Genomic DNA, 40915 nt, shown 5'->3' with positions numbered 1-40915 from the left:
CCGTATATAAGTGCGCATCTATACCAGTGTGAGAAAATCTGTTGATAGTTCAGGGTAGTCCATATAAGGGGCTTATCCAAATCAGACAATAAATCCAGCGCCGCAATGATGGCATCTCTTTGAGTGACAGGTACAAAGCCTATAGACAGATGGATAGATTCGCTTATTGACTCTACGGTATGCACAGTGCCCCTGGGCACATAAAGCAAATCGCCGGGTTGGACATCATAAGTTTTAAAGGCGTTCATAACGGCAGATGTTTCGCCCAGACCCCGCCATTGATTTGGCAGCGTAGGAGTGGCGTCGGAAATCAACCATCTTTTTGTGCCTACCAGTTGGATCACTATGACATCTACTTCATCATGGTGCACCGGAGCTTTAGCTCCTCCCTCACTCCAGAACACTACGACACCAGCCGGATTTTGGAAAACAAATTCTAATGCACGGGTAAACTGGCTTAATTCTGGAGATAATTCGGTGACATCAGGAAAACGCACTGTGTAATCGCGTTGATGAAATTCCCGGATCAAGGCTGCAAAAGCCTCAGCACTTTCTACAGCTTTTGCTTCAGGCGGAGGTACTGTTGCTTTTTGAATATGACAGGTCAGGTTTTGCGCATACTTTGCGAAACCGCTTAGCAAGGCAGCCTTGGGATCCAATCCTGCTAGTTGAGCTCTGCGCTGATTTGAGCTGCCCAACAAAACCAAAGGCTTTTGTGCCGCGATGAGGTCAAAAAAATCGTCGTATGTAGCGGGGCCAAGAATATCCGCTAGTATTTTTTGTGCTTCACTAAGTATCAAGGAGTAAGTCCATTACGTCATGTTTCCAAAGTGCACACTTTAAATTTTTTTCGTCATTAGATCTTCAACAGGGGGGTAAAAGTATGTAATCCTTTGTAAGGGGATATTTAGTTTCGCCATAAATACAAGCCTATAAAACGACCTGTCATCAGTCAAAAATGACGCTGCAGCTTGCAAGCTGTTAAGTGCCTGAATGTGCAAAAACAGAGATTCTGATATCAAGACAACGTTAACAAATAGCTTATCAACTGCCTAAAAATCGGATGTATTGCTGAATTGAATCAGGCTCAGCATGAGGTCTGTGCTGAGCCTGCTGGTTAATCTAGGATAATATGCGGTAAAAATCTGGAACTGTCTTTGGTGATCAGTGAGTTGTCTTCGCGAATACCTATACCGGCCGCGCTGTTGCCTACCACCCAGCTGCCAATCATGCTGTAGCTGTCGCCAAACTTTGGCAAAGGCTGTAACTTCTGACGGATAAAAGGCGAGTCGGCGTACGGGCCTGGTTCACTGATTTTTTCGCCTGAGTGCGTGACTAATTCCACATTAGCGCCTTCACGGGAAAACAGTGGTTTACGCACCCAACCGGCAGCAAAGCTTTGGCCAGGTTGTTCGAAATGGCTTTCCAGCAAATTCGGATGGCCCTGATATTTTTGCCACAGCAAAGGCAATATGCCTTTGTTTGACAACAACATTTTCCAGCCAGGTTCCAGCCATTGAGTTTGACTGCTTAAGATGACGGAAGCGAAATCTTCCTGCAGCATAAACTCCCACGGATACAGCTTAAACAAGCCCTCTATGGCGTAACCGTCCAGATCGACTAACTGACCACTGGCTTCACCCAACTGTTCCAGTTCGATAAAACGGCTGTCGACCCCTGCTTGTTTAGCGATATCCATCAGATACATCACTGTACCTTTGTCTTCGATACTGTTGGCCACAGATGCAAAATACAAAGGATTGGCCAAAGGCAGATTGGCAAAAGCGGCCTCTAACTGGTCCTGCAGGGAATTAAACTGATCGGCACCTTGTGGCACTTTGCCGCGCATGATCTGATCTTCCAGCCACACCCACTGGAAAAAACCTGTCTCAAATAACGACGTTGGTGTGTCGTAATTCAGTTCCAGCAATTTGACAGGGCCAGTGCCGTCGTAGACTAAATCCAGCCGGCCATATAAAGACGGCGCTTTGTTGCGCCAGGAGTTTGCGACAAAATCCCAGAACTTTTCTGGGATGGCGAGCTGCTTTAGCTTTTCCTCATCACGAATGACGTCGTCGACTAAACCCAACGCCATCTGATGCAGCTCTTCGGTCGGTTCTTCTAAATCCTGTTCAATCTGACGCAGATTAAATTGGTAATAAGCGGTCTCATCCCAATAAGGTTCGCCATCAAAAGTATGAAACTCAAAGCCTACAGATTCAGCATAAGAGCGCCAGCCGGGGCGCTCTTCACAAGCTACTTTTTTCATTGATTGTTAACCACCAAAACTGCTGGCTGAACCGGAGCGTTTTTGCGCCTGAGCACCAAAACCACCACGATTGACCACACCGGCAGGCTTAGGCTGTACTGAAGATGGCTTGATATAAGTTGGGCCTACACCTTTCGCGACAGGAGTATTGGTGGCAGTACGGAAGGTGCTGCGATCGTCTCTCGATTTATACAAAGGCTGAGCCTGTACAGGTTGTTTTAACTGTGAGCCTGAACGGTTTAACATTTGCCCTGCTAAAAAGCCCATCATCATTGGCATAAAAAAGCCGCCGCTGGAGGCCTGAGCTTGTTGTGGCACTTGTTCTGTTCCGGCAGCCGCTGCTGCCTGGGCCTGAGTTTCACACTGGCCTACCCCAAAGTCTGTTTCACAGGCAGCTTTGTCGGTGTATTTAGGCGCAACCTGGGTATGCATGGCCAAAGCCTGACCTAAGTCAGCTTTACATTGCTCCGGATTGTAATAAGCGGCACATTGGTCAACGGTTTCAAATGCTGCGGTTTGCACAGCTTCTTCCTGACCACAACCTGCCATTAAAAAAGTTGCGGTAGGCACCATCAACACTAAAGCTGCTTTTTTACTGCGTTTCAGCACTTTCTGTTTCATCAGTGGCTCCTTAAAAAGTTGTGCAGATTAATAGGTCATGCTGGCGGAGTTGATCAGACCTATAGCGATAGAGCAACCGGCAGAAAATACACCAGCGGCTATTTCACCTTTATTAATACGTTCCGGCAGTTGTTTCAGTGCAAAACGGACCACGGCAAAGGTCAGTACTTGAACCACCAGGGCAATAGCGCCCCAGATAGCACAGTCAGCCAGGGACAGTGAATGAGTAATAGCGCTGGACAAAGGCAAAGCAAAACCAATTAAAGCGCCGGCAAAAGCTATAGCTGCTGCACTGTTATTTTCTTTGATTAAGGCCAGTTCGTCGTGTGGTGTGATCCAGGTATAAAAACGACAAAATAAAATGATTAATAAAATGGCCAGAAAAAAGAAGCTGATAAATTCAGGAAAACCGGCCACAGAGGCCAATAAAGTATCGCTCATTACAAAATCCTTTCTTTTAATTGAGGGGCTTTGCCGATGATCCAGAAAAGCCGGGTAAAAGGCAACAACTGAATCAAAGCCGATGCTGTATTCATCCGTTGACGCAGGCCGTTTTGGACTCTGCTCAATAGGAAAGTCAAACCGCTAAGCTACTGATCTGTTGTGAGGTTCATTTGAATGTTAAATCAAATGTCGGTAAAAATCCGCTTGTTACTGTTGGTGTGTGTGCCTTTGCTGGTATTAATTGCCATCAGTTTGATTTCGGTCAGGGAAATGGGGCATTTAAGTGATGGAGCCACCAGTATTTATCAAGACCGCGTTGTGCCGCTAAAACAAATCAAGCAGGTGGCTGACGCTTATGCTGTCACTTCTGTGGACTTGCTACATAAACACCGTGGCGAGGTGATAAGCGCTTCAGACGTTGTGCAGCAATTGCAGCAACAAGGTCAACTGGCCGATCAGGTCTGGCAGGCTTATCTGGCAACGACTTTAACCCAAGAAGAAGCTGGATTGGCTGAAAAAGCCAAACAACAAATGACAGTATTCCGGCAAAAACTGCAGGAGTATCAGCGGCAAATCAGTGATGGTTCTCTGGTACAGCGCAGTGCACCGGACTTTAATACAGAGTTATACCAACTGGCTGATCCTTTAAGTGCCTCACTGGCTGCGTTAATTGATGTTCAACTGGTAGAAGCTGAGAAGTTTAAAATAACGGCAGCAGAGCAGTATCAGTTTTTTCTGCAACTTTTTGTTATAGCCTTGTTAGTGGTATTGATCTGCTTAGGGGCCTTATCCTGGTTAATTTATCGTTCTATTCACAAGCCGCTGAATCAGCTGCAACAGGCCATTTCTGTGGTTGGAGATCAATCAGATTTACGGATCCGGGCGCAAATTACCGGAACAGATGAAATTGCCGTCACCACCGCCGCTTTTAATCAAACGATCAGCCGTGTCCATCAGTTTTTCACCGAATTGGGGGATGCTGTGTCACAACTTGCGGCCGCTTCAGAAGAAATGAGTCAGATCAGCACTCAGGTCAGCGGCACTGCTTTTGAACAAGAACAGCAGGCTAATTTAATAGCCACAGCTGTGAATCAAATGTCGGCTGCTATTCAGGAAGTCGCGAACAGTGCTTTGGCCACATCTGAGCAAGCCAATGATGTCGATCAGAAAACCCAGCAGGGCTATCAGAAAGTTATCCAGAATGTCAGTTCTATTGAACAATTATCCACAGTAGTCAATGGCGCCAGTCTGGTGATTGAACAACTCAATGGTGAGTCAGAGAAAATTACCCAGGTGCTGGCGGTGATCCAGACTATTGCCGGTCAAACCAACCTACTGGCGTTAAACGCTGCAATCGAGGCAGCGCGTGCCGGTGAGGCTGGTCGTGGTTTTGCTGTGGTTGCAGATGAAGTGCGGACTTTAGCCACCAATACCCAAAAAGCCACAGAGTCTATCCGCGTGATGATTGATACTTTACAAGCTTCGGCCCGCGAGGCGGTGCAAGCCATGGCACAATCGGGTCAATACGCCAGCAGCAGTGTCAGCAATGCACAGGAAGCTGGTGTGGTACTTGAAGAGATCAAGTCTGCAGTCGGCACTATAGTTGATATGAATGTGCAGATTTCTGCCGCGACTGAACAACAAACCATAGTGGCGGAAGATATTAATAAAAATATCAGCGAGTTTAGTGTCAGCATCAGCGAAATGACCCGCAGCGCTACTCACAGCGCCGATGCCAGTACTTCATTGGCTCAGTTAGCGGCACGTTTGCAGCAACAGGCTGCATCGTATCGGGTGTCAGTTCATTAAGAAGGCCGCTTTGATTGCGGCCTTTTTTCACTGTCCGTGCCTGTTTGTGTCTACCCAAAATAACTGCTGAGCAGCATGTGCTGCCAAAGCAGTGTAACGTCTTGATTCCGCAACCGAGAAAAGCTGAAAGTCCATCCATTTGCAACTTTGATGAATTGGGCTAGGGTTGCATTAAGTTAGAGCATAGGTTGTTGCCCACTCATTCAAATAACTCAGGCGGTTGAGTAGGGGGCTTGCACCATTAGGATGCAAAATCGCGCAAATGCCCTGCAAAGGGGCGTCATGACGGGAGTTGAATACGTATTCATGTTGAACATTGGCTACGATAAGTTTAACTAGTATGGTCAGACTAGTATCAATAACCAGGCAGATATAAGTCTGAAGCAGAAAAACAAACAAATCCGGGGATAAGGGCATGAATAAATTTAAGTTAAGCATACTCACTATGGCTATTGCGACTGCAGGTATCAGTTCGTACAGCTATGCACAAGAACAAGAAACGAAACTGTCACCTACAGAAGCCCGTGAAAAGGCAAAAGCTGATGCAGCTATTGAAACTATCGAAATTAAAGGCTTCCGTCGTTCTATCGTTGAGTCCATCAATGCTAAACGCTTCTCACCAAACGTTGTTGAATCTATCTCTGCAGAAGATATCGGTAAGTTACCTGATTCGAGTATTGCAGAATCAATTTCCCGTTTACCAGGTTTAACCAGTCAGCGTTTAGATGGTCGTGCTAGTCGTGTCAGTATTCGTGGTTTCGGTGAAAACGAAAGTGCTACAACCTTCAATGGTCGTGAGCAGGTTTCTATCGGTGATAACCGTGGTGTAGAGTTTGACTTATACCCGTCAGAAATAATGAGCGGTGTTACTGTTTATAAAACTCCAAATGCAACTTTGGAAGCTGAAGGTATTGCTGGCGTAATCGACATGCAAACAGTGAAGCCATTAAGTCGTGAGCGTACAATTCAGTTTAATGGTCAGTATGAAATGACCAGTTTTGATAAATTGAACCCTGATGGTAATGATAACGGTGCGCGTGGCACTTTCTCTTATATCGACCAATTTGCTGATGACAAAGTAGGCATCGCATTCGCTTATTCCAAAATGAGTTCCCCTAATCAGGAAAAACGTTGGAACGCTTGGGGTTACCCTGAGTTTACTGTTGATGGCGAAAATTATTCGATCTTAGGTGGTGCTAAGCCGTTTGTCCGTTCGTCCACTCTTGACCGTGATTCTGCACTATTGGTCGTGGAAGCAGCGCCTACCGACAAATTGAAAATGACCTTTGATGCACTTTATGTGGACTTCAAAGATGAAAAAATTCTTCGTGGTATCGAAATTCCTTTTGCCTGGGGTTACAACCGCGGCACAACAGCGATAGATGTTGACCCTGCAACAGGTTTTGTCACTAAAGGTTCTGTTACCGATGAAAAACTTGTCGTTCGTAACGACATGGAAAACCGTGAGGCTGATTTAACAGCTTTAGGTTTTAATGTTGAGTATGACCTGAATGATGACTGGTCTTTAGTTTTTGATGCGAGCCACTCATCCGTTGAACGGGAAATCTGGAGCTTTGAAGCTACGCTGGTACTGGTCGTGGTGATAATGCTGGTGTGGGTGATGATCTGACCTATGAGTTCAGACCTGGCAACACTGGCGCTATCTTTACTCCTAGCCTGGATTACAGCGACTATAACCTGGTCCAACTGGGTGGCCCACGCAGTTGGGGTCAGAGTGCTGCATTAAACAATGCGTTTGTGCCTGATTCGAATGGCGACGGTGTTATTGACAGCGACGATCAATATTTTGACATGGCGCAAGATGGTTTTATCAATGCTCCAACTGTAGATGACGAACTGAATGCTTTTAAACTTGCTGCTTCCCAGTTAGTTGAAGACGCCGGCATTCTGACCAAAATTACTTACGGTGTGTCTTACCGTCAACGTGAGAAAACCAAAGAGTCAGAAGGTTACTTCATGACTTTGAAAGATTTCCCAAATACGGTTTCTATTCCTGAGCAATACCGTTTAGGTAGCGTTTCATTAGACTTCATCGGCATGGGCAATATGGTTGCTTATGACGCAAGCGGCTTATTGAATGATGGGTTCTATACCTTAACCAGAGAAAGTCTGACGAGCCAAAGCCATGCAACCAAAAGCTGGAAGGTTTCTGAAGATGTGCTTGCGCTTTATGTGCAAACAGATTTAGAAGCTGAAATTGGTGATATCCCGGTGACAGGTAACTTCGGTTTACGTTATGTCGATACCCAACAAAATTCTCAAGGTTCAGCTTCAACTCCGGTAAATGGTTTAATTGTGACTTCGCCAACAGACATTGATCACAGTTATAGCCATGTATTACCAAGCCTGAACCTGACTTTTGATGTCGCTGAAAGTCAAAGTGTTCGTTTTGGTGCTGCAAAAACTTTATCTCGTCCACGTTTGGATGAAATGCACTCTTCTTTATCAGTGAACTATGGCACCACTCCTGATGAGAATGGTAATTTCTGGACAGTCAGTGGTGGTAACCCACTGCTGGAACCTAAAGAAGCTATTGGCCTGGACTTAACCTACGAAAATTACTTCAATGATGAAGGTTATTTCTCCATCGCATACTTCTGGAAAGATTTGAATGAATGGATCTTCGACGGTAAGTATGAAGTGGATCTGGTTGGTGTTCAGAACCCTAGTACGGGTGAGGTTCCTGCAACTTCAACAGCTACCGGTTCAGGTAAAGTCAATGGCGGCGGTGGTACTTTACAGGGTGCTGAATTCTCTGTCACTCTGCCATTGAACGTCGTTAGTGACGTACTTGACGGTTTTGGTGTTATTGCCAGCTACACTCGTGTTGATCAGGATATAACGGATCAAAATGGTAACGACTATAAATTACCAGGCTTATCTGAAAATATTCAGTCTTACACCGCTTTTTATGAGCAAAGTGGTTTCCAGGCCCGGGTCAGTATGCGTAAACGTAGCGATTTCAGCGGTGACATCTACGGTAGAGGTTTTGACACTCAACAGGTTGATATCATGGGTGAAACTATTGTTGATGCACAAATTGGTTTCGACTTCGGTGATGCGGGTTACGCTTCTTTAGAAGGTCTGTCTATATTCCTTCAAGGTCAGAACTTAACAGAAGAGCCTTTTGTATCCTTACAGGGTAACGCTTTCCAGGTTCGTGATTATCAGGATTATGGTAGCACCTACCTGTTAGGTTTCAGCTACAAAATGTAATTTAGTGCAGTGTTGAATAAGCCCCGGTCCTCATACCGGGGCTTTTTTATAGAGTCTGCCATGACAGATTTTATCTGATATTCCAATAGCAGAATTGCAGATAACGCAATGCTGAGCGGGAGTCGTTATGAATACCAAAGCGGTTAAAAATGTAGTGATTCTGGGGGGCGGAACTGCGGGATGGATTACCGCTTCTTTACTGGTAAAGGTCCTCGGTAAAGCCATTAATATCACTTTAGTCGAATCTGATGATATAGGAATAGTTGGTGTTGGCGAGGCTACTATTCCGCCTATTATTAATTTTAATGCTGCGCTGGGACTGGATGAAAAAGCTTTTATACGCGAAACCCAGGGCAGTATTAAACTAGGGATCCAGTTTGAAAACTGGGGAAAGCCTGGTGACAGTTATATGCACGCCTTTGGCGCCATTGGTAAAGAGTTCCCATTTTGTAATTTCCATCATTTTTGGCTGAAAAGTAAGCAGCAGGGAATGGGCTTTGACTTTTGGGATTTCTCTTTAGCTTATCAGGCAGCACGACAAAATAACTTTGCAAAGTTGGCCAGAATAGAAGGCGTCAACCTACCAGGCTTGTCCTACGCTTATCACTTTGATGCTGGTTTATATGCGCAGTTTTTAAGACGCTTCTGTGAGCCTTTGGGCGTAAAACGAATTGAAGGCACAGTTAAAAAAGTACATTTAGATCCTGTAAACGGTGAGGTTATTCGTTTGACTTTGGCGTCTGGGAATGAAGTTGAGGGGGATTTATTCGTTGATTGCACAGGACTCCATAGTTTACTGATTGATAAAAGTCTAAACACAGGCTTCGAAGACTGGTCACATTGGTTACCAGCAGACAGCGCTTTGGCTGTGCCTTGTGAATCCGTGCAGCCTATTACGCCTTATACAAAGGCTATAGCTCATCCCAAAGGCTGGCAATGGCGCATTCCTTTGCAGCACCGGATAGGGAATGGATTTGTTTACTCCAGTAAATATTGCAGTGATGACGAAGCGAAACAAACCTTGCTGTCGAATCTGGATGGTAAAGCCTTGGCCGAACCACGAAAAATTTCTTTCCGCACGGGGCGCAGATTAAAGCAGTGGAATAGGAATGTGGTTAGCATCGGCTTATCAAGCGGCTTTTTGGAGCCTTTAGAATCGACCAGTATTCATTTAATTCAATCCGGAGTTTTTAGGCTGCTGAAGTGTTTTCCACACAGCGGCATTACTGATGCGGCCAGAGATGAGTTTAATCGCCAGTCAAAAGTTGAATTTGAACAAATCCGGGACTTTATCATCTTGCATTACAAGCTAAACAACAGGGGGGATAGTCAGTATTGGAAAGACTACCAGACGATGGATATTCCCGAGTCTTTACGCAGAAAAATTGACTTATTTTCGGCGTCTGGCCTGATCTTCAGAGAGCAGGATGAACTCTTTGCTGAGGTGGCATGGCAGCAAGTGTTTATAGGTCAGGGCATTGTTCCAACTGATACTCATCCTTTGGTGAATGCGCTTAAAGAGGAGCAGTTACAAGATTTGCTCAGCAATTTAAAAGCTGTGATGCAATTAACTTCGCAGCGTTTGGGCTCACATGCAGATTTTCTGCAAAGCTGTCATCTGAAGGATATGTAGGCAGGTCGCCAATTACTCCGGTCATACACAGGTACTGTAGATGTATATTCAAAAAAAATAAAGACTGTTTTGGTATTTTTCCTGCTGCTCGCCAGTCATTTTGTGCAGGCAGCTATTTATCAGTCTCATCACTTACAAGGCAATCAGTTGCAGCTTCAAACTGATGAATACTCAGTGGTTTTGAGTTTTAAAAGTGAAGGCAGCGTCGAAGTGGTGTATCAGAAAGCGGGTCTGAAACAACAGCCTTCTTTTGCTTTGGCTGCGCCAGAACAACAGCTTGCCGCTACGCTGAGTGAGCAACCACAGCAGCTTGAGTTTGCCAGCAAAGATCTGAAAGTGCGTATCGATAAAGCGCCTTTCCGGTTGAGTTACTACCGTGGCAATGAACTGGTTCTGGCCGAAGAAAAAGGTTTTTTTGCCCATGAGACCTTACGTGGTTTTCGCTTTGCGCTGCAGGACGACGAAAAGTTGTTAGGCACAGGTCAGCGGGTTGTCGGCATGGACAGACGTGGTCAGCGTTTGCCTTTGTATAACAAGGCCAGTTATGGCTACACCACAGAAGCGCAGCAGATGTATTTTGGTTTACCTGCCGTGCTGTCGAGCAAAAAATATCTGGTGTTGTTTGATAACAGCGCCAATGGTTTTGTTGACTTAGGTAAAACAGAAAAAGACGTGTTGCAATTTGAAGCTGCCGCAGGCCGCACCTCTTACATAGTGATGGCAGCAGCTACTTATCCAAAGCTGATCGAGCAGTATGTCACTGTGACTGGCAAGCAACCTCTGCCACCGCGCTGGGCTTTTGGCAACTTCGCCTCGCGTTTTGGTTATCGCACCGAAGCCGAAACCCGCGCCATAGTGGATAAATTTGCATCTGAAGACTTTCCGCTGGATGCCGTGGTATTGGATTTGTACTGGTTTGGGCCTGATATTCAGGGCCATATGGGTAACTTAGCCTGGGATAAAAAAGCCTTTCCCAACCCTAAAGGTATGATTAGCGATTTTAAAGCCAAAGGCGTAAACACCATTCTGATCACCGAGCCTTTTGTACTCAGCACGTCTAAACGCTGGGATGAAGCGGTTCAAGCCAATGCATTAGCCCAGGATTTAGCGGGTAAGGCGAAAACCTTTGATTTTTATTTTGGTAACACGGGTTTAGTCGATGTGTTTTCAACACAAGGCACGGCCTGGTTTGAGGGTATTTACAACGAACTGGCTGATTATGGTGTGGCAGGATGGTGGGGTGATTTAGGCGAACCTGAAGTACATCCATCAGATACGATTCATAGCATAGGCACAGCCGATGAAATCCATAATGCCTATGGTCATCGTTGGGCTGAACTGTTGTATCAAAATCGTTTAGCTCAGCAGCCCACACAGCGCCCTATGATCATGATGCGCTCTGGTTTTGCCGGTTCACAACGTTTTGGCATGATCCCCTGGACTGGTGATGTCAGTCGCAGCTGGGATGGTTTAAAGCCGCAGGTGGAATTGTCACTGCAAATGGGCTTATTGGGGATGGCCTATACCCATTCTGACTTAGGTGGCTTTGCCGGTGGCGAAGTCTTTGATAAAGAAATGTATATTCGCTGGTTACAGTACGGTGTGTTCCAACCCGTGTATCGTCCTCATGCACAAGAGCAAATAGCGCCAGAGCCTGTGCTGCACGATAAAGAAACCAAAGACATTCTGCGTGAGTACGTGAAATTACGTTACCGCATGTTGCCTTATAACTATACGCTGGCCTATCAAAACAGCAGCACTGGTATGCCGCTGATGCGCCCGCTGTTTTTTGAGAACGAAGCAGACACTAGCCTGATTACCAACAAAGACAGCTATTTATGGGGGGATGCTTTTTTAGTGACTCCGGTCACTGCTGCTGGTGTTAAGTCTGTATCTGTAAAGTTGCCTCAAGGCGCCTGGTTTGATTACTGGACCGGTAAAGTCTATCAGGGCGGCCAGACTATTCAGCAACCGACCGATTTAACCACCTTGCCTGTTCTGGTTCGGGCTGGTTCGTTTGTGCCTATGGTACCTGCGGTGCAAAGTTTAAAAGACTACAGCAGCCGTCAGTTGGAACTGCATTATTACCACGACCAATCCGTGACCACAGCCAGAGGTCAGATGTATGAAGATGACGGTGTATCGCCTGACTCCTTACAAAGCCGTCAGTATGAGCTGCTGAGCTTTAGCGCTATGGCGAACCATAATAACCTGACACTGGAGCTGAACCGCACAGGTTTAGGTTATGCCGGTATGCCAAAACAACGTGAGGTTACACTGGTTGTCCATCAATGGGTGAAGCCTGCGAAAGTGCTGGTCGGTAGCCAAAGCTTGAAATGGGTCAATTCGGAATCAGAGCTGGTCGCAGGGGCTGCCTGGTTTGATGAGGCTAAGCAGCAAGTGCGGGTGAAACTAAACTGGGAGCAGGTCAAATTGAAGGTGGCATTGCAATGAAAACGAGTTATCCGATAAAGGCAGTACTGCTGAGCCTGATTATGCTGGCTCCTGCAATTCAGGCGACTCAAATCCAGCATTTGGAACCTGCATTTTGGTGGGCTGGAATGAAAGAGCCTAAGCTGCAACTGATGGTGCATGCCAAAGGTATTCAGCACGCTCAAGTGCTACTGAATTATCCCGGAGTCAAACTTATTGGGCTGCAAAAAGTAGAAAATCCCAACTATCTGTTTGTCGATTTAGAGTTAAGCCCTGATGTGAAACCCGGCAGTTTTGAGCTGGTATTTACAGGCAGAGGCAAAGTGCTGGCGCGGCATAACTACAACTTATTGGCTCGTCAGCCAGGCTCGGCACAGCGTAAGGGGTTTCGCCAGAGCGATCTGATTTACCTTATAACCCCCGATCGCTTTGTCAACGGCGACAGCTCCAATGATGAAGTCAAAGGCTTAAGCGAAGGACTGAACAGGACGAATCCTGGCGGCCGGCATGGTGGTGATATTGCTGGTATGCAACAAGCCTTACCTTATCTGCAGCAACTGGGCGTGACACAAATTTGGCCTCAGCCGCTGACGGAAAATAACAGCCCGGCTTATTCCTATCATGGTTACGCCGCGACCGATCTGTACAAGATAGACCCGCGCTTTGGCAGCAACAGTGATTATAAAAACTTTGTGGCAGAAGCCAAAAAGCTCGGTATAGGTGTGATTCAGGATATAGTGGTGAATCATATCGGCTCGAATCACTGGTGGATCAAGGACTTACCTGAACAAAGCTGGCTGAACTATAACGCGAGTTTTCACCCGACTAATCATGCCCGCACTACAGTGCAGGATCCGTACGCTGCAAAAGTCGATGCCAAAGCTTTTGTCGACGGCTGGTTTGTCGAGAGCATGCCGGATTTAAATCAGCGTCATCCACTGTTGGCGACTTATCTGATCCAAAACTCTGTCTGGTGGGTGGAGTATGCTCAGTTGTCTGGCATTCGCGAAGATACTTACTCTTATGCAGATAAAGATTTTTTGACGGCCTGGTCTAAACGCCTGATGACGGAGTATCCGAATTTTAATATTGTCGGTGAAGAGTGGAGTGCGAATCCTGTCGTGGTGTCGTACTGGCAGAAGGGCAAACAGAATGCCGATGGTTACCAGTCCTTTACACCCAGCATGATGGATTTTCCGCTGTATTACGCTTTGTTGGCGGCGCTGACCGAAGATGAAGCCTGGGATAAAGGTTGGATCAAACTTTATGAAGCTTTGGGCAATGATGTAATTTATTCGGACCCAACCAACTTAGTGCTGTTTGAAGGCAATCACGACACTGCTCGTTTGTTCTCTTTGTTAAATGAGGACAGAGACTTGTATCAAATGGCGATGATCTACCTGCTGACAGCACCACGCATTCCACAGCTGTATTACGGTACTGAAATTTTAAAACAAAGCCCAAAACAACGGGATGACGGTTTAGTTCGCAGTGATTTTCCGGGCGGTTGGGCTGGTGATGCTATGAATGCTTTTACTGGTAAAGGTTTAACTAAAGCCCAGCTACAGGCGCAACAACTGGTAAAAACGCTGGCGAATTACCGCAAAAACACTACTGTGTTGCAGCAAGGGCAGATGAAACATTTTAGTCCACTAGACGGTCTTTATAGTTATGTCCGTTATCAGGATAACAAGCAGGTCTGGGTGTTTTTTAATAAAAATACCGCAGCCAAAACTGTAGATCTCAGTCGTTATTCTGAGTTGATGCCAGCCAATGCCCGTTTTACTGATGTGCTGACAGGCAAAACAATCAGCACCAAAGGCAAGCTGGAATTGCCGGCGCGCGGCAGCCTGATGCTGGAGCTTCAATAAGGCAAAGGCGGAATTTTCAGCAGCTTTAACAGCAGGTTACGGCCAAAGCGCAGCAGTGGATAACTGAAGCGGGCTCGGCTTGCTGACTGAAACCAATACAACCAGAGTTTGTTGCGCCAACTGCTTTCGTTCAGTGACGCCAGCAATTGCAGCACCTCTGGTCCCTTTAACCAGCGTCCATCCACGCGCAGTAACATACTCTGGTTGATGATCAGCCTCTGGTGTTGCAACTCAGCCAATAACAACGGAGCTTGTTCAGCTAAGTCTCGCGCGTTGAATAGGCTAAGCTCACCAAAGTGTTGTTGCAGGCGCTGTGCAGCGGCGAAGTTTCGGCATAAAGGACAATCGCCATCGTAAATAAGTAACAGCTGCTGCATAAAGTGCCTCGTGATCAAAACAGCTATTTTAACGGAATATAACGGAGCGCGGATCTCTGGTTATAAAATAGCTATTTTTAAGTGGCGAAACAGCGCTATGGGGTTAAACTAGTAAGTAGTTTAATTTCTGGCCGCCAGTCCAGATGGAGTTTTGTATGATTAGTAACCTTACTTCCGGCTTTATTCCTTCAGCTCCTACACTGAATCCAGTCAGCAGCTCCTCTGCAAGTCCCGCCAATACAGCAACTGCGGAGTCTCCCGGCAAAAAAGCAGAACTGGAATTTCGGGCAGGGCGCAATGCCGCTAAAGATTATTCGGCAGTGCAACAAAGCTTAGCCAAAGGCAAAGGCGCAGTAGAAACTGCTCAGGCGGCAACCAGTGACATCAAAGAATCGCTGGTTAAAGTGCGTGAAGTCGCAACTAAGTTGGCTGATGATGCGCTGGCCGCTCCACAACGCGAGAAATTACAAAAAGAATATTCGGCTCTGCGCTCTGGTATCGAAAAATCGCTGGAAGGTGCCAGTTATAAAGGCGCTGATACTGGCAAGGGGGTGAATTTACTGACCGACAAAGATAGTACTAAAGTGACTATCAATAGTTATGGCAGTCAGTCTGAGCTTCGCAGCAGTAAGCTGGATAAAAGTCTGGGGCTACCAGAGAAAATTGGTTCAGCGGCAGAAGCCCGTGAACTCTTAAATGGCAAAGAAGGTAAAACTAGTGTATTGGCTGCGGCAGAAAAGTCTGTCAATGAAAGCTCCGAACGTTTAGCCAAAGAAGATCAAAAACTGAAAAGCCGGTTAGAGACAGCAACAGCGGTCAGTAAAGCCGCCGCTAGTCTTGAATCAGAGCGTACTGGTGGCCGCAGTGCTTCCCTTGCTGCGCCTGATGAAGAAAGCAGAGCTGCATTATTAAAACAGGCTGAGGAAACCCGTCAGCAGTTAAAGCAACAAACTCTGGGGTTGGGTAATAAAGAGCAAGGCGCACGTTCTTTACTGAGTTTGTTCAGTTAAGTCTGTCTGATGCGCAGTCCACTGGATGTATATCGTACGACCCGTCTTTTAGCGTCGAACACTAAAGCCCTTGAAGCTCAGGTGTTTCGTCGTGTTTTGTATCAGCTTGAAACTGCAACCCAGATTTCCAGACTTGAGCAAGCCAAAGCTCTGGCTGATTTGCGGCTGCTTTGGGTAACGGTATTGGGGTTAGTGACGGACCCAGATAGCCATTTATCCTTGTCTGTGCAGAAGAGTCTGGAGCAGTTGTCTCAGGCGGTTCTGGCCGAACTTGATTTACCTGCTGCCGAGCAAAACATGAGTTGGTTGATTGAGGTAACGACTCAGATCGCTGAGGGTCTGGAGGGCTGATCCAGAGTAGCTCTCTGCATTATTTGGTCTGGTTTGCTCTGCTGCTAGTCGCAGTCAAAATCTTAAGTCTGGACAATACTCTTGTTTTCTTTACACTGGATTTGCGTAAAAACCAAATAACTAAAATCAATTCCAGGAAGAAGCATGTTAAAAAAATCTACTCTGGCCCTTGCCGTGCTGGTTGCACTGGCTGGCTGTGAAAAAGCTCAAACTCCAACGCAATCCACTGATACAGCCCCTGCTGCTGTCGCTGAAGTGAAAACATTAACCTCCGGCATTGAGCTGTCCAATATGGATACCAGCGTGAAGCCGCAACAGGACTTTTTCCGTTATGTAAACGGTAACTGGCTGGCGAAGACTGAAATTCCGGCGGATAAAGGTCGCTGGGGTAGTTTTGACGAGCTACGTGAAAATGCCGATAAACAAGTACTGGCTATAGTGCAGGAACTGGCAGCAAAAACTGCTGAACCTGGTTCTGACACTCAGAAAATTGCTGATTTCTATCGCTCTTATATGGACACTGCCACTCTGGATACTCTGGGTCTGGAGCCATTAAAAGCTGACTTTGCGAAAGTGGATGCTTTAACTTCCCATGCGGACTTAGCTAAACTTTGGGGCGAATTACAGGCCTATCGTACTGGTACGCCGGTGGTGCTTTTTGTTGGCCAGGATCAGAAAGCTTCTGAGCAATATATTACGCTCGCCAACCAGTCAGGTCTGGGCATGCCGGATCGCGACTACTATCTGAATACTGATGAAAAGTCGAAAGAAATTCAGCAGAAGTATCAGGCTTATATCACTAAAGTGGCACAACTGGCGGGTTGGGCTGATCCGGCTAAAGTGGCGACCACAGTTTATGCTATTGAAAGCAAACTAGCTCAGGCGCAGTGGAGCAGGGTGCAAAACCGCGATCGTAATGCCACTTATAACAAGCTGACTCTGGCGCAATTGGCTGAAACCGCGCCGGGTTTTGATTGGGCTGCGTTATTGGGCGCCGCTAAACTTGCTGATGTGAAAGAGGTGGTCGTACGTCAACCGACCTATCTGACGGCTTTTGCCAAATTACAAAGCGAAATTCCGCTTGCAGACTGGCAGACTTATTTAAAATTTCATATGGTTCGTGCCAGCAGTGAGTTACTGGCCAGTAGTTTTGATCAGGCCAGTTTTGAATTCTACGGTAAAACCTTGTCTGGTTTGGAAGCGCAGCGTGAGCGTGAAAAACGAGCTGTGGCTGCGTTGGAAGATTCTTTAGGCTTTATGCTGGGCAAGATGTACGTGGAGCGTCACTTCAAGCCTGAAGCAAAAGAGCGCATGGATCAAATGATTAAAAACATGCGAGTTGCCTTTAAAGAAGCTATTGATGGACTGGAGTGGATGAGCCCGGAAACGAAAAAAGCGGCTCAGGAAAAATTGGCTAAATTTAACGCTAAAATTGGCTACCCTGATGTATGGCGTGACTACAGCTGTTTAGAGGTCACAGCAGGCGACTTGCTGGGTAATATGCGCCGCAGTGGTCAATGTGAGTTTGACCGTATGGTGGCAAAATTAGGTCAACCTGTAGATCGGACTGAATGGGGTATGACACCTCAGACCGTCAATGCGTATTACAGCTCGACCATGAACGAAATTGTGTTCCCAGCCGCTATTCTGCAGCCACCGTTTTTTAACGTGAATGCAGATGATGCCGTCAACTATGGAGCTATTGGTGGTGTGATTGGTCATGAAATTACCCACGGCTTTGACGATCAGGGTCGCCGTTCAGATGGCAATGGTAACTTAACTGATTGGTGGCAAGCTACGGATGCTGAGCAATTCCAGAAACGTGCTCAGTTGATGATTGACCAGTACAGTGCTTTTAACCCTATTGATGATTTAAAGCTGCAGGGCGCTTTGGGTTTAGGTGAAAACATCGCCGATTTGGGTGGCTTAACTGTTGCGTTTAAAGCTTACCAGACTTCATTGCAAGGCAAACCTGCGGCAGTGATCGATGGTTTTAGCGGTGATCAACGCTTCTTTATGGGCTGGTCTCAGGTCTGGCGTATTAAGTTCCGTGATGCTTCTTTGCGTCAGCAAGTGATCACTGGTCCTCACTCTCCGGGCATGTATCGTGTGCTGGGTGTGCTGTCGAATATGCCTGAATTTTATCAGACTTTTGATGTGAAACCTGGTGATGGTATGTACCGCGATGATGCGGTTCGTGTCAAAATCTGGTAACAACGCAAAATCAAAGCCGAAGGACGCTTTTTAGCGTCCTTTTACTTTTCTATCAGGCAGGGCATAGTAAGCAAGCACGGCTGAATAAATGCAGTTCAGGGCCTGATCTGAATACGTATTCATCTTGTTGTACAGCATGCATCACTGTTCTAATCGGGCACCCTATAAAAGTAAGTTCGGCTACTGATAAAGGCTGACCATCAGATCCGGGATAAAGGTTTGTAGACCAGAAGCCAAAGTGCTTTCCCTGAGATCGATCCTATTTTTTAATTCAAGAGTGGCTGATAAGCGGATCTGATCCGGAATAAAGCTACCGGACGCAACAGGACAACGATATGCAACAAAAGCCTAATCTCAGTTTCTGGCAAATCTGGAATATGTGTTTTGGATTCCTTGGTATCCAGTTTGGTTTTGCGCTGCAAAACGGCAATGTCAGCCGTATTTTTCAGACGCTGGGCGCCAGTATTGATGAAATTCCTATTCTGTGGATTGCTGCGCCTTTAACTGGTTTGCTAGTACAGCCTCTGATTGGGCATTTTAGTGATAAAACCTGGACCAAACTGGGACGTCGTCGTCCATTTTTTCTTTATGGCGCCATAGTCACAACTTTGGCGTTATTTTTTATGCCGAATTCTCCGGGTTTGTGGATAGCAGCTGGTATGTTGTGGATTCTAGACGCAGCCATTAACGTCACTATGGAGCCGTTCCGTGCTTTTGTTGGTGATAATTTAAATGCCAGACAACGCCCTATGGGCTTTTCAATGCAAAGCTTCTTCATAGGTGTAGGTGCTGTTGTTGCTTCAGCTTTACCTTGGATTTTGACCAATTGGTTTAATGTTGCCAATACTGCCCCTGAAGGTCAGATCCCCGACTCGGTAAAATATTCTTTTTATGCTGGCGGTGCTGTGTTGTTATTGGCAGTGCTTTGGACTGTAATCCGCAGCAAAGAATACAGTCCGGCACAACTGGCCGAGTATGAAAAAGCCGAGATGGCTGAGCCGGATCATCAGGCTCCCGTTATGCAGGTTGCAGGTTCAGGTAAAACCTATTTCCATCGCGGCTGGGCTTTTGTGTTAGTTGGTCTCATCTGCCTGACTGTGGTTTACAACTGGGATATGGACAAGCAGTTATATATTCTCGGTGGCGGTTTAGCTGCCTTTGGTTTATTGCAGTGGCTGACCAGTTGGTACAAGACCAAAGAAAACTACAACATGGTTGTGCAAATAGTGGATGATTTGTACAGCATGCCAATTACGATGCGCAGATTAGCTGTAGTGCAGTTTTTCTCCTGGTTTGCTTTGTTTTCATTATGGATCTACACCACAGCTGCAGTGACAGCCACTCATTACGGCAGCAGTGATCCTACCTCGGCCGCCTACAACGAAGGTGCGGATTGGGTCGGGATATTGTTTGCTATTTACAATGGTTTTGCGGCTATTGCGGCTATTCTGATCCCTGTTATGGTCCGAAAAAGCAGTATTCAGCTGACCCATAGTTTTAATCTGGTCTGTGGCGCTTTTGGTTTATTTGGCTTTATGTGGATAGAAGACCCGCTGATGCTGTGGATCCCGATGATAGGTGTGGGGATGGCTTGGGCCTCTATTTTATCTCTGCCTTACGCTTTATTGGCTGACAGCTTGCCTGCCAATAAAATGGGGGTTTATATGGGGATATTTAATATCTTTATCGTATTGCCACAGTTATTGGCCGCCAGTATTTTAGGCTCGCTGGTGAATCATTTGTTTGAGAAACAAGCGATTTATGCGTTGGTGATAGGTGGTGTTAGTTGGATTATTGCCGCTTTATACGTACTACGCGTCAAAACACGTCGCTTAGCTTCTAAATAAAGGTTAGCGCAAGAGTTCTCCCGCTTCTGACCTCGTTTAGCGATGGACAGGTCAGAGGCACTTCCATTTGAGTTCGTTATTTCTTTTGCCATCTGAACTGAGCCCAGAGTTGACGCTGCTTTTCAGGCATAAAACTCCAGACCAAAATCCGGCTTTGTTTATTGCCTTGCTGCATGTTAACTACCTGATGTTCTGCGCCCAACTGAGTTAACTGCTTCTGAAGTGCTGGCAGATTGTCCTGTTTGGACACCAGGCTACTAAACCACAGTACTTGCTGCGCATAGCTTTGACTTTCCTCAATCATCGTTTTGATAAACGCCACTTCTCCACCGTCACACCATAGCTCATGCGAGCGACCAGCGAAATTTAGCTCTGCTTTTTTATACCCCAGATGTTTGGCTTTACGTTCACTGCCTGCTGCCGCTTGCTCAGCCGAGGTATGAAAGGGTGGGTTACATAAGGTCAGATCAAACAAATCAGTAGGCTGAATAATGCCGTGAAAAATATGACTGGAATGGGGTTGCTGACGCAGCGTAATTTTATGCTGTAGCTGATTTTGCTCTATCAATAAGTGGGCGGCTTTTGCAGCCACCGGATCCAGTTCGGAGGCTGTTACCTTCCAGCCGTATTCGGCCTGAGCTAATAAAGGATAAATCAGATTGGCACCACAACCTGTGTCCAGCAACTGCACTTTGCTACCGGTCGGTACTCTGTTTTTATTCAGCAAAGCTAACAAATCAGCCAGATAATGCAGGTAATCAACGCGGCCGGGCACTGCAGGACATAAAAAACCTTCCGGCAGTTGCCAATGAGCAACTGAGTACAGCTGTTTTAATAAGGCCTGGTTCAGAGTTTTTACCGCATCCGAATTGGCAAAGTCTATGGATAATTGGCCGTATCCATTGTCCCGGACAAAAGCACTGAGTGCTGGAACTGCAGTACAGAGGGCGGCAAAATCATAGGGGTGTTGATGTTTGTTGCGCGGATGCAAAGCTTTGTTGGATAGTTTCATTCAAAGAACCTGGGCTGCAGCTTAACGCTCTGCAGCACCACAAGAGTGACGGACAATAATTTTCGGCTGAATTTCTGTCAATTCTACAGCCTGATGATTAATCAGTTTTAATAAATTGACCACCAGCATTTCACCAGCCAAAGAGGTATTTTGCTGAATAGTAGTTAAAGCCGGTGATGAAAAAGAGGCCACAGGTATATCATCAAAGCCGACCACAGCGACATCTTCAGGCACCCTCAAGCCTTTTTTCTGCAAAGCACGAATAGCCCCAATGGCGATCAGGTCGCTGGCACAAAACAGTGCATCAAAAGTTTTACCCTGAGCATGTAGTTGATTAATTGCATCGAAGCCAGCTTGCTCTGTTGAAATGGCATCCAGCTGCGCCACAGTGTCCTCTGCTATTCCTGCTTGTTTTAGGGCGTGCACCATGCCCTGATAACGAGCTAAAAACTCAGGACTGTTATCGGATGCATTACCTATAAAAGCAAAGCGGCTGCGTCCTTGTTGCAGCAGATGTTGGCCCGCCAGTTTTCCGCCTTGCAGATTATTACTGCGGATTGTGAATTCAGGGTGGCCTTGCACTTCAGCTCCCCAACAGACGAAATGAGTTTGTTGCGCCAGCAAGGTGTTGAGTTTTTCTTCGTAGTCTTTGTAGTCACCGTAACCCAGCAGAATAATACCATCGGCCTTTTTACTGTCCTCATAGTCAGCGTGCCAGTCATTGCTCAGTTGCTGAAAAGAGACTAGTAAGTCGTGTCCACGTTGGCTGCAAGCCCGGGTAATACTGCCCAGCATAGCGAGGAAAAACGGATTGATCTGAGATTCGTCTACAGTCGGGTCTTCAAACAGTAATAGTGCCAAAGTGCCAGTAGTTTGTTTGCGTAAATTACTGGCGTTTTTATCCACTTTGTAATTTAACTGCTTCGCAATGGCGAATATTTTGTCTTTGGTTTCCTGATTCACAGCCGGGCTATCACGCAACGCACGCGAAACCGTGGATTGCGAGACGCCAGCCAGATAAGCGATATCAAAAGAGGTCGCTTTTCCTTTCATTGGTGTCATCGGGGCTATTCCTGGCTGATTTGTTGACTTCATATACCCTTCTTACTTGAAGCTGCAGCTACGTTGACTGCGCTCTTTCGCATCAGTCACATAGACAACTATGTTCCTGACGACTCAATCTCTTGTCGCCCTAACATGGCTTTATCTTCGGTATGCTTTGGGATAACCCCAGCCCCGACAATAGCTCTTCCTGAGCACGGCTTCGAGGTGCTTATTTATTCTTAATAATGCTGGGCATCATAGCATTAAATTGTGGTCAGTGATCCTTTTCACTGGTTGCTATCACAACCTCACAATTTGATTTGATTACGTATTTTTCTACGTCGTGGATCCTATGTTTAGCCACAGCCGTGCTGTGACTGAATGCGGCAATTTGTACGAAGTTGTTAACTTTGCTTAAGCTGTTTTGTATTAACTGCTAAAGTATGCGCCATGATTAGCCTGAGTAACCCGTCCGATGAAATCTGTAGTTTGGTTTTTTCTCATCTGCCTTTTGAGCAGCAAAGCCGTGTTGGCATGCAGCGAAAACGCCGACGGTTGCGTAGAGTCTGAACAATTTCAGTTGTCTGTCGCTATAGGCGCGGGACAACGCAGTAATCCTCTTTATGACGGTGACAGCTTTCCTATGCTGATTCTGCCGGATTTTAGTTACTATACCGACACTTGGTTCATTGACAATGGCACTTTAGGTTACAGTCTGGTTCAGAATGATCAGTTTGCGGCCAGTGTGGTGATGCGGTTGAACTCAGAAAAGGGCTACTTCCAGCGTTGGTTTGCCGGTAATGTCATTACGATGAACAGCGCTGGTGCGTTGTTACCTCCTGACGTTGAAATTGGCACCGAAAAGACGATGAGCACAGTATCGGTTGAACAGGTGAAAAAAAGGCCGACCGCATTGGATGCTGGCTTACAGTTCAACTGGTTTGGAGAGCAGTGGCAAAGCCGACTGAACCTGTGGCAAGACATCAACTCCAAGTACCAGGGCCAGAATGCCAGTTTGAGTTGGTCGCGTTTTTGGCCTCTGGCTGGTGGGCAGTTTGATTTGAGTACCACTTTATACTGGAAAAGTGCCAAACTGATCGACACCTACTATGGGGTGGATGACGATGAACTCTATTACCTGGGGCGTTATGATGGACGGGCCAGTTGGCAACCTGAATTACGTTTAGGCTGGCAGAAGGCTCTGACTTCACGCTGGTCTGTACTTACTTTTTATCGATATCTGCATTTGGATGATGCGATGACGGATAGTCCGTTAGTGCAGGATGATTCAGTGCAGACCTGGTTTGTAGGTATGGTTTATCGCTTTTATTGAACGAAGGATAGGGAATGTTCGGGCTGTTATTCGCCGGTAATATGATGCTGGCTGCCGCCCAGCCCCCTGAATGCAAGGCTGAATTATGCTGGTCAGTAAGTCCGGCTTTTTGTGTTTCTGCAACACCAGAACAAGTTTGTGAGACTCAGCTAAATGTCAGTTGGAGTAGCAGCAAAGTTGAAAATCTGTGTCTGTATTTTGCACAGCAGCAAATGCAGTGTTGGCAGCAAGTCAAACAGGGAGAATGGCAGCAAGTATTGAGTTGGCCGGGTAAAACGGAAGTCAGATTGCAACACGACCATGATGTGTTATTGCAAAAAGAGTTAATAGTCTTAAGCCGTCAGCCGGAAAAAAGACGACGTCTGGTGGCACCCTGGAGTGTGTTTTGATGCAAAAAATCTTACTGGTTGAAGATGATGCCCGCTTAGCTGCTTTAGTACAGAGCTTTCTGCAGCAACAAGGCTTTGAGGTTCGGTTGGAAAGTCGTGGTGATACAGTTCCGGCTATTTGTCAGACCTGGTTGCCTGATTTGCTGATCTTGGATTTGATGTTGCCTGGTATGGATGGTTTTACCGTGTGCCGTACTATCAGGCCCTGGTTTACTGCACCCATTTTAATGCTAACTGCCAAACAAGGTGATATTGATCAGGTGTTGGGGTTAGAGCTGGGGGCTGATGATTATGTCATTAAACCAGTTGAGCCTCGTGTCTTGCTGGCCAGAGTACACGCTTTGTTAAGACGGAGCAGTCCGACACAAAAAACTGAAAATCAGGAGCTTAGCTTTGGTCTGCTGAATCTGAATAACAGTGCCAGAGAAGCGCATTTTGCTGGTCAACTGGTCGAGTTAACCAGTTATGAGTTTGATTTGTTATGGATGCTGGCTAAACATGCGGGGCAGACGGTTAAACGTGAAGCCATTCATAAACAGATCATTGGTCGTGAATACGACGGCTTAGATCGTACAGTGGACGTTCGTGTGTCGCATTTACGTCGTAAACTTAATGATAACGCCGAAACGCCATTTCGTATTAAAACTGTCTGGGGTAAAGGCTACTTATTTGTTGCAGACGCCTGGAATAGCTAAGCAGTGTCCAGGCTATTCCTGCATTTTTATCTTTTTATTTCGCTGGTACTGATTGGTGTTGGCTGGACTGTAGAGCGGATCTGGCAGGAAACTCAAAGTCAGGTTCCGCCTTGGGTACTGTTACTGGCAGACAATCTGGCCGGACAACTCAGTACTCAGTCTTTACCGCATGCAAAGCTGTCCTCGGCATTGCCTGTCACTCAATTGCCCGCTGGCAGTATTTTATGGTCGGATTCTGAACTTGCTGCGTTAAACGCAGGGCAGGTGGTTCCTTTGTTCACCCAAGACCAGGTGTTTTTTTATGCGATACAACAGGATGAGTTGTGGCAGCTTGGTCCTGCTGATTTGACCGAAAGTGCTGTGCCTTCCTACTGGTTTAGTTTGTTGTTTTTAGGATTGTTAGCTGTGGCTGTATGGTTATGGCTTTGGCCTGTAGCCCGCGATATTCAAAAGCTCAAGCAACAATTGTCTGAGCCTAATGCGCCAGCTGCTGTGCCAGTGCGATCTTTTATCGCCCCTATTGCGCTTAGTTTCGAACAAATGCGACAACAAATTCAGCGATTACTGGGTTTGCAGCGCGAAATGACACAGGCTGTTTCGCACGAATTACGTACCCCCTTAGCCCGTTTGAGTTTCGCATTGGAATTGTCAGCTCTGCCCACAGACGAAAAGCAACTGATGCTAAATGATGTTAAAGAGTTAGAGCATCTGGTGGATGAGATGCTGGACTATGCCCGTCTCGAATCGGTACAGCCACAGTTGAAGAAGCAGCAGGTCGACTTATCTGAATTGCTGCAGAACTTAGTTGAAAAGTTATCTCCTCTGCCTGGTGCTCCTGTCAAACTTCAGGTGGTGGCGGGCTGCATTTATGTCTGCGATGGTCATTATCTGGAAAGGGCAGTGCAAAATTTACTGGTGAATGCGAAACGATTTGCTCGTACTCAGGTACTGATGACACTTGAAGTAAAACCGCATTCGATTGAGATCACAGTGGAAGATGACGGACCTGGTATAGCTTTGGAACAAAGAGCAGAAATTCTGAAGCCTTTTGTCCGATTGGATCCAAGCAGGCAAAAAGGTTTTGGTGGTTTTGGTCTGGGCTTGGCTATTGTCAGTCGGGTGATGGAATGGCATCAGGCAAGTGTTAGGGTTGATGACAGTCGTTTGGGTGGTGCTTGTTTCAGGATAAAACTGCCGTTAGTTCACTGAGCCAACGGCAGTCACAGAATATTACAGTCCCAGGTTTTTTAGAAAATCATCGTCTGCGTCAGAGGTTAACACTTCAACAGCTTCTGTTTCAGTGGCATTGGTATGCGCGATGATATCGTCCGGATTTTCGTCCTGAGTTGGAATAAAGTCATGTAATTGGATAAATTCAGTTTTATCCATAGACAGTTCCATATAAAAAATGGCGTGGTTGGGGGTGCTGAACGTGACTCGTCTGGCTTGAGGCTGGTCCAACTGGGTATTGATCATGATTTGCACTTGTTTATTAATCGCCATCATTTTAGGTTGGCTTTGATTAATAGAGGTTTGCAGCTCCATCCGGACTCTGTTGGTGAAGTCACCCACTATTTGGTTCATCAACTCACCCATCACATTACCTACCTCGTCTGAGGTATGGAAATTGGCAAGTTCAGACTCTGGCATCCCCATGCTCATCATGTACTTACGGTAAATTTCCATTGCAGCTTGCGCGGTAAAATTGATAATGACTAAACCAGAAAAACCGCCATCAAATAATACGAAGCAGCCTAAATCTGGACGCAGGCAAGTTTTTTGGATTTTTTGCACCATAGGTGAGTAAGCAACTTTATCATTACCTGCTGCAGCCAAAACCTGAGTCACAGAATGGCAGAGCGTGAGCAGTATTTCTTCGGTAGTAATTACTTTTGTTTTTTTCATCTCTTAACCCAGCTAAGCAACAACATTAACCTTAGTATATCTCTATTCCAACGCATAACACTATAAAAAGCCTAAGGCTTTATGCTAACACCCAGATATAGAGCAGCTGATGTTCTATTCATTTAAAGAGGCAAAGATCAATGACAGAGCAAGAAAAAATGGCTGCAGGCTTGTGGTTTAATCCTGCGGATAAGGTTCTGGCAGCACAACGGCAGCATGCCAAAGCTTTGTGTGCGCAGATGAATCAACAGGGGCCTTTACCTTTTAAAGCTCATCAACAGCAGGCCGGACAGCTGTTTGGTAAGCTGGGCAGCTGCTATATCGAGCCCAATTTCTTCTGTGATTATGGCTATAACATTGAACTGGGGCAGAACTTTTATGCGAATCATCACTGCGTTATTTTAGATGCGGCTAAAGTGAGTATTGGAGATGATGTGCTGCTAGGGCCCGGAGTTCAGATATACACCGTGACCCATCCGCTGGATGCGGCGCAGCGAAAAACCGGATTAGAAAAAGGCGTGGCCGTGACCATAGGAAACTCGGTCTGGGTTGGCGGCGGAGCCATTATTTTACCTGGTGTCAGTATAGGTGAGGGCGCAGTTGTTGCTGCTGGTGCTGTGGTGACTAAAGATGTACCAGCGTATGTAGTGGTGGCAGGTAATCCAGCTAAGATGATAAAAACTCTGGATTAAAGTCTGGGCCTGTCATGGATTTTTTGAAATTCTCCTGATTCTATAAGATGAAGCAGGCCAGTATTAAATTTTGCCTGTAACTCCGGACTCCAGAATGCCGCAGGGTATTCGACGGCGGGGAAAATCTCATGTATTTGCAAGGTACCCTGACCATAATTTTTATTGGCATAATAGCTGAGTACCTTCCGATCCCCCACCATCAATTGAACCCGGTCATTCATTAATAACTCAAATTGTTTCTCGCGGTCTGCTTCTTCCAGGTAATGTGCTGTTTTGATGATGGCAGAAAAATCCGGCCCTAATACTTCACTGGCTTGTTGATAGGCAACAATAGTTTTTCCCGTCAAATCTTTCATGCTATCGATGTTAAGTTTTGTTGTACTTTTGTTCGCAACAACATCCAACACAGTGAAATAGGGCTGGCTGTAAAATGCGCCGGGATAAGGCACAGCAACAGGACTGGCTATGTCCAGTTTTTGTTCTGAAAATAGCTTGAGCAAGCGATTGTAGCTGTAGAGTTCAAACTCAGCCTCAATGCCCTCACGCTGTAAAATAGCTTTTACTATCTCATAATCCACACCGGTCATTTCCCCTTGCGCATTCCGGTATGCCCAGGGAGCGGAATCATGTAAACCCACTTTAATGCTGGCAGCTTGGGTAAATAAGCTGACCAAACTGAAGAATAAAACAAAAAGTCTCATAAAGGCTCCGGTAAAGCATAAGCTCCTTGCCTGTTTTTAACACAGTTCGGGACCAGTGTCGCAATTTTTAAGATGGTGCTGCCAATAAATTTTACTCAGATCAGGTATCATTTAATTGCTTCCTGTCTGGATCCTATTATGAGTAAAACTGTTTCTTTGGGTTTATTGGTGCTGCTTGCCAGTATCATCGCTATTACCCCTCTGGCCATTGATATGTATTTGCCTGCCATGCCAGTGATGGCTGATGAATTAGGTACAGATATTGGTCTTATTCAGCAATCGTTGAGCATATATCTGGCAGCTTACGGATTAGGGATGCTGCTGTTTGGCCCGCTGGCAGATGCTATTGGTCGTCGTCCTCTGGCTTTAGGTGGGCTGTGCTTTTTTTGCCTGGCCAGTTTTGCATTAGCTTTTTGCCACGACGCTCAGTGGTTGTTAGCGTTACGCGCTCTACAGGCTTTTGCTGGCAGTGCGGCAACTGTGGTCATTCCTGGAATTATTCGTGCTTTGTATCAGGAAAATACAGCCAAAGGCATGTCCTATGTGTCGATGATTATGATGATGGCGCCTCTGATCGCTCCTGCTATCGGCAGTGCTGTACTTTGGGTTGGGCATTGGCAGGATATCTTTTTAGTGCTGGCTTTGTATTCGGCATTGATCCTGCTGCTGACCTGGCGTTTTTTACCTGATCCTGTGCCAGTCGTGAAAGGACGGCAGCTGGAGTTTTTCTCTGGTTATCGTTTTGTGTTTGCTCACTTGGCGGCACGACCACAAATTGCGACCTCGATGTTTGCCTCTTTTTCTTTCTTTTGCTTTTTGACCGCGGTGCCTTTTGTTTATATTGAATACTTCGGAGTCAACGAACAACTATTTAGTCTGTTGTTTGCACTCAATGTGGGCATGCTGATGCTGGCTAATTTCTGTAATAGCAGGTTGGTCAGCCGCTTTGGTCCGCAGCGTATGCTGAATATGGGACTGGTGTCAGCACTGTGCAGTGCTGTTGTACTTTGTCTGGCCAACTGGTTTGAGCTAGGTTTAGTGTTCACTGTGCTGAGTATTGGGCCTTTGATGGCAAGCTTGGGTTTGATTGCCACTAATGCAGACGCGATGATTTTGATGCGTTTTCCTGAGCACAGTGGCACAGCTACGGCGGTGATTGGGACACTGAGATTTGGCAGTGGTGCATTAGCAGGTCCTCTATTAGCGCTGATTTATACCGGAACAGCTCTGCCTTTTTCCTTATTGATGTTGTCTGGCGTGCTGGCGATCGCTATTAGTCAGTTTTTAGGTGCACATCAAGCACGGCCTGCCAAAGCATCTTAAGATTGCAGATGATTGAGTAGCCTGTCAAAGGAGCGATAACTTAAGGCTTCGAGTAAATCCGTGCGCTCTATCTGCGGACGCTGAGCTAAGTCGGCCAGAGTACGTGCTACTTTGAGCAGTTTGTGATAACTGCGGGCAGATAGTTTGAGCTGGGTCAGGCAATGTTCAAAAAAATCGGCATCTGCTGGTGTTAAGTAACAGTGTTGTGCCAGTTCAGTCAGGTTTAAGCGTGCATTGGCTTTGCCTTGCCGTTGCCACTGAATAGCTCGTGCCGACTGCACTCTTTGTTTTACCTGAACACTGGACTCTTCCTGTTTATGTTGGCTTAAACTGCCTTTAGGTAACAGTGGAACTTCGACCTGGAGTTCGATACGGTCGAGAAAAGGACCAGATAAACGGCTTAAATAACGGCGGATTTGCTCCGGGCTGGAGCGGCCATCTTTGTGGTGACCTGACGGGCTTGGGTTGAGCGCTACTACCAATTGGAAACAGGCAGGAAACTCAGCCTGCCGCGCTGCTCTTGAGATAAATACTTTGCCGCTTTCTAAAGGTTGGCGTAGTGATTCGAGTACCAGACGTGGAAACTCAGGTACCTCATCCAGAAACAAAATGCCGCTATGGGCTAAAGATATTTCTCCGGGACGAGGTACAGAACCACTGTCATTTGCAGAAATTCATGAGACTATCACCACATTTTTCTTTGATTTTAGGCACGTTTTTTCTCAAATTACTGAGACTAATATACTAAATTTAATGATACTGAGGTGTAAATGAGTAGTAATAGTCGATACCAACCTATACCTAAGCAAACACGCAAAATTAAACCGACCCGAAGAAGTGTGTCGGGAGTTTATGCTTTCAGGGGGGAGTCCTCGATAGCGTATGAATCGACACTAGAACGCGATTTCGTAATTCGTCATGAATTTAACCTTGATGTAGCACAAGTTATTCCTCAGCCAGTTGCTATCCCTTTCCGAACACCAAGGGGGCGCACATATTCATATACCCCAGACTTTTTAGTCCTTTGGTCCCTTGGTTCAAATTTCTCAATATCTTCGAACTACCCAAAACCCATGTTAGTTGAGATAAAACCTTCCGAAGAATGGAAAAAGAATTGGCGCGAATGGTCTGTTAAGTGGAAGGCTGCAAGGCGCTATGCACGTGAACAAGGATGGGAGTTTAGGATTTATGATGAATCCAGGATTAGGGACCAAGTACTTAAAAATATAATGTTTTTAAGCCGTTACCAACGCTTAGAATTCTTAAATGAAGATAACCTTCATATTATTGAATCAGTAAAGGAACGTGGTGTTGTTGAGTTTCACTCTTTGCTTGCCCGACATTATATGGGTATTTATCGAGCCACCGGGATATCACATATTTGGCATTTAGTAGCGACACATAAACTGAAATGTGACCTCTCTGTTCCTCTGTCCGATTATTCTGAGCTATGGGTTAATTAATATGGAAAAAGAGCGCGAAAACCAAAATGAAGTTAGTTCATTTCCTGTCAATCGAGCTGTAGTAGATACTAATATTGGCAGTTATGTCGTTCACGATACGAATATTTACCGGATCTCAGAGGTTCTTGATTTTGAGTCGGTTCTTGGCGTATCCGTCGAGACAGGTAAAAGTAAACCTTTGCGAATTAAAGAGCTTACGCAATTTAAGCCTTACTCTGCACGAAACGAATTTATAGACTTGGATCAGGCAGCTATTGCGGATAAAGACTGGTTAATTGCAGAGCAGCGTTACTTAGCAATCAAACCATTACTTAATAAAAGTTTTGTTTCTAAAGCAGAAGTTGAAGCAAGAGCTAAAGATACGAATACCAGTATCGCGACCCTCTATCGATGGCTTAGCCGATTTAAAGCTTATGGAGTTGTATCCGCCTTGGTTCCTAGAAAGCCCGGTTGGAAAGAAGGTAATAAACGGATCACTCATGTCATAGAAGATATTATTGACTCAGCTATTAAGTCCGTTTATCTCACGCAGCAAAGGTCTCGTGTAAACAAGACTGTCCAAGAGGTAAGAAGGGTTTGTTCACTGAGAGGAATTACTGCGCCAGCTGGAAATACAATAAGAGAGAGGATTAAGGCAATACCTGAAAGGGTGCGTTTAAGAGCTCGTGGTGAATCAGAGAAGGCAAAAAATAAATATACCCCAACACCAGGTCGTTTCCCAAACGCAGATGCGCCTTTGCAAGTCATTCAAATTGACCATACGCCGGTCGATATTATTTTGGTCGATGATGAATATAGATTGCCAATAGGCAAACCTTGGATAACGCTTGCCATTGATGTTTATAGCCGCATGGTAACTGGTTATTACGTTTCATTTGATCCTCCCTCAGAAACGTCTGTTGCTATGTGCGTTGCACATTCTATTTGCCCAAAAGATGAGTGGCTTCTGCTGAACGATGTAAATGCTGAATGGCCTGTGTGGGGGAAGCCAAGAACTATACATGTGGATAATGGGGCTGAGTTTAGGTCAGGTAATTTCAGAAATTCTTGCCTGATGCATGATATTAATCTCGAATTTAGACCCGTTAGAGTGCCCAACTATGGTGGTCACATAGAGCGCCTGTTAGGTACATTTTTATTTGAAGTTCATGATTTACCGGGAACAACATTTTCATCTATTAAAGAGCGCGCTGGTTATGACTCCGATAAACATGCAGCGATGACGAAATCTGAGTTTGAAACTTGGTTGGCAGGTCTTATCTGTCGTGTCTATCACAAACGGATTCATGCTGAACTTGGAGTAACGCCCCTGAGGCAGTGGGAAATAGGTGTCTTTGGTAATGATAGGGTTATCGGTGTAGGTCTGCCTCCACGGCCAGCTGATCGTTTTACTTTATTGCTTGATTTTATGCCATGTGAAAAAAGGACTGTTCAGACGTCCGGGGTCACAAATGATCACTTCACTTACTATGCTGATGTACTTCGTCCTTGGATTAATAGCCCAGATCTTGATGACCCGAGCAAAAAACGCAAATTTATCTTTCGATATGACCCAAGAGATATAAGCAAACTTTGGTTTTTTGATCCGCAGATTAAGCAGTATTTTAAAATTCCTTTTTCAGATTTAACGCTTCCTCCTATAAGCATATGGGAGTATCGATTGGCTAAAGAGCGCCTTAAGGCAGAAGGTAAAAGCAGTTTCAATGAGGTTGAGGTTTTTCAAGCGATTACTGACCTACGAGCTCATGTCGAAGCATCTAAAGAAAAAACAAAACGAGCTCGTCGGTTAGCTCAACGAAAAATCGAGCATGAAAAATCCCGTAAGGAGATTCCAGTATTGTTCCAAGGTAGTGAGCCGCCAGTAATAAGAACTGCTGAACCAACTCTATCTAATGACTTACTTGATGGTGATATCGAAGCATTCGGAGATATATTATGAATTCATTAGAGCATATACACCAAGATTTCAGGCATGTAGTTGGCTTTTCAGACAAGGATAGGATCCATTTTATTAATGAAAAACGCTGGATTGGGTACGACCAGGCGCATTTGATTCTCGACACAATGCAGAATTTAATGCTCATGCCCAAACGTACGAGAATGCCCAACTTATTAATCGTTGCTGATAGTAATAATGGGAAAAGCACAATTGTTGAGCGTTTTGAAGATATTTACGGGCAGGGGTATGTTAATGACAATTTCGAAGCCGTAAGACCTGTAATTGTCGCTGAATCGCCCCCTGTAGCAGATGAAAAGGGATTACTTATATCGATTCTTGAGCAGATATATGCTCCGTACCGACCCACCGACCCTGCCACAAAATTACGATATCAGACTATTCATCTGTTGCGCTCATGTCATACGAAGATTTTGATCATAGACGAATTTCATTCGTTAATCACAGGCACGGCAGTGAAACAACGTGAGGTGATGAACTCCATCAAGCTACTTTGCAATGAGTTGAAAATCCCAATAGTGGGTGTAGGTACTCGTGAGGCAGTGAGAGCTTTGCACACTGACCCGCAACATGCCAGCCGATTTGATGTTATTACTTTACCGACGTGGGAGCTCGATAAGTCATTCCAACGGCTATTAGCCGCCTTTGAAAAGGTTCTGCCATTAAAGCTCCCCTCCCAGCTGCACTTACCGGAGAGTGCAAGATTACTTCATACCATATCAGAGGGAAACATTGGCAATTTGCATACCTTATTACGCCAGTGTGCGATTAAGGCCATAAAGTCTGGCCAAGAACAAATAACTAAAGCCATCATAGAGGAACATAAATGGATCCGACCTACTCGTGGCATAAGGGAAGTTCAGCTGTAAACCCCAAATGGGGTATTCCCGTATCTTTGTTAGAGGATGAGAGTTTATCCTCTTTTCTATTACGGCTAAGTTATGCCCACGGGATAACGAGTATAGCTTTGGGGGAGATACTTTGGCCGAAGAAAAGAGTTTGGACAACTGACACAGACAGGATGAGGCTTGATGCTCTAGAGACGTTGTCTAAAGCTACCGGCGTAGCACCAGATGTGCTGTATAAAACGACTCTAAGTCCTATAGAAATTAATATTTCCAATACTGAATTAACTAAACGCCGAGGAACTGTAACTCCCTGGGTACTCACGTTAGGTTGCCGTAATCGCCAGCGGGAAGGTGGTTATAATATTTGCCCGAGTTGCTTCAGGGAAGATAGCTCGCCTTATTTACGCATACATTGGCGGCTAGCATGGCATACAGCCTGTGCAACACATCGTTGCTTATTAATCGATAAGTGCTCCAAATGTTTATCTCCAATATCTCCGCATCTGCTATCTAAAGATATCTGTAATCTAACTTACTGTTCTAGTTGCCTGTTTGATTTAAAAGAAATAAGTACTGAGCCTTGCTCGCAATCTGCGTTGGAGATTCAGTCCCTCTTAGACTCAATTGTTAGCAAAGGTCACGGTGTTTTTTGTGACGTCAGTTGGAGTTCGGTAGCGCTTTTCGGCTATTTATCTTTTCTGGGGTCACTTTCAAGGCGCGCTATGAGATCAGAGACTTCCCCTCTTAAATCTGTGTTTGAATACCTCCAAATCAAGTTGCCAGATGCCTCAGATGATTCAAAAGCACTAAAGTTTGAAAAGCTACCGCCCGATGACCGCCATAAATTATTGATAGGTTTTATGCAGTTTCTTCGGCTTCCTCTCGACGATTTTTATGCTTGCTTAGTTCAATATGGGATCACAAGGCAATCATTCGTTGGGGATTGCAAAGTAGTACCACCATATATCGAGGCTCTTGTCCAAAAGCTGCCAGATAACCAATTGAGTTACAGAAGATCAGCACGCAAACCCGGGTGGAATCCTGCCCCAAAGTACCTTGTGATGCGGAAATTGAAACAGCTAATTAAATCATTTAAGCGTCATAAAAACGAACGAAAAGTGATTAAATAATGGAGCGTTTCGAGTGTTCAGAATGTGGAAAATATCCAGAGAAGCTTCATAGGCGCTATAAAGGCAAGACTTACTGCCAGGCATGCTATCAGAGAGTTTTTAAACACCGACACTGCCCCGAATGTAATGAGTTTGCTCGCCTCCCAATTGATATGCCTAAGGCAGTCTGTAAGCGCTGTGAAAGACTAAAACCGTGTGTGCGATGCGGGGTTCAAAGCGAAAAAATAAGCAAGATTACTGATATAGGTCCTGTTTGCAATAAGTGCTTTCCTTATTTTGTAGAACCCAAAAAATGCACTTCGTGTGGAAATGTAAGTCGGAAATATCGTGTCGTTTCAGTCTTGGGAGATGTAGAAGTTTTCTGTAATCAGTGTCATCCCACAGCATCGTTTGGTACATGCCACAAATGCCACAGATATAGAAAATTAACGTTTAACGAAGACCTCGGTAAAGGGATATGCATGCTTTGCATGGATGAGGGGATTCGGATATGTGAAATATGCAGCCAGCCATTTCCTGCTGGTTACGGGAAGGTATGTGAGAGCTGCTACTGGATTGGAGTATTTAAGCAGCGTAAATCTGTGACTTCACATTTATTTGCGACCCAGGCAGTCAAAGATATATTTGCTAACTTTTCTGATTGGTTGCGAGAGCGCAGAGGTGCTGCAGTTGCAGCCATGCAACTCAATAAATACTCACAGTTGTTTTATGAAATTGAATGTCAGTGGGGCAAAGTGCCTGAATATAGAGCATTAGTTGACTACTTCAGTGTGGCTAAGATGAGGCGCTTTAAACGATTTTTCGATTGGCTTGCTGAATCAGGTGCAGTGAAAGTTGACAAGGTCGTCAAGGCCGAAGATTCGGAGCGGCATCAAATCCGAAAAATTTTAGATTCAGCAAACACGGGCAGGAAATTATCTTCTATTTTGTCGAGTTATTACGAGTATTTAACCAACCCCAAAAAAAAGCACCCATTGAGCTTGAGAACCGTTCGTTTGTATCTCAGAGCTGCTACTAGTTTGATAAAGCACTCCAGCACTGCGGGAGATGTGATTCCTAGGCAATCTGATGTGAATTCATTTCTTGCTACCAAACCAGGGCAGCAAGCCTCGCTCTCTCCGTTCATCATTTTTTTGAGGATGAAAGGTCTTTGTAATTTAACCGTTTATCGACAGCCTAAGGCTTCTATAATCAAAAGCAATAGAAACCAGCTCAAAAAAAGTTTGTTTAAAGTACTCGCAGTAGCCGCTACTGGAGATCTCACTGTGGAAGGCGAGTGGGGAGCTCTAGCTTTACAGTACTTTCATGGAATTAATAAAAAGGATTGTCATCGTATTCTTAATGGAACTACAGCCAGCGCAGGTGATGATGGAGTTACTTACATCTTTGTGAAACAAAACGTATGGATTCCCAAGCTATCCTATGGGATTAATTTGATCTAATAGCCATATACTTATGTAAGGTATTCTGGATAGTGAACTTTTCTTTTTTAATTTTTTGTAAAACATCGCCCCAAGTTACCACTGGATTCACCAGAGCGTTACTACTCGTTGTGATGTCTGCGTACCGCAACTTTCAAACGCCACGCTACCCGCAATGACTGGCATAGATCCATGGACCGCTAAGAGCGATTAGCTGACCTTAACGACTCAGTGATTGGTACTTCTATATAAAGCTAAAAATATCAACCAAGGAAAGCAATCAAAAAGGTTTATGTCTTTTTCGGAAACTTACTAACTACCACCGATGACTATGTATTTTGGTTTATCTTTTCTGTGAACAATATTGAACGTTCTGAAAGCAATTCTGGTTGTAGTTACTTCGACCTTATATCCATCTGGTAATGATTGACTGATAACAGTCTTAGTAAGTGTTTCATTTAGTGCTCCAATAATAATCCCTGTAATTCTTATTTCGTCAAGATTATAGAAGCAATGCCCATTTTCAGAATAAAAATCTTCTTGAGTAAATTGAACACGATACTCATCTTCATAACCCCACTCAATATATTTAGTATTGCAAAGTTTAAATAAACGACGTTTTGATTCTTCATCTCGGTTGGAGAATAGATTTTCTAAATCTACCTTTTCACGAGTTTTTCGGTAAGAAATCGCCTCGGCAGCTGAATCAGGCACGTCTAGCACGAGCGCAACACCTTTATGTTTATCTGCATAATGCCCCCATAAAAGGGGACTATTCCAACTAGCACTACAACATAAGACTCGAATTTTTTCATCGATCTTCTTTTTACTCTCATTGATGACAGTTCGGTCAAACTTATCATCTAAAACCATGGCTGTAAGTTCAAACGGGTCATTAAAATCAGAATATCTTGAAACTTTTAATCTTTGCTTCTGCAAGGCTTCAATAGCCCACTTTTCTGGTAGGAAATGAAATAATTTCACCTAGCGTCCTTTTTGTGCTTGATTGGGTTAATGTAGAAGCACGTCATTGTTGTCAAACTTCAACAAAGGTGCTGAGGCTCATATCTAGCCTTTTAGTTTAGCAGGGAGGTTCCAATGTAATCACATAGTCTGTTATGAGCGAATTGTGGACGTTAATGCCCCTCTAGCTGACCTTGTTATATCGTGGCCTCGATTGATTTAGCATATACAAAGCCTTCAGTAGTTGTAATTGGGACGTTATCTGGGTGGCAGAATACATCATGCTTGCCAATGTTGTTAATTGAGGTGTAGCTTTCATCGAGCCCTAAAACAACAGATTTATTCTTTAGGACATCTATGGTTCGACATTTATCGGCAACGATGTTCGTTATATTATAAACAAATTTGTACATATCAAAGCCAAGTTCATAGATTGTTCCATCTAGTTTTAGACTAGGTTTGTGACAAAAGACCTCTAGGTTAGCTAGTAAGTCTTGCGTATAGTCAAATATCTCAGATATAGAACTCATTTCTTCAGCGATGAAATCCTGTTTCTTTCTAAAGTTCTTACTCTTTTCTGGAAGTGTATTGTTTTCGATGAAAGATTTTACGCTTTTCGCAAACGTTTCTAGAGGTATTAGCAAATGCTCTGAATGACTTACCAAGACATCCGGTTCAACTACGACCTTAAGTCGAATTTCTTCGACATCCCCAACATGATGAAAATAGTTTCTAATTAGTCTAAGGATTTTGAAATCTGGTGATGACTTAATGTCGCAGTCAAAGTCTTCTTTTAACCTATCTGCTGTTGTATGTAGATTGTTAAGGAAGGTATAGAGTGAATTGGAATCTCTATCATCTACTTGAGTGAAATCCAATAACTCGTATTGACTATGAAAGAACCTGTCTATAAATCTGAATTTTTCCATGAATCTCTAATCAATTTACACGCCGCGCTTTGGGGCTTACCAAAGAGTAACTTAGGTAAGCACCAAAGCGCCTTGTTAAATTTATATATGCTTTGGCACGATGATTGTTCTAACATCAAGCTCATTGTCACAACTGCTTAGATCGTTTTCTATACCCCTCGGATTATTAATTCTTCCTTCCGGATCGTATACGAAGCATATCAGCCGGGCACACTGAGGATGCTTTTTATATTTAGCTATATCAACTATGAGTTGCTCTCCTAGTTGTTTAGTAGTCATGGAGTGACGAGTCTTCTTTATTTCAACAACTGTACTTATTTCGGGCAACAAGAAATCACTTCGTGATGAACCGCCCGCATAGCTTGGGTTCCATTCTTCAGCTCGAATATCGTTAAAAAACAACTTTAATAAAGCATGAAACAAGTCTTGAACATCATATTCGTCATTTACGTCAACTGTTGTTCTTGTGTCGTGTCGCTGTCGTAGTTGCATAACAACAGCATGAAACCTGTTCGCTATTGCCTCGATTCCATCAAACTTAACTTTATCTCCCTCGTCAATTAAGATTTCTCCACTTTCTGCCTCGAAAAATTTTGGGTTTCTTTCGATTCTAGTCCTCAGAGATTTAACTGCGCCGCGTATTTCTTCAACGCTGGCGTAGGAGGAACTATTAAGCCAGTTTCTAATTCCATTATTATAATAGTTTGCGATTGACGCTGCATGATGTTTTGAATTGGGAATATGGTCTGAAATGAAGTCTACAAGTTCAGTAGCAATTTCTCTTAACCGATAGCCATCCTTTTGATCAATATGAATACCATCTCGTGTTTTAGTGAACCTCCCCAGTATAGCGGTAAGCTCCTCATAGTATTCTTCAAGTATTTTTTTGACTTCTTGTGCGTCCATAGGACTCCAAAAGATTAATAGTTATTATGTAGACTTCTAAGTAACATCTAGTGGGTTAACCAAGAAATCATTAACTAACGTTATCATTTTCAACAAATTACAGCGTGTAACAGTGTTTTACAATAGGATGTTACTGCGAGATGTCAGTAACACAGTTGATGCTCTTAAGGTTCGGTAAGTAGCAATAGAACAGATTTACAATTGCACTCTGAAAAGTCCGCTTTTGGCACAAAGGGACTATTCGATACAGCGGTACTTTTAGTGAAATAGGAGGTACCGTCAATTTGCAACGAGTAGTGCTATCGACTTGCAAATAGGTGTATTAAATGAGCTTAAACATTTTTGAGCAAACAAGGATTAACCTATTTAATTACTCGCAAATGATCAAAGCACACACTGCTTGTCACTTTAAATCCTTGAATCGCAGAAAGTACCATAATTGTACATAAGACAATGTCTTGTAACAGAAACATTCTTTGTAGCATCGTATCTGATGTTGTAAATTCAAGTAATAACATTGGCATTTGGCCGTAAACCAGAATTGAGAAAACCGAAATAAGTATGACGTACCAATTGTTGCTGAGTTTTCCCACTGTAGAGCCGGGAAAATTAGAACTTAAATAAGCTTTTATCGCTGCGGTGCAGGCACCTATCACGAAGCCTATGCAGGCAATCAAAATCGGCACGACCCAGTATTCCCACATATAGAGAGTCTCCGCAGGTTGCTTTGTTAAATTAATTTTAGTTATAGAAGGTATTTTGTAAAGAATATTTGTTTCTTATATGTGATTTCAACTCGTCAGTGCTAGAGGATGGTAATCCCCTAGAATTACTTGACTGCTAAGAGTGACAAACGGGATTAATGTCAAAGTTCGCAGTGTCTATGCAGCTTTCATAGGAATGAATTGTTAGTTGTTTAGTTATCATTTTGCAAAATGGTATTTTTGTATTTGGAGGACTTTATTTGGTTCCCGAATCGAAAAACACTAAATTTATGAGCGGAGTCGAAAAGCAATGAATAAGTAATATTTTTCTGTTTGAAATTATTCAGTGTAGAAACAGATTTCAAGCTCTGGGTTCCAATGATGTAAATCATGTCTGCTATTTAGCGGCCAAATGCGAAATGCAAGGAGGTATTTTTCATTTATTGATTGGTATACGAATTTGTATTTTGCCGTTGGATTCAGGGCAACCAACGGAGTAGGGAAAGTGAGATCTCCCTCTTTGCATATATAGCCTTCAATATAAAGCCTTTGTGACGTCGTACTCCCTAAACATTGAATTGAAATCGCTCGCCCATCTTTTTTCGTGGGATTGCGTAAATATTTTGGATATGTCTCTGGTGGTGAGGTAAAAAGTGAAATGAACCTAAATGGACTGACTTCGGCTTTTGTAATTGGCCACTGCATGTGTGACTTGTAGAGTACTTTTTTATCGTCCAACGTAACTTTGACGTGAAATATCCCTGATTCGTGATACGAATATTTTGTCTGTTCGATATTTAACTTCTCCATGCTCTCAAGAGATATTGTCGCTTTATCCCCCATCGAACTACCGAACAATATGCAATCGTTGGGGCGAGAACTCCCCCAATACAAATCATCATTTACACATTGAAACCAATAAAACGAACGAAGTTCCCCGTCTATGTTGAAAAATACACGAAGTACAGGAGCGTAAACGCCCATAGGAAAACTCCTTATTCGAAATGATATTTGATTATGATACCTATTTGACCCGCATTTGAGTCCGAAAAAGCCTCTAGCTTGTTAGGGGCTATCCTCGACATATATTTTAATGCAGAAGAAGGCTCTTATTTATTATGCGGGACTCTACTTATTTTCACGCAATCGAGCCAACGGCTTATCTTGTTGTTCATACGTCAGTTATCTCCCCAGGCGTCTAACAATTTGTTTGTAAACTTCGATTCTCCATCAACCACGTTCACACCAAATCACGCAGCTCTTTCACTGTAGATAACGCCCCTTTTGCTTCACCGCTTTGGACTTGAGCTGCCAACGTTAATAGCTTTGTGACCTATCCCCCAAATTTAAGACCATGACATTGATGAGATTTCCAATAAAATGG

General features: G+C 44.6%; 36 protein-coding genes. 21 read left to right on the top strand and 15 right to left on the bottom strand.

All coding sequences use genetic code 11. From position 1 onward, the window contains the following. The 4 genes from WH43_RS18400 to WH43_RS18385 form a co-directional block, all read right to left on the bottom strand. Positions 1 to 800, bottom strand: an 800-nt coding sequence (locus tag WH43_RS18400; RefSeq protein WP_286050012.1) for a JmjC domain-containing protein, incomplete at its 3' end; no start/stop codon positions are given. A 317-nt stretch (positions 801 to 1117) separates the two neighbouring features. After that, a complete protein-coding gene (locus tag WH43_RS18395; RefSeq protein WP_053426021.1) occupies positions 1118 to 2269 on the bottom strand; it encodes a glutathionylspermidine synthase family protein in 1152 nt (383 codons plus the stop codon). A gap of 6 nt (positions 2270 to 2275) precedes the next feature. Continuing rightward, positions 2276 to 2890: a DUF1190 domain-containing protein gene (locus tag WH43_RS18390; RefSeq protein WP_053426020.1), complete on the bottom strand. Its 615-nt coding sequence runs from the start codon at positions 2888 to 2890 to the stop codon at positions 2276 to 2278. A 27-nt stretch (positions 2891 to 2917) separates the two neighbouring features. Beyond that, positions 2918 to 3331: a DUF350 domain-containing protein gene (locus tag WH43_RS18385; RefSeq protein WP_053426019.1), complete on the bottom strand. Its 414-nt coding sequence runs from the start codon at positions 3329 to 3331 to the stop codon at positions 2918 to 2920. A 177-nt stretch (positions 3332 to 3508) separates the two neighbouring features. On the opposite strand from WH43_RS18385, the gene WH43_RS18380 reads away from it, so the two are divergent. The 6 genes from WH43_RS18380 to WH43_RS18360 all read left to right on the top strand — a co-directional run bounded on the left by WH43_RS18380 (position 3509) and on the right by WH43_RS18360 (position 14317). Then, positions 3509 to 5143: a methyl-accepting chemotaxis protein gene (locus WH43_RS18380; protein ID WP_053426018.1), complete on the top strand. Its 1635-nt coding sequence runs from the start codon at positions 3509 to 3511 to the stop codon at positions 5141 to 5143. Positions 5144 to 5558: 415 nt separating this feature from the next. Beyond that, positions 5559 to 6773 carry a TonB-dependent receptor plug domain-containing protein gene (locus WH43_RS20985; protein ID WP_286050011.1) on the top strand — a complete coding sequence of 405 codons (1215 nt, stop codon included), beginning with the start codon at positions 5559 to 5561 and terminating at the stop codon, positions 6771 to 6773. Continuing rightward, complete coding sequence (locus tag WH43_RS20980; protein ID WP_286050010.1) at positions 6758 to 8380, top strand: TonB-dependent receptor domain-containing protein; 1623 nt, start codon at positions 6758 to 6760, stop codon at positions 8378 to 8380. The genes WH43_RS20985 and WH43_RS20980 overlap by 16 nt, the downstream gene beginning before the upstream one ends. A 127-nt stretch (positions 8381 to 8507) precedes the next feature. Further along, entirely contained in the window at positions 8508 to 10013 is a 1506-nt protein-coding gene (locus tag WH43_RS18370; protein ID WP_053426017.1) for a tryptophan halogenase family protein, read from the top strand. A 69-nt stretch (positions 10014 to 10082) separates the two neighbouring features. Next, the gene (locus tag WH43_RS18365; protein ID WP_286050009.1) at positions 10083 to 12467 is read left to right on the top strand and encodes a glycoside hydrolase family 31 protein; all 2385 of its coding nucleotides are present in this window, start codon (positions 10083 to 10085) and stop codon (positions 12465 to 12467) included. Continuing rightward, a complete protein-coding gene (locus tag WH43_RS18360) occupies positions 12464 to 14317 on the top strand; it encodes a glycoside hydrolase family 13 protein (RefSeq protein ID WP_053426015.1) in 1854 nt (617 codons plus the stop codon). The genes WH43_RS18365 and WH43_RS18360 overlap by 4 nt, the downstream gene beginning before the upstream one ends. On the opposite strand, the gene WH43_RS18355 is transcribed toward WH43_RS18360, so the two are convergent. Next, complete coding sequence (locus WH43_RS18355; RefSeq protein ID WP_053426014.1) at positions 14311 to 14694, bottom strand: DCC1-like thiol-disulfide oxidoreductase family protein; 384 nt, start codon at positions 14692 to 14694, stop codon at positions 14311 to 14313. The two genes, WH43_RS18360 and WH43_RS18355, sit on opposite strands and share 7 nt — an antisense overlap. A gap of 155 nt (positions 14695 to 14849) precedes the next feature. Between WH43_RS18355 and WH43_RS18350 the strand changes: the two genes are divergently transcribed. From WH43_RS18350 to WH43_RS18335, 4 genes are all read left to right on the top strand, one after another. Further along, complete coding sequence (locus tag WH43_RS18350) at positions 14850 to 15704, top strand: flagellin family protein (protein WP_053426013.1); 855 nt, start codon at positions 14850 to 14852, stop codon at positions 15702 to 15704. A 9-nt stretch (positions 15705 to 15713) separates the two neighbouring features. Then, the gene (locus WH43_RS18345; RefSeq protein ID WP_053426012.1) at positions 15714 to 16055 is read left to right on the top strand and encodes a flagellar biosynthesis regulator FlaF; all 342 of its coding nucleotides are present in this window, start codon (positions 15714 to 15716) and stop codon (positions 16053 to 16055) included. Positions 16056 to 16199: 144 nt separating this feature from the next. Continuing rightward, positions 16200 to 18269, top strand: a complete 2070-nt coding sequence (locus WH43_RS18340) for a M13 family metallopeptidase (RefSeq protein ID WP_053426011.1) — start codon at positions 16200 to 16202, stop codon at positions 18267 to 18269. Positions 18270 to 18604: 335 nt separating this feature from the next. Further along, entirely contained in the window at positions 18605 to 20116 is a 1512-nt protein-coding gene (locus WH43_RS18335) for an MFS transporter (RefSeq protein WP_053426010.1), read from the top strand. Between the two features lie 76 nt (positions 20117 to 20192). On the opposite strand, the gene rlmF is transcribed toward WH43_RS18335, so the two are convergent. After that, positions 20193 to 21128 carry a 23S rRNA (adenine(1618)-N(6))-methyltransferase RlmF gene (gene rlmF / locus WH43_RS18330; RefSeq protein ID WP_053426009.1) on the bottom strand — a complete coding sequence of 312 codons (936 nt, stop codon included), beginning with the start codon at positions 21126 to 21128 and terminating at the stop codon, positions 20193 to 20195. A gap of 21 nt (positions 21129 to 21149) precedes the next feature. Beyond that, positions 21150 to 22190 carry a LacI family DNA-binding transcriptional regulator gene (locus WH43_RS18325; protein WP_221411372.1) on the bottom strand — a complete coding sequence of 347 codons (1041 nt, stop codon included), beginning with the start codon at positions 22188 to 22190 and terminating at the stop codon, positions 21150 to 21152. Positions 22191 to 22698: 508 nt separating this feature from the next. Between WH43_RS18325 and WH43_RS18320 the strand changes: the two genes are divergently transcribed. Genes WH43_RS18320 through WH43_RS18305 form a run of 4 tightly spaced genes read left to right on the top strand, consistent with a single transcriptional unit; the run spans position 22699 to position 25798 of the window. Beyond that, positions 22699 to 23505, top strand: a complete 807-nt coding sequence (locus WH43_RS18320; RefSeq protein WP_053426008.1) for a MipA/OmpV family protein — start codon at positions 22699 to 22701, stop codon at positions 23503 to 23505. A gap of 14 nt (positions 23506 to 23519) precedes the next feature. Then, positions 23520 to 23894, top strand: a complete 375-nt coding sequence (locus WH43_RS18315) for a DUF3019 domain-containing protein (protein ID WP_053426007.1) — start codon at positions 23520 to 23522, stop codon at positions 23892 to 23894. Next, a complete protein-coding gene (locus tag WH43_RS18310) occupies positions 23894 to 24589 on the top strand; it encodes a winged helix-turn-helix domain-containing protein (RefSeq protein WP_053426006.1) in 696 nt (231 codons plus the stop codon). Before WH43_RS18315 ends, WH43_RS18310 begins: the two co-directional genes overlap by 1 nt. A 3-nt stretch (positions 24590 to 24592) precedes the next feature. Next, positions 24593 to 25798 (top strand): ATP-binding protein, encoded by a 1206-nt coding sequence (locus WH43_RS18305; protein WP_053426005.1) that lies wholly within the window; start codon positions 24593 to 24595, stop codon positions 25796 to 25798. Between the two features lie 21 nt (positions 25799 to 25819). Here the strand turns inward: WH43_RS18305 and WH43_RS18300 are convergent, their stop codons facing one another. Next, positions 25820 to 26494 carry a DUF3334 family protein gene (locus WH43_RS18300; RefSeq protein WP_053426004.1) on the bottom strand — a complete coding sequence of 225 codons (675 nt, stop codon included), beginning with the start codon at positions 26492 to 26494 and terminating at the stop codon, positions 25820 to 25822. Positions 26495 to 26634: 140 nt separating this feature from the next. Between WH43_RS18300 and WH43_RS18295 the strand changes: the two genes are divergently transcribed. Beyond that, entirely contained in the window at positions 26635 to 27186 is a 552-nt protein-coding gene (locus WH43_RS18295) for a sugar O-acetyltransferase (RefSeq protein ID WP_053426003.1), read from the top strand. Here WH43_RS18295 and WH43_RS18290 read toward each other — a convergent pair. Beyond that, positions 27183 to 27824, bottom strand: a complete 642-nt coding sequence (locus tag WH43_RS18290) for a substrate-binding periplasmic protein (protein ID WP_286050008.1) — start codon at positions 27822 to 27824, stop codon at positions 27183 to 27185. The two genes, WH43_RS18295 and WH43_RS18290, sit on opposite strands and share 4 nt — an antisense overlap. A gap of 201 nt (positions 27825 to 28025) precedes the next feature. Between WH43_RS18290 and WH43_RS18285 the strand changes: the two genes are divergently transcribed. Continuing rightward, positions 28026 to 29210: a Bcr/CflA family efflux MFS transporter gene (locus WH43_RS18285; RefSeq protein ID WP_053426001.1), complete on the top strand. Its 1185-nt coding sequence runs from the start codon at positions 28026 to 28028 to the stop codon at positions 29208 to 29210. On the opposite strand, the gene WH43_RS18280 is transcribed toward WH43_RS18285, so the two are convergent. Further along, on the bottom strand, positions 29207 to 29884 hold the full coding sequence (locus tag WH43_RS18280; protein WP_082335857.1) for an ATP-binding protein: 678 nt from the start codon (positions 29882 to 29884) through the stop codon (positions 29207 to 29209). The two genes, WH43_RS18285 and WH43_RS18280, sit on opposite strands and share 4 nt — an antisense overlap. 96 nt (positions 29885 to 29980) lie before the next feature. On the opposite strand from WH43_RS18280, the gene WH43_RS18275 reads away from it, so the two are divergent. The 5 genes from WH43_RS18275 to WH43_RS18255 all read left to right on the top strand — a co-directional run bounded on the left by WH43_RS18275 (position 29981) and on the right by WH43_RS18255 (position 36050). Beyond that, a complete protein-coding gene (locus WH43_RS18275) occupies positions 29981 to 30673 on the top strand; it encodes a heteromeric transposase endonuclease subunit TnsA (RefSeq protein ID WP_053426000.1) in 693 nt (230 codons plus the stop codon). Position 30674: 1 nt separating this feature from the next. Then, complete coding sequence (locus tag WH43_RS18270; RefSeq protein ID WP_053425999.1) at positions 30675 to 32612, top strand: TnsB C-terminal domain-containing protein; 1938 nt, start codon at positions 30675 to 30677, stop codon at positions 32610 to 32612. Next, a complete protein-coding gene (locus tag WH43_RS18265) occupies positions 32609 to 33499 on the top strand; it encodes a TniB family NTP-binding protein (protein WP_053425998.1) in 891 nt (296 codons plus the stop codon). The genes WH43_RS18270 and WH43_RS18265 overlap by 4 nt, the downstream gene beginning before the upstream one ends. Beyond that, on the top strand, positions 33457 to 34608 hold the full coding sequence (locus tag WH43_RS19925) for a TniQ family protein (RefSeq protein ID WP_082335856.1): 1152 nt from the start codon (positions 33457 to 33459) through the stop codon (positions 34606 to 34608). Before WH43_RS18265 ends, WH43_RS19925 begins: the two co-directional genes overlap by 43 nt. Before the next feature lie 470 nt (positions 34609 to 35078). Further along, the gene (locus tag WH43_RS18255; protein WP_152342902.1) at positions 35079 to 36050 is read left to right on the top strand and encodes a hypothetical protein; all 972 of its coding nucleotides are present in this window, start codon (positions 35079 to 35081) and stop codon (positions 36048 to 36050) included. Between the two features lie 291 nt (positions 36051 to 36341). On the opposite strand, the gene WH43_RS18250 is transcribed toward WH43_RS18255, so the two are convergent. The 5 genes from WH43_RS18250 to WH43_RS18230 all read right to left on the bottom strand — a co-directional run bounded on the left by WH43_RS18250 (position 36342) and on the right by WH43_RS18230 (position 40515). Further along, positions 36342 to 37013, bottom strand: coding sequence for a DUF2971 domain-containing protein (locus WH43_RS18250; RefSeq protein ID WP_053425995.1), 672 nt, complete (start codon positions 37011 to 37013; stop codon positions 36342 to 36344). Between the two features lie 176 nt (positions 37014 to 37189). Then, a complete protein-coding gene (locus WH43_RS18245) occupies positions 37190 to 37921 on the bottom strand; it encodes a hypothetical protein (protein ID WP_053425994.1) in 732 nt (243 codons plus the stop codon). Between the two features lie 81 nt (positions 37922 to 38002). Then, entirely contained in the window at positions 38003 to 38827 is an 825-nt protein-coding gene (locus WH43_RS20975) for a PD-(D/E)XK nuclease domain-containing protein (RefSeq protein WP_286050007.1), read from the bottom strand. A gap of 362 nt (positions 38828 to 39189) precedes the next feature. Beyond that, positions 39190 to 39531 carry a hypothetical protein gene (locus WH43_RS18235; RefSeq protein WP_053425993.1) on the bottom strand — a complete coding sequence of 114 codons (342 nt, stop codon included), beginning with the start codon at positions 39529 to 39531 and terminating at the stop codon, positions 39190 to 39192. Between the two features lie 339 nt (positions 39532 to 39870). Further along, positions 39871 to 40515, bottom strand: coding sequence for a hypothetical protein (locus tag WH43_RS18230; RefSeq protein WP_053425992.1), 645 nt, complete (start codon positions 40513 to 40515; stop codon positions 39871 to 39873). Positions 40516 to 40915: the final 400 nt, after the last annotated feature.

Origin of the sequence: Rheinheimera sp. KL1 (assembly GCF_001275035.1) — a bacterium.
GTDB classification, from domain to species: Bacteria; Pseudomonadota; Gammaproteobacteria; order Enterobacterales; family Alteromonadaceae; genus Pararheinheimera; species Pararheinheimera tangshanensis.
This window is presented reverse-complemented; position numbering and strand designations above follow the sequence as displayed.

What these genes read in the sequence shown, in the direction of transcription:
- WH43_RS18395 (WP_053426021.1), bottom strand. Translation starts at nt 2,269, where the DNA reads ATGAAAAAAGTAGCTTGTGAAGAGCGCCCCGGCTGGCGCTCTTATGCT.
- WH43_RS18390 (WP_053426020.1), bottom strand. Translation starts at nt 2,890, where the DNA reads ATGAAACAGAAAGTGCTGAAACGCAGTAAAAAAGCAGCTTTAGTGTTG.
- WH43_RS18385 (WP_053426019.1), bottom strand. Translation starts at nt 3,331, where the DNA reads ATGAGCGATACTTTATTGGCCTCTGTGGCCGGTTTTCCTGAATTTATC.
- WH43_RS18380 (WP_053426018.1), top strand. Translation starts at nt 3,509, where the DNA reads ATGTTAAATCAAATGTCGGTAAAAATCCGCTTGTTACTGTTGGTGTGT.
- WH43_RS20985 (WP_286050011.1), top strand. Translation starts at nt 5,559, where the DNA reads ATGAATAAATTTAAGTTAAGCATACTCACTATGGCTATTGCGACTGCA.
- WH43_RS18370 (WP_053426017.1), top strand. Translation starts at nt 8,508, where the DNA reads ATGAATACCAAAGCGGTTAAAAATGTAGTGATTCTGGGGGGCGGAACT.
- WH43_RS18360 (WP_053426015.1), top strand. Translation starts at nt 12,464, where the DNA reads ATGAAAACGAGTTATCCGATAAAGGCAGTACTGCTGAGCCTGATTATG.
- WH43_RS18355 (WP_053426014.1), bottom strand. Translation starts at nt 14,694, where the DNA reads ATGCAGCAGCTGTTACTTATTTACGATGGCGATTGTCCTTTATGCCGA.
- WH43_RS18350 (WP_053426013.1), top strand. Translation starts at nt 14,850, where the DNA reads ATGATTAGTAACCTTACTTCCGGCTTTATTCCTTCAGCTCCTACACTG.
- WH43_RS18345 (WP_053426012.1), top strand. Translation starts at nt 15,714, where the DNA reads ATGCGCAGTCCACTGGATGTATATCGTACGACCCGTCTTTTAGCGTCG.
- WH43_RS18340 (WP_053426011.1), top strand. Translation starts at nt 16,200, where the DNA reads ATGTTAAAAAAATCTACTCTGGCCCTTGCCGTGCTGGTTGCACTGGCT.
- WH43_RS18335 (WP_053426010.1), top strand. Translation starts at nt 18,605, where the DNA reads ATGCAACAAAAGCCTAATCTCAGTTTCTGGCAAATCTGGAATATGTGT.
- rlmF (WP_053426009.1), bottom strand. Translation starts at nt 21,128, where the DNA reads ATGAAACTATCCAACAAAGCTTTGCATCCGCGCAACAAACATCAACAC.
- WH43_RS18325 (WP_221411372.1), bottom strand. Translation starts at nt 22,190, where the DNA reads ATGACACCAATGAAAGGAAAAGCGACCTCTTTTGATATCGCTTATCTG.
- WH43_RS18315 (WP_053426007.1), top strand. Translation starts at nt 23,520, where the DNA reads ATGTTCGGGCTGTTATTCGCCGGTAATATGATGCTGGCTGCCGCCCAG.
- WH43_RS18310 (WP_053426006.1), top strand. Translation starts at nt 23,894, where the DNA reads ATGCAAAAAATCTTACTGGTTGAAGATGATGCCCGCTTAGCTGCTTTA.
- WH43_RS18300 (WP_053426004.1), bottom strand. Translation starts at nt 26,494, where the DNA reads ATGAAAAAAACAAAAGTAATTACTACCGAAGAAATACTGCTCACGCTC.
- WH43_RS18295 (WP_053426003.1), top strand. Translation starts at nt 26,635, where the DNA reads ATGACAGAGCAAGAAAAAATGGCTGCAGGCTTGTGGTTTAATCCTGCG.
- WH43_RS18285 (WP_053426001.1), top strand. Translation starts at nt 28,026, where the DNA reads ATGAGTAAAACTGTTTCTTTGGGTTTATTGGTGCTGCTTGCCAGTATC.
- WH43_RS18275 (WP_053426000.1), top strand. Translation starts at nt 29,981, where the DNA reads ATGAGTAGTAATAGTCGATACCAACCTATACCTAAGCAAACACGCAAA.
- WH43_RS18270 (WP_053425999.1), top strand. Translation starts at nt 30,675, where the DNA reads ATGGAAAAAGAGCGCGAAAACCAAAATGAAGTTAGTTCATTTCCTGTC.
- WH43_RS18265 (WP_053425998.1), top strand. Translation starts at nt 32,609, where the DNA reads ATGAATTCATTAGAGCATATACACCAAGATTTCAGGCATGTAGTTGGC.
- WH43_RS19925 (WP_082335856.1), top strand. Translation starts at nt 33,457, where the DNA reads ATGGATCCGACCTACTCGTGGCATAAGGGAAGTTCAGCTGTAAACCCC.
- WH43_RS18255 (WP_152342902.1), top strand. Translation starts at nt 35,079, where the DNA reads ATGGATGAGGGGATTCGGATATGTGAAATATGCAGCCAGCCATTTCCT.
- WH43_RS18245 (WP_053425994.1), bottom strand. Translation starts at nt 37,921, where the DNA reads ATGGAAAAATTCAGATTTATAGACAGGTTCTTTCATAGTCAATACGAG.
- WH43_RS20975 (WP_286050007.1), bottom strand. Translation starts at nt 38,827, where the DNA reads ATGGACGCACAAGAAGTCAAAAAAATACTTGAAGAATACTATGAGGAG.
- WH43_RS18235 (WP_053425993.1), bottom strand. Translation starts at nt 39,531, where the DNA reads ATGTGGGAATACTGGGTCGTGCCGATTTTGATTGCCTGCATAGGCTTC.
- WH43_RS18230 (WP_053425992.1), bottom strand. Translation starts at nt 40,515, where the DNA reads ATGGGCGTTTACGCTCCTGTACTTCGTGTATTTTTCAACATAGACGGG.